Below are 50,558 nucleotides of genomic sequence, written 5' to 3' on the forward strand. Positions count from 1 at the left end.
GTTTTAAAGCTCCAGCATCGTTTAAACCATCACCTATCATAGCTACTTTTTTATCCTCAGCTTGAATTTTTTTTATCATCCTCATTTTTGAGTCAGGCTTCTGGTTAAAAAACAATTGAGTGGTTTTTGGAAGCATTTTGGTGAGTATGGATCTTTCCCCTTCATTATCACCAGAAAGGATGATTAACTTATAATGTTGATCAAGGGATTGAAATAAATCCTGAACCCCGTCTCTATAGATGGTTTCAAATTCAAATTTCCCTAAATAACTATCATCTCTGCTGATGTGAACAGCAGTGGAAAGTGATGAATATTGTGGATCACTGCTTACAAATTTTGCAGATCCTAATTTGTAAGTATGATTATTATAGGATGAAACTATACCCTCCCCGAGATGTTCTTCAAAAGACTCAGCATCATATATATTTTGAGAATCTAAAAAACTATACAATTCTCGACTCAAAGGATGATTGGAGTTCCTAAATGAATTTTTAAGAACCATTTTGTCCTCTTCTGTCAATTTTAATCCTGAGTAGGTAATATCATTTTTCTGACTGGAGGTTAAGGTTCCTGTTTTATCAAAAACTAAGACATCAAGGTCTGACATCTGTTCCAATACATTGGTATTCTTGATGTAAAACCCATTTTTTCCAAAGATTCTAAGCAGGTTACCAAGGGCAAAAGGGGTTGCTAAGGCAATGGCGCATGGACATGCAATGATTAATACCGCTGTAAATACATTAAGAGCAAGGCTAGGGTCATAAAACAACCAAAACAGAAGCCCGGAAAAAGCTATGCTTAATACTGCGATGGTGAATTTTTTACTGATTTTATCGATTAGGCTTTGAAATTTTGGATCGTAACCTTTTTGAAACACATCATTACTCCAGAGCTGAGTTAAATAACTTTGTTCTACCGATTTTTCAGCCACAACTTCTACGGCTGCTCCTACATGTTTACCCCCAGCATAAACTTTATCACCAGATTTCTTTTGGACGAGATTGGCTTCACCTGTTACAAAACTATAGTCAATTTCAGCAGAAGAAGACATGAGTATACCGTCTACAGGAATCAATTCCTGATTTCTTATTCTTAACCTATCACCTCGCTCAATATCATATACTTGCACATTCTCTTCTCTTCCCTTTTTGTTTATTTTTGTCACAGCAATTGGGAAATAAGACTTATAATCCCGCTCAAAAGACATGAACTTATAAGTTTTCTGTTGCACAATTTTACCTAAAAGCAGGAAGAATACAAGTCCGGTGAGACTATCAAAAAAACCAGATCCCAGATCAAAAAAAATGTCAACCGAACTTCGAATAAACAAAACAGTAATTCCTAGAGCAATGGGGATATCTATATTCAAAATTTGACTACGTATACCCTGTATTGCAGATTTGAAATAATCACGTCCAGCGTAAAAGACCACTGGTAAACTAAAGAAAAACATCAACCATCGAAAAAGAGGCTTGTATTGTTCCAGCCAATATTCAGATACTTCGAAGTACTCTGGAAAACTTAAAAACATCACATTTCCAAAAGCAAAACCTGCCACTCCTATCTTATATATTAAACTTCTATCTAAATCATCTTTAGTGGCACCATAATTATCTAAACTAATGTAGGGTTCATAACCAATTTTAGCCATGAGTTCAACCAATGATTTCAAAGAAAAGCCTTCTGTCGTGTAGGTAACGCTAACCTTTTTTTTAGGAAAATCAACTTGAGAATTGAGAACTCCAGGGTCTAACTGATGAAGGTTTTCCAGAATCCAAATACAAGAGCTGCAGTGAATGTGTGGTATATATAAAGTAACCACTTCTGTGGAGCCTTCCTGAAAATCAATTAACTTTTCAACGATATCTTCTTGATCTAAATAATCGTATTTACCATCAATATCTAAAGGTGTTGCACCCGGGCTCTGTTCCAAATCATAGTAACAGGTCAAATCATTTTCTGAAAAGATTTCATACACCGTTAAGCAACCTCTGCAGCAAAATAGCTTTTTGTCTTGCTTTATTTTTGTGGTCTCACAGTCATCTCCACAGTGATAGCATTTTTCCTTAACCATTGAATTTTATTATGTTACAAATTTCAGTCAGAAAATGATCAGCAAAAATGATATGTATCAGCTCTTGTTTAATTGGACAAATAAGTTCATATCTTTGCCTATCCAAAATATTACAACGATGAAAATATTTTTCATAGCTCTTATAATGGGTGTTAGTCTTTGCGCTAACGGTCAAGTATGGCTTGACAATACTTGTCCGATTGAAGAGCAAATTACAACAGAAGCTTACACGACGGCCAAAGCTAATAATCTATTAAGGCTTATTGTAGATCAGGAAGGTATATTAGTAATGAATGGTCTAAGGCAAGAAGAGATGTCTGAAATAAAATTCAAAGAAACAGTATATGATTTTCTTACCAACCCATCTAATGATAAATTAAAAGCAGATTCACCTAAGCAAGCTATCATAGCTCTTGGTTCCTATGGAAAGCACGAGTATTACGATTTGATATTGAGATATGTGAGAGAAGTTTATTTGTATGCCTGGGATACAGCATCTGAAGATAAGTATGGTTCCATCTATATGGACCTTAATTGTAAAAAAAGAGAAAAGATTAGAACAGCTGATTTCCCTTATAACGTTATAGAGCTCAATAATACACTTAATAAAAATAATAAAAAACCTAGTTTTTCACCAGGCGTACCAACTTTTGATGGAGACGTTTCTGATAATTAAATATTGATATCCAGAGTTTTTATCTTGTGTGTTTTTTGAGATTTTATCTCTAGATGCAAAGAGATAAAATCTCTATTATCTATCACTTTTAATTCTCCAGTAGTAATTTTCTCGAAACCAGCTTCCTCGCAGTCACAGACCTTTCCAAGCAAAACCTTTTGGTTTTTTAGACTTAGGTTTTTAGAATGTATTTCTTTAAACATAGAAGGAATTTGAAGGTAAATTTCTTCGGAATATCCTTTTCGATTAGAATCTGTATATTGAATAAATATCACCTGAAAATCAGAATCCTCTTCAAAAGCTACTTTGGATACTTTTGATTCAGTTTCTACGAGATTTAATCTGGTTTCTTTAAATACCTGAACCACACAATCCCCTTCTCCGGGACAATTTTGTAAGGCTGGTAATTCAGTTTGGGTACTTTTACAAGCTATTAATACACAAAGTACAATTAAGCTCAAAAACTTTTTCAAATTATAATATTTTATACAAATTAAGGCATATATAATACACCAATGCCAGTCCTAATGATTTTTTTAATATTTCAAAGTAGGCAAATATATAACAATAACTTTTGTTTAACTACTAAGATAATTCTTTAAACAATAAAATATTTACTTTTGAGTCATGATATATGAAATTAATACTAGACAAAAATTACCAATTTCAAAAAAAGAGGCTTGGGATTTTTTATCTAGTCCAAAAAATTTACAGGAAATCATGCCTGATGACATGGGATTTGAAATCCTATCGGGAGCTGATAAAAAAATGTTCACTGGGCAGATATTACAATATAATGTAACTCCACTCCCTGGCTTTAAAACCAAATGGGTTACCGAAATTACTCATGTGGAAAAACCCAATTATTTCGTGGATATCCAATTATATGGACCCTATGCGTTATGGCATCATAAACATTTTATTCACGAAATCGAAGGTGGAGTTGAAGTTGAAGATCTCGTACATTATAAATTACCACTAGGAGCATTAGGTCGATTAATGCATCCCTTAGTTGTAAAGCCTAAGTTGAATCAAATTTTCAAAGCTCGAGAAGCTAAGATGATCGAAAAATTCGGTCATTTTGATAATCATAAATAATAGTAGATATGAAAAAGAATATTTTATTAATCGGTGGGTCTAAAGGAATCGGACTCGAAATCGTAAAAGAATTAAGTTCGAAGCATAATGTATACGTTGCATCAAGATCTGATGATAATTTATCTGACTATGATGTCACCTATTTCAAATTTGATGCTCTAAAAGATGATGTTTCAGAATTAGATTTACCAGAGACATTAGATGGTTTTGTTTATTGCCCTGGTAGCATTAACCTAAAGCCCTTTAAAATGATGAAACCTGAAACCTTTGAGGAGGATTTTCAGCTTAACTTCATGAGTTTAGTCAAAACTACTCATGGTGTGCTTTCCAAGTTGAAAAATTCTGAACAGGCAAGTTTGGTTTACTTTAGTACTGTAGCTGTACAAACAGGGATGCCATTCCATACCAGTGTTGCCGCTGCAAAAGGTGCTATTGAAGGTTTTGCAAGATCATTAGCTGCAGAATATGCTCCATCATTTAGAGTAAATGTCGTTGCGCCATCCTTAGTCAATTCTCAATTAGCAAGTAAATTGCTTGGTAGTGATAAGAAGAAGGAAAAAATGGATGAAAGACATCCTTTAAAAAGAGTAGGCGAACCTACAGACATTGGTAAAATAGCCAGCTTCTTACTATCTGAAGACTCAAGCTGGATTACTGGCCAGGTTTTAGGAGTTGATGGTGGTATGGGAAGCTTAAATGTAAGCTAGAATAGACATAATATTTTAATAAATCTTCTTGCTGGTAATCATTCCTGCAAGAAGATTTTTATTTTTAAGAGACATTAAAAAATTGAAAGATGAGTGATAAGTTAAGAGTATTTTGGTTTCGAAGAGACATGAGACTAGAGGATAATGTGGGATTATACGAGGCTTTATCTGGAGATTTCCCAGTAATGCCTTTATTCATTTTCGATAAACATATTTTGGACGAACTTCCAAAAGATGATGCCAGAGTAACTTTTATACACCAAGAGCTCCAAAAAATGCGTTCTCATCTTCAAGATCATTTTGGTTCCTCCATTGCCACTTATCATGACACCCCAGAAAAGGTTTTTAAACAATTGATGCAGGACTACAACATCGAAGCTGTGTATACCAATAGAGACTACGAACCTTATGCACAAAAAAGAGATGCAAAAATTAATGCACTCCTGGCTAAAAATGGTATAGAGTTTCACGATTTCAAGGATCAGGTCATTTTTGAAAAAACTCAAGTCGAAAAAAACGATGGTGGCATGTATTTGGTTTTTACACCTTATATGAAGCAATGGAAAAAAGAGTTTGAAAAAATAAATCTAAAGCCAGCTCCATCTGAAGATCATTTAGACAATACTTACAAAAATTCTCGTCTTCCCAATTTATCATTGTCAGATATGGGATTTGAAACCTCAACCATAAAGGCACCAGATTACAATCTGGATAAAGACTTACTCGATAACTATGAAGATACCAGAAACATTCCTTCTATTGAAGGAACCTCACGGCTAAGTCCACACTTAAGGTTTGGGACGGTAGGCTATAGAAAAGTAGTTCAAAAAGCCTTAGAAGCTGAAAACGAAGCTTTTCTTGATGAATTGATCTGGAGAGAATTTTATAAGGCCATTTTATATCACTATCCAGAAACTCAGGATAGGGCTTTTAAACCAAAATATGACCGCATCCAATGGAGAAATAACGAGGAGGAATTTGAAAAGTGGAAGAAAGGTGAAACTGGTTACCCGATTGTTGATGCAGGAATGCGTCAGCTTAATAATACAGGTTGGATTCATAATAGATTAAGAATGGTGGTAGGAAGTTTTCTATGCAAACATTTACTTATCGACTGGCGTTGGGGTGAAGCTTATTTTGCCGAAAAGCTATTGGATTATGAAATGTCATCTAATGTTGGCGGCTGGCAATGGGTTGCCGGTTCTGGTGTGGATGCGGCACCTTACTTTAGAGTCTTTAACCCATATTCGCAGACCGACAGGTTTGACAAGGATAAAAAATTTATAAATAAGTGGGTGCCAGAACACGATTCTGATGATTACCCAGAACCAATGGTTGAACATAAGATGGCTAGAGAACGTTGCCTGAAAACATTTAAAGAGGCTGTACAGTCTTAGATAAATACTAGAATGGTAAATGTTGTTTGGTTCAAAAGAGATATAAGGCTCCACGATCATGCACCTCTGCATGAGGCTTTACAGAAGCATCAACCTGTTTTATTGCTTTACGTTTTTGAACCCATGTTGCTGAATGATACTCATTATAGCAAACGCCATTTTCGATTTATAAAGGAATCTTTAGAAGAAATTCAAACTGAGCTAAAAGCATATCAAACTGAAGTATTAGTCATCAAATCTTCAGCTGAGGAAGCCTTTAAAAAAATTGATTCAACCCTTAAAATTAAGTCCGTTTACTCCCATCAGGAAACTGGTCTTCATATTACCTATAAACGAGACAAAATTCTTAGTAAGCTGTTTAAATCCAAAAAAATTCAATGGAAAGAGTCTGTGAATAATGGAGTAATTCGTGGACTTCAAAATAGAAAAACATGGGTCAACTCCTGGGAAAATTTCATGACACAGGAGCCTATAGAATTTAAAGCCAGTCCAGGCCAATTTATAGATATTAAAACCCTTCAATCGCTAAAAAGTCAATTTAATGTAGTTGATTTAACGATTAAAAGAGATTCTAATTTTCAAAAAGGTGGGCGTACAACAGCTAACCGCTATTTAAATAGTTTTCTTGAGGAACGTTATCCTAATTATCAAAATCATATTTCAAAACCTCTTTTGGCAAGGAAATCCTGTAGTCGATTATCTCCATATATCGCCTGGGGTATATTATCCATGAGAGAAGTCATTCATGCTTCGATGGAAACGGAGAAAACGACAAAGTACAAACAGGCCTTAAGTCAATTTCAATCCAGGCTTCGTTGGCAGGCGCATTTTATCCAAAAGTTTGAGATGGAATATAAGGCTGAATTCGAAAATTTCAATTCCGCTTTTAATTCATTAAAAAAACCAATTCGACCCAAGTTAGTTGAAGCCTGGAAGAAAGGACAGACTGGCTTTCCTCTGGTAGATGCCAGTATGAGGTGTCTAACCCAAACAGGTTACTTAAATTTTAGAATGAGGGCTCTTTTGGTTTCTTTTTTCACCCATTTGCTTTGGCAAGACTGGCAAGACGCCTCAGAGCATTTAGCAAGTCTATTTCTAGATTTTGAGCCTGGCATTCATTATCCACAATTACAGATGCAGGCAGGAACCACTGGAATTCATACTTTAAGAATTTATAATCCTGTAAAGAACTCTTATAAACATGATCTTGAAGGTGAGTTCATCTTAAAGTACGTTCCAGAACTCCAATCGATTCCTAAGGAATTCATCCATGAGCCTTGGAAACTCACGCGAATGGAACAGGAAATGTACAGCTTTAAGCTAGGTGAAGATTATCCAAGTCCAATTGTGGACCTTGAATCTTCAAGGCAGCGAGCTTCAGATTCAATTTGGAAAATTATCCAGTCCGAACGATCGAAAGTCGAAGGAAAAAAAATACTAAAACGTCACACTTTAAGGGGAAGCCACTAAAGAAAACGTTGTCTTGCCTTTTCAAGGTCTTCGGGTGTATCTATACCAATACTCACTTCCTGTGTTTCTACCATTTTAATGGTCTTGCCGTTTTCTAAATAACGTATACATTCAATCTTTTCTGACGCCTCTAAAGGGCTCATAGGCAAGTTGTAAAAGTCCATCAATGCCTTTTTTCTAAAGGCGTATATGCCAACATGCTTATAATAATCCACGTCAATATCTTTTGCTCTATGGAATGGAATTGGTGATCTGGAAAAATAAAGGGCAAAATCATTCAGGTCAGTAATTACCTTTACATGATTAGGGTTTAAAATATCTTCTTCTGAAGTTAATTTTACTTTTAGAGAGGCGAGGTCTACACCTTTGTCTTTATCTTCATTGAACACCTGAAGTAACTGACCTAAAGCTTTTTCATTAATAAAAGGTTCATCCCCCTGAACGTTTATCACAATATCCACCTCCATATCTTGAACGGCCTCTGCAATACGGTCGCTACCACAGTCGTGTTCTTCATGGCTCATTATGGCTTTCCCACCATAGTTTTGGACTTCATCATAGATGAGTTTAGAGTCTGTCACCACATACACCTCATCAAAAAGCTTAGTTGACTTCGCTGCTTCATAAGTTCTTATAATCACGGGTTGACCAGCCAGGTCCTGCATCAATTTACCAGGAAATCTTGAGGCCTGATATCGAGCTGGAATCATCGCAATAACTTTATCTGTAGACATTTTCAATTCTATTAGAGTTGTTGTTCCTTAAAAAAATCATCTTTAAATCCAATCAAATATAACTTCTCTTTTGCTCTGGTGCATGCGGTATAGAGCCAGCGCAAATAATCTTTGGTAATCCCGTCGGGCAAATAAGGCTGCTCAACAAATACTGTATCCCATTGTCCACCTTGAGATTTATGACATGTTATGGCGTAACTAAACTTCACCTGAAGCGCATTAAAAAAGCGGTTTTGTTTTACTTTTAAAAATTTCTTGTATTTGGAGGTGATATCTTCATAGTCTTTCATAACCTCTTGGTAAAGTTGATTGGACTGCTCATAAGGTAAAGAAGGCGAATTCAGATTTAAGGTGTCCAGCATGATGACAGTTTCGAAAGGCTTCATATTCGGATAATCTACCATTTGTACCTTCACCTCTGCAAAGCGAAACCCATAGAGTTCTTTTAATCCGAAGATTTCTAGAATTTCTACAATATCCCCGTTTGCAATAAATCCAGCATCGCTTTTTGGTTTGAGCCAAAAGTAGTTGTTTTTGACCACCATAAGAAAATCTCCAGTTGCAATTTCATCTTCTCTAAAGAGAATTCGACTTCGTATCTGTTGGTTATAGAGGTTTGCCCGTTTATTAGATCTTACAATAATTGCCGTTTCTTCATGACCTAAGTTCCCATAAGCATCATTGATAGCATCAAGAATCTCATATCCATCTACTAATCTCACCATATCAGTATTCTGAGATAACTCAAATTTGAAACTTTCAAAATCTTCATCTTCTATAGTTTCTCTTATTTTGGTAGCGTTAAGCAGAATACTACTTTCTAACCGCTGCCTAACCACCTCATCCAGCTCTACTGGAATGACATCCATTTGGTAGTGGTTCATCAAGGTTTTTTCATCCAGAGCCGGGCTTAAATTTGATTTTACAGGTGGTAACTGTGCAGTGTCTCCAATGAAAATCAATTTACAATTATCTCCAGAATATACATATTCCATCAAATCATCCAATACCGATCCTCTATTAAACAGTTGATCTTCAGTAGGAAAATCGGGGATCATGGACGCTTCATCCACTATAAAGATGGTGTTTTTATGTTTATTCACCTGTGGAACGAATTCTATTCCACCACCACTAGTGCTTTTTGGCTGGTATATTTTACGATGAATAGTTTGAGCGTACTGATGGCTATAATTTGAAATCACCTTAGCTGCCCTACCTGTGGGAGCGGCTAGAATAACCTTTTTTTTGAGCTTCCATATGTTTTTGACAAGGGTCCCGATAATTGTTGTTTTCCCTGTACCGGCGTAGCCTTTCAATAAAAAAATTCGATCAACAGAGGTCTCCAAAACAAACTTTGATAAGAGTTGCAAAGCAATATCCTGTTTTGGAGTTGGTGGATGACCAAAATCAGATTTAAGTGCTTCGTAAAACTCTTGGTTATTCATACAAGAAAGTCAGATTCAAAAAATTCAAATATAAGCACGATTTTTTAGTGCTATACTTTTGTGATTGAAAAAAAGTTGTAGTTTTGTTTATATCAAAAATTCTTAATTATAAGTTATGAAGATTGTAATACAATTAGTTTTATGGGTTGTCATTGGTGTACTAGGTTACTTTACCTTTAAAGCCGTTTATGGACCTGTTGAATTCAATAAAATAAGAGATAGTCGCTATGTAGATGTAGTTGAAAAGATGAAAGACATTCGTGATGTTCAGCTAGCTCATAGAGAGATTGTTGGTAATTACGAAGATAATTTTCAGGACTTAATAAAGTTTATTGATACAGCTGAGTACGTCATCACTCAAAGAAGAGACACCACTTATTTGGATGAAGAGTATAAAAAAACATATGGTGTAGACCAATACATAGAAGATTTTGTGATTGATACGCTAAGCTTTGCACCAGTTAAGGATTCGATTTTTGGAACATCAGATAGATATAAAGACTTGATGTACATCCCTAACACTGATAATGAAGAATTCAAAATAGATGCAGGTTACTTAGTAGAGGAAGGAGATTCCATTCCTGTATTTGAAGTAAGAGCCCCTAAGGATTTAATTCTTGCAGATCAGCCTAGAGACCTTGTTATACAGGAGAAGCAAACTATGTCTGTAGACGGAGTTGATGGTCCTGCTATTACAGTAGGTTCTATGAAGCAGGTTAAAACTAATGGTAACTGGCCTAAAAACTTTGGTGACAATTAATGAGTGAAAGCTCAACATATACAACCAACAGACTATCCATCTTAATTTTACAAGATGGATTTTCTTTTTTAATTAGCAATTCATTTTTAGCCCCAATAGAGTTCGAGCAATTAAGAGTCAAGACTGCTCAATCGGCTACAGAGCTTCTAAAACAGCTAAAGACTAAAATCAATGCTGAATTCATAAAAGAAAAGGAAATTTCAGAATTGCAAGTTATTTATGCCAATCCTCAATTTAGTATTGTTCCAGAAGCTTATTTCGACGAATCTTACCTACCTCACTATATCAAATACAGTTCTAAGCTTATTGAAGGCGATGATTTCTCTTTTGATCCTATATCGTCTATCAATGCCAATACTGTTTACATTCCTTATGTAAACATCAATAATTACTTATTCGATATTTTTGGAAGTTTTGAATTCACACACATCCTCACGGGGTTAATACAAAAAGCCCTTTCAAAAAGTAAAGATCATCATGAGTATATTCAAGTTCATCTAGGTGATCAATATTTATATTTAACTGCATTTCGAGATCAGCATTTGATCTTAGCAAATGCTTTTCATTACGATACTTCAGAAGATTTATGTTATTATATTTTGTTCTGTAGTGAAGAACTCAACATGGATAGAGAAAGCCTTGAACTGAATTTTACCGGGGATTTCGTAAATACTAAGGAAAATGCTGCTTTACAAATCCTCTTATCCTATGTAAAGCATATTTCATTTTCAAATTTTGAAGACTTCAAAGCCTTTAACCAGCTAAAAGGATTTAAAGAACATTTTAATTCACTACCAGCATGAGAATAGTTTCAGGCCGACTTAAGGGGCGTCGAATTATAGCTCCCAAAAAACTCCCTGTAAGGCCCACAACTGATATGGCTAAAGAAGGGTTATTTAATATTTTAAATAATAGAATTCAATTTTCAGATGTTGAAGTTATAGATCTTTTTGCAGGAATAGGTAGCATTTCTATTGAATTAATTTCCAGAGGAACTGAGAGGGTTACAGCAGTAGATGCTAACTACGATTGTATAAAATTTCTCATCAAAACATCAGAAGAATTGGACCTAGACCTTAATGTCATTAAAAGTGATGTCTTTGAATTTTTAGGGAAGACCTCTCAAAAAGCAGATCTTATTTTTGCTGATCCACCTTATGATTTAAGCCTTAAGGATTTCGAGAAGATTGAGGATGAAGTTAGAAGTAGGGCTTTGTTACATGAAGATGGTCTTCTTATCATTGAACATTCAAAGCATATGAGCCTAGATCATCTGCAACAATTTACAGAACAGCGTAGATATGGGAATTCTGTTTTTAGTTTCTTTCAATATTAAGTGAATCTAATCTTGAAAAGAATTTTCAGAATAGATTAATTACATTTGCAAAAAACTAAACTATGAAAAGCTTTTTGCCATCAAAATTGGAAACTAAAAACCTTTATGGGTTGCTTTCTGGCTCTATTGGACCTCGTCCAATTGCTTTTGTAAGCAGTGTTGATAAGCATGGAAATCCAAATTTGTCTCCCTACAGCTTTTTTAATGTGTTTAGTGCTAATCCTCCAATATTGATTTTTTCACCTGTAAGAAGGGTAAGAGATAATTCGATAAAACATACCCTTGAAAACGCCTTAGAGACCAAAGAGGTGGTTATAAATGTAGTGAATTGGGACCTGGTACAGCAGGTATCTTTGTCGAGTACTGAATACGAACAAGGAATCAATGAATTTGAAAAAACAGGATTAACCATGTTGCCGTCAGACTTAGTGAAGCCACCAAGGGTTAAGGAGTCTCCTGTGCAATACGAATGTAAAGTCCAAGACTCTATAGCTTTAGGTGAGGAAGGCGGAGCTGGAAATCTAGTTATTGCAGAGGTCGTGAAACTCCATATCCGGGAGGATTTATTGGATGAAGGTTTACACATCGACCAGCATAAAATAGACCTGGTTTCCAGGATGGGAGGAAACTGGTACTCTAGAGCTAATAAGGGCATGTTTGAAGTAGAAAAGCCTTTGCAAAGGAAAGGTATTGGCGTAGATCAATTACCAGACTCGATTCGCTTGAGTTCGGTATTAACTGGAAATGATTTAGGGAAACTGGGAAACATTGAAGTGCTTCCAGCCTCAAGTTTAGTTAAAAATTTTATTTTGAAACATGATTTGGAGGATTTCATCGAAAATAGCTCCGAAGAAAGAGTTCACCTTATTGCCCAGGAATACATCGAAAAGAATGAGCTTGAAAAAGCTATGAATATATTACTCGCAAAACAATAATTATGGAAGTACAAGGAAAAATTAAAGTCATTGGAGAAACCAAAGAATTTGGTAGCAACGGCTTCAGAAAAAGAGAAATGGTAGTGACTACCGAAGAACAATATCCTCAGCACATTTTAATAGAATTCGTTCAGGATAAGACTAATTTATTAGACAATTTTAATGTTGGTCAAAATGTAAAAGTAGGGATCAATTTAAGAGGACGTGAGTGGGTAAGCCCGCAGGGAGAGACTAAATATTTCAATTCCCTTAATGGCTGGAGAATAGAAAATGTAGATCAGAACAATTCTGCAGGAGCTCCTCCAGTTCCCCCGTCAGATCAATTTGAACCTGTTCAAGATTTGAATGATGACGATGAGGATGATTTACCATTTTAAGGTTTAATCCAGCGTAAATTCAAAAAGCTCTAGAGATTTTCTAGGGCTTTTTTTAATTTTACATTAAAATCTAAACATAATCTAATATTGATCTCCAAACTAGAATCGTTTTTCGCAAAGGTTCTCCCCTCACCTTTTACTTTAAGCATAGGATTAACACTTTTAACTTTGCTCCTGTCTATCTGTTTTGGAGATTATAATAACGCCAACTCAACTTTTTTCTCAACCATGAACGCCTGGCAATCTGGCTTATGGAATCAAGATTTGTTAGTATTCGGTTATCAGATGATGTTGATTCTGGTTTTAGGACATGTACTTGTGCTCAGTAAGCCGATGAATGCTCTTCTGGAATTAGTCTCAAACTCGGCGACAAGCAATACAAAGGCTATCATTCTTATCAGCGCCAGTACAATGCTGATGGGGTTTTTCAACTGGGGACTAGGTCTAATATTTGGAGCGATTTTGGCTAGAAAAATCGGCGAAAAATCTGAGCGCGAAAACTTAGGTATCAATTATCCTCTCATAGGAGCTTTAGGTTACTCGGGGATGATGATTTGGCACGGGGGTATTTCTGGTTCGGCACCATTAAAAGCTTCAGAAACAGGCCATCTACATTCTATTATGAAGGAGTATCCTGAGGGATTTCCTTCAGAAGTGTCTACGGTAGAAACTATTTTTAGCAGCAGCAATCTTATTATATTTAGCATCCTCCTCATTAGTGTTCCTATTATTTTCTCCAGATTAAAACACTCTGGCAGATCTAAAACAATACCCAAACTCTTAAGCAAGTCCGTTTCAAATTCAGAGGAGAAGATGAGTCATCCTTTTGAAATAACTCCATTGTTGAATTGGATATTTGGTGGGCTTTTATTGATTTGTTTTTCCGTGGTCTATCTGGAGGACTTACTAGAACTGGATATCACTCCCAACATGCTTAATTTTTTTATGCTCGGGTTAGGTATTGTTCTTCATAAATCTATTAAGAATTACCTTTTATCTCTTAGTGAAGCTATTAAAGGTGCTTCAGGGATTTTAATTCAATTCCCCTTATATTTTGGAATTATAGGCGTGATGAGAGACAGTGGACTGGCTCTTGATTTCGCTCAATTTTTCATTAGTATTTCTAATGAAACCACTTTACCGATTTTTACTTTTATTAGCTCGGGTATCGTCAATATTTTTGTGCCAAGCGGAGGTGGTCAATGGGCTATTCAAGGCCCTATTGCGATGGAATCTGCAGCTCAGCTTGGCGTGCCAATCCCAAAGATAATTATGGCCTTAAGTTATGGAGATCAGGTCACCAACATGCTCCAGCCGTTTTGGGCTTTACCCCTCCTTGCTATAACCAAGTTAAAGGCTAGCGATATTTTTCCATTTACTTTTATATTATTTATCATTGGCAGTTTTATATTTATAGCAGGACTTCTTATATTTTAATTATGTACAAACTGACAGAGGACATTATATTTCCACACCCCAAATTTGCTGATGAAAAAGGACTGTTAGCCTTTGGCGGTGACTTAAGTCTAGAAAGAATTAAAATTGCTTACGAGAATGGCATATTCCCCTGGTATGAAGAGGGACAACCTATCCTCTGGTGGAGTCCGGATCCAAGAATGGTTTTATTTCCTGAGAATTTAAGGATTTCTAAAAGCATGAAAAAGCTTTTTAAGGATAAGACCTTTAAGGTAACCTACAATAAGCATTTTGAGTACGTCATCCAAAAATGTGCAAATATCAATAGAGAAAATCAGGATGGCACCTGGATCACCGAAGAGATGATAGAAAGTTACATCCAATTGCATGAAGCCGGGCTTGCAAAATCTGTAGAAGTATGGAAAGGAGATAAAATCGTTGGAGGATTATACGGTATTTTGCTCAAGGACAAAAATGTATTTTGTGGGGAAAGTATGTTTACAGATGTAGATAATGCCTCAAAGTATGGCTTTATTACTCTGGTGAAGAATATGGAAAAGAATGGCATTAGCCTTATCGATTGTCAAATCTATACTAAACATCTAGAAAGTTTAGGGGCTGAAGAAATAAGTCGACACAACTTTTTAACCCTATTAAACTCTAATGTTTAGGAAACTTTAGTACCATTTGCTACTTTATGTAGAGGTCCAATTACAGATATTCCGAGAGCGTCATCTACAGCACCAAGCACGAGGCACTCACTCATCATATTAGCAATTTGCTTTGGAGGAAAATTAACTATCGCTGCAACCTGAACTCCTACCATGCTCTCTGCATTGTGGAGCTTGGTTAATTGTGCAGAGGATGATTTCACTCCTAACTTTCCAAAATCAATTTTAAGCTTTAAGGCTGGCTTTTGGGCTTCCTTAAATAATTCTGCGTGTAACACCGTCCCAATTCTTATATTAACTTTTTGGAATTCACTCCAAGTTAAATTATTCATATTGCTCATTTTTTAATTATTCTTAATAATTATAAGAAATTCTTATAAAAGAATTGAAGAAATCAACTCTTCTTTTATAATAGCCTTAACGGAGTAAGTTTCTATAAATATTAAGTTTACAATAAAAAGATATAATGAGCAATCAAGCATTATTAAAACCCATAACACTAGGAGATTTAGAACTGAAGAATAGAGTAATCATGGCACCTATGACTAGAAGCCGTGCTGATAATGAGGCTAATGCTGCGACAGATCTTCATGCTAAATATTATAAACAGAGAGCAAGTGCAGGTCTTATCATTAGTGAAGGTTCACAAATTTCAAGTCAGGCTGTTGGCTATGTCAATACTGCTGGTATATATAAGCCAGAGCAAATTGAAGGATGGAAAAAAGTGACCGATGCAGTTCATGACGAAGACGGAAAAATATTCGTTCAACTATGGCACGTAGGTCGCATGTCTCACCCCGATTTTCACGATGGAGATAAGCCAGTAGCTCCAAGTGCGGTAAATCCTAACGATAAATCTTACACCTACGAAGGCTTTAAAGAAACCGTAGAACCAAGGGCGTTAACAACCGCAGAGGTAAAACAGGTAGTTCAAGATTTCAAAAAAGCTGCAAAAAATGCTGTAGATGCTGGATTTGATGGTATCGAAATTCATTCCTCCAACGGCTATTTGATTCACCAGTTTTTCAATAATTCATCAAACCATAGAGACGATGAATATGGAGGTTCTATAGAAAATAAAGCAAGAATCTTGTTTGAAATAATAGAGGCGGCCAAAGTGTTTTTTCCAACTAACAGAATTGGAGTAAGGTTAAATCCTTCGTTACATGGTTTATTTGGAATGGAAGCCGATGAAGAAACCATTCCAACCTTTGAATACATCGTCAAAAAACTTAATGACTATGATCTAGCTTACCTTCATTTATCAGAGCCATTCACAGATGTGAGTGATATCGATTATTTAGTAGATAACATTGCCGATCATTTTAGGCCTTTATATAAAGGTAATTTGATGATCAACGGTGGTTTCGATCAAGAAAGTGGTAATAAAGTCATTGAAAACGAAAAAGCCGACATGGTAGCTTATGGAAAACTTTTTATTTCCAATCCAGATTTACCAGTTCGTTTTGAAAAGAATGCCGAATTACAAGACTGGGACAGCGATACCTTTTATGTACCTGGGGCAAAAGGTTATACCGATTATCCAAAATTGGAGGACAAATAAGTAAGTTTTAAGTAGAGAAATTAAAAAAGGCTTTTCATAACCATGAAAAGCCTTTTTAATGATTATAAATGATTTAATCTGATACTTGTAATCTTTAATAGTTTCAGTCGTATTGTTTTAATAAATTAAATCGAGATGTTGTTTCTTCTCTGTTTCAATTCTAAATTATTAACGAAACTTTTTTTTGTTTAATTTTTAACAATTAAAGGTTCAACAATAATTAATTTTAGATTTTAATGTAAATAATAAAATGCTTCATTATACCAGAGAGGATATTCAAAACTTACCTAGCCTTGAACGCATGCATTTGATCAATTCAAGTGGCGGTCTTAAATCAGCTAACCTTATTGGTAGTATTTCAGAAGAAGGTCACACCAATCTTGCTGTTTTCAATTCGGTTATTCATTTAGGGAGTAAGCCTCCCATGCTAAGTTTTATGCTTCGACCAACGACGGTCTCTCGTCATACGTATAACAATCTCAAGAAGACCCATTGCTTTTCAGTTAATCATATCCACGTCGATTTTATAGATAAGGCACATCAGACTTCAGCAAAGTATGAGGAGGGGGTATCAGAGTTTAAAGAAGTAGGATTAACCGAAGAATATATAGAAGACTTTAAAGCTCCTTTTGTAAAAGAATCCAAAATCAAAATGGGCTGTTCCTACGTCAATGAATACTTTATAAAAGAGCACCAATGCAGGCTCATAATTGGTCAAATAGAACATCTTGTGGCAGATGAAAATGTAATAGGAAAAGATGGATTTTTAGACCTTTACAAAGCAAATTCAGCAGGAATTATTGGACTCGATGGGTATGTGGAAACACAATTATTAGAAAGGTTTGCTTATGCCAGACCAGATCAAGAATTGAAACCTTTAAAATAGTAATGGCACATAAAAAGCCACATTTACCCGAGAAGATTTGTGCCACTTGTGGTCTCCCCTTTACCTGGAGAAAGAAATGGGCAAAAAATTGGAATAACGTTAAATATTGTAGTGAGAAATGCAGAAGAAACAAGACATAAATATCGTTTGGTTTAGAAACGATTTACGTACCACAGATCAGAAATCTCTTCATGAGGCCTGTCAACAGGACAACAAAGTCTTAGGAGTGTACTGCTTCGACCCAAAACACTTTGAAATGACACAGTATGGGTTTAAAAAAACAGAAAAGTATAGAGCAAAATTTTTAATAGAATCAGTACAACAGCTTAGTTCCAACCTTGAAGATTTGAACATTAGACTTCTTGTGAATTTTGACAGTCCAAAACATGTTTTCGAAAAGCTTGCTCAGGAATACAAAATCAATTCAGTATTTTTTCAAAAGGAATGGACAAATGAAGAAAAAAAGGTAGAAGAGGAAGTAAAGTCGGTTCTGCCTGAAACTGAGTTTGTAGATCATTACGATCAGTTTTTATTTCATCCTGACGATGTTCCATACGATGACTTTAGTCAAGTACCAGAAGTCTACACGCAATTCAGGAAAAAATGCGAAAAGCAGAGCCAGGTTAGAGAAGCTCTTGAAAAACCAGCAAAGCGTCCGGATGATAATCTATTCAAGATTGATTCTGAAATTCCAGATCTAATCGACCTCGGCCTTGAAGAATTTGAAGTTGACGACCGGACAGCATTTCCCTTTCAGGGAGGAGAAGATGAAGCCTGGAAACGTCTTCAGCATTACTTTTGGGATACCAAAAAGTTGCAGTATTACAAAAAAACCAGAAACGGTTTGCTAGGAAAAGATTACAGTTCCAAATTTTCTGCCTGGCTGGCCAATGGAAGTATTTCTCCTGTATCAATTTACCATGAAGTCAAAAAATTTGAGAAAGAGGTCAAAAAAAATCAAGATACCTACTGGTTAATTTTCGAACTCATTTGGAGAGATTATTTCAAATATATATCTCTTAAACACGGCAACACTATCTTTAAGCTAGAGGGTGTTTCAAATAGAACTTTAGACTGGGGAAAAAGCGACAAAGCCTTTAGCCAGTGGGTCAATGGCAATACGCCAGAACCTTTTGTCAACGCCAATATGATCGAGATTCGTGAGACTGGGTTTATGAGTAATCGAGGAAGACAAAACGTAAACAGTTACTGGGCCAAAGAATGGAAACAGGACTGGCGGATTGGCGCCGCCTATTTTGAAGCTATGCTGGTGGACTATGACGTGCATAGTAATTGGGGCAACTGGATGTATAATTCTGGAGTAGGAAATGACCCAAGAGATAGAAAATTTAACATCAAAAGCCAGGCAGACCGCTATGATGCAAATGGAAAATACCAAAGAACCTGGCTGCAGGATACTTTATTTTAGAAGCTATTCCTGCTCTCAGCTCAATCTTGGTTCTCAATAGCAACTCTAGCCAACAACCTAAAAAGTTTCTTTTAGTCACTTCTTAGGTTGGGATAGAATAAGCTATTGAAAAACCAAGGATAACGCTTCCATCAGGGCTATGGGTTAGGTGGTAGATTGTAAATATTAGAAAGGAAAATGAAGTTTCAGTTAATAAAATTCAACATATGAAAAAAACATTACGATTTATACTCGGCGATCAGCTCAATCTTAATCATTCCTGGTTTGAGGAAAAAAATGATAATGTCATTTACTTTATGGCTGAAACTCAGCAGGAAACCAGTTATGTAAAACATCACATTCAAAAGGTAGTAGCTTTTTTTCTGTCGATGAGGAATTTTGCTGAAGAACTTAAAGATGATGGGCATAAGGTTATTTATTACCAAATTGATGACAATGAGAATCAGCAGGACCTACCTTCCAACCTCAATAAGATTATAAAAAATCATCAAGTAGAACATTTTGAATATTTATATCCGGATGAATACAGACTGGATATCAAGCTAAAAACTTTTTGCAACAAACTATCTATATCGAGTCAAGCCTATAGTACAGAACATTTTTATACCGAACGCGAAGACATCGAAAAATTCTACGAGGGTAAAAAGGAAATGACCATGGAGTATTTCTATCGTGATATGCGAAAAAAGCATGGCATCATGATGTTGGATGATAAAAAGCCCGAAGGAGGTGAATGGAACTATGATAAAAGCAATCGTAAAAAATGGACTGGAAAACCACCCATCCCGGAAGCAAAAACCTTCGATAAGGATGTAGAAGGTGTCCTCAAGCAATTAGAATCTATGGAAGTTAAGACTATGGGGCGAATCGATGAAGATAAATTTCCATGGCCAACATCCAGAAAAGAGTGCCTCGAAGTCTTAGATTATTTTTGCAAAAATCTTCTAATCTATTTTGGAGATTACGAAGATGCACTACATACCGATCAAAAATTTCTTTTTCACTCCAGACTCTCTTTTGCGATGAATAGTAAAATGCTATCTCCCAGAGAAGTGATAGAAACCACATTGGATTACTATTATGAACACCAGGAAGAAATAGACATTTCGCAGGTTGAAGGCTTTGTGAGGCAAATTCTGGGCTGGAGAGAATTCATGAGAGGTATTTACTGGAAAGAGATGCCAGGCTATAAATCTAAAAATGAATTAGAAAACAAAAACAAGCTCCCAGATTTTTACTGGACAGGAGAGACCGATATGAATTGTCTAAAGCACGCGGTCAATCAAAGTCTGGATGATGCCTATGCGCATCATATCCAAAGGCTGATGATTCTTGGAAACTTCGCCCTTTTAACCATGACCGACCCAGACGAAGTGGATGCCTGGTATCTTGGTGTTTATATTGATGCCATAGAATGGGTTGAGCTCACCAACACCAGAGGAATGAGTCAATTTGCAGATGGAGGGATTGTAGCGACTAAGCCATATGTCTCCAGTGGTAGTTATATTAACAAGATGGGGAATTACTGTAAATCCTGTAAATATTCGGTAAGTAAAAAGGAAGGAGATAATGCCTGTCCATTCAATAATTTATACTGGAATTTTCTTTACGAAAAGCAAGATCATTTTAAAAATAACCAGAGAATGAATATGATGATGAGCATGCTAAAGAAAATGAATAAGGAAACCCTTGATAATCATATTACTCGGTCAAAAGAAATAATAAATAATCCAAATGATTTTTAGGATGTTTGATAATTTTCAATACTTTTGGGAAATAATCAAAAATCAAAACAAATGAAAAAGTCATTTTTATCTATCACAATGGCTGCACTTCTCGGATTAGGAGTTGTAAGCTGTAGAGAGCAAAAAAGCGATGCTGAAAAAGCAGGCGAAGAAGTAGAAGAAACTATGGAAGAAGCTGGAGATGCAGTAGAAGATGCTGCTGAAGAAACTGGCGATGCTATCGAAGAAGGCGCTGAAGACATGGAAGATGCTGCTGAAGAAGGAGCAGAAGAAGTGGAAGAAGCTGCTGAAGAAACTAAAGAAGAAATGTAATTCTCATTTCATCTAACTTTCAAAACGCTTATATATAATTTTATATAAGCGTTTTTATTTTTCTATATACGCCTGCATTTGCTGTTGCAGAGCTTTTGCTTCTATTCCAGCTTTAATAGCAAAATCTTCTTTAGAGGACACATAAAGAATACCTCTAGAGGAGTTAATCAGCAATCCATAGGTTTTATCGGACAAACCGAATTCACACACCTCCTTTAGAGAGCCTCCTTGGGCCCCAACCCCTGGGATAAGTAAAAACTGATGGGGTAGAATGTTTCTAATGCGTTTAAGATATTCTGCCTTGGTGGCTCCAATCACGTACATCAATCTTTCACTATTTTCCCAAAATTTTGATTTCTTAAGGACAGTTTCAAACAAAGGCTGATCCTCCTTCAATTCTAAAAACTGAAAATCAGAAGCTCCAGAATTGGAGGTGAGCCCCAGCAATATGGTATGTTTATTTTGGAAGGCGAGAAAAGGCTCAACAGAATCTTTTCCCATATAAGGCGCCACTGTCACAGAATCAAAATTAAGATCCTCAAAAAAGGCCTTAGCATACATATGAGAAGTGTTACCAATATCTCCTCGCTTGGCATCTGCAATTGTAAACTGCTCTGGATAATTTGTATTGATATACTCTATCGTCTTGTTGAGGGCTTTCCAACCTTTCAACCCGTAAGCTTCATAAAAGGCAATATTTGGTTTATAGGCTACACAATAACTGTGTGTTGCATCAATAATTGCTTTATTAAATTCAAAAATAGGGTCTTCGAATTCAAAAAGATGCTTTGGTATTTTTTCAAGATCTACATCCAAACCAACACAAAGCATGGATTTCTTTTTCTCAATTTGTTCAATTAAGTGTTGAATCTCCATGAGCGTTTATAAATCGTCAGAAATATTTTTAAGTTTTTCTGTATTATCCACCAGTTTAAGTTCGTCGATGATCTTTTCAATATCTCCGTTGATGATATTATCTAGATCATACAGAGTAAGGTTTATGCGGTGGTCTGTGACTCGACTCTGTGCGTAGTTATAGGTCCTAATCTTCGCACTCCTGTCGCCACTAGTAACCATAGATCCGCGCTTTTCAGCATCTTCTGCCTGCTTCTTGGCCAGTTCCATCTCATAAAGTCGCGAACGCAATACCCTAAAGGCTTTTTCCTTGTTTTTATGCTGAGATTTTTGATCCTGACACTGAGCCACAATTCCAGTAGGTTCGTGAGTCAGTCTTACGGCAGAATAGGTCGTGTTCACCGATTGTCCTCCAGGACCAGAAGAGCAGAAGTAATCTATCCTAACATCTTTAGGGTTGATTTCCACATCAAATTCTTCAGCTTCTGGAAAAACCATCACAGTAGCTGCACTGGTATGGACTCGACCTTGCGTTTCTGTTTGCGGGACACGTTGCACACGATGAACCCCTGCTTCATATTTTAAAGTTCCATAAACTTCTTCTCCAGAAACTTCAAATTGAATTTCTTTATATCCTCCATTCGTTCCTTCACTGTAATCGACCACATCTACCTTCCAGCCTTTACCTTCGCAATACTTAGTCAGCATCCTGAAAATATCTCCTGCAAAGATACTAGCCTCATCTCCCCCAGCACCGGCTCTCACTTCTACCACTGCATTTTTGGCATCTTCAGGATCTTTAGGAATCAACATCATCCTAATTTTTTCCTCGAGCTTTGGCAAGTCTTTCTTGGCTTCTTCTTGCTGAAGTTTTGCCATCTCCACCATTTCTGGATCCGATTCGTTGGAGATAATATCTTCAGCTTCCTTAAGATTATCAGTCAGTTCTATGTAAACCTCACGCTCGTCCATGATAGCCTTAAGGTCTTTATATTCTTTAGAAAGCTCTACATATCGTTTTTGATCTGACATAATATCGGGTTGAATAATCAGATCACTCACCTCATCAAATCGTTGTTTTATAAAGTTTAATTTATCTAGCATATTAATTTAATGTGATGCAAATTTAAATGAATTAAAAGGAATAAGTTAATAGAAACGAGCTTATATGTAGACTTAAAAAAAATTATAAATCCAGTATAATACCAACTCCTAGTTGTTGTTTTAGCTGAATCTTAGGACCACCTTCTACCTGTAGCCCGTCTGGTCCTTCCTCTCTCACCTTTATATCATCGTCGTATCTAATATGAGCTCCTAAACTAGCCCTCATAAAACTATTAATTTTAAAATTAAAGATAAGTTCCCAATCGATATCAATGTTTCCAAAATTGTTCAGATAATCAGTATAAAGGCTCAATCTGCTAATTAAAATTGTACTATCAAAAAGTTTTTGCTCAAGCTCATTCGTTACTAAAATACCAAACTCATTTCTCGAAGTTTTACCTTCAGTAATGATATTTCCATCCTCATCTCTTACAGCTGCTTTGACACCAAACGCCCCGTCATTTGCCAGTCGCTGATTGAGTACAAAAGTTGATTTTTGAGTAATGGGAGATAAATAAAGTTGGAATTTCTCGTCTGGCTCAACGTATTTAGCACCAACTCCCAAAAAAATATACCCAGGAGCCATAAATTCTGATATTGCAAAGTCTGTATTTGGATAATCGAAGCCCCTGGCGATTTGGGTTTTATAGCTAAAACGTCCTGAGTAAAACCACTTGGAATTTTTGGAAATTTCGTAACCAAAAGAAGATGATAACTCAAGGTCATCTTCTGTTTTCCTTAACTCCTGTCCCTCCTGCTGATTGATTCCATATCTGAATCTAAACTGATTTTCCCACCGAAAGCCATCGTTCCTGTAAGTTCTCAAAATATTCATTCCATATAGACCTGAAATAGAATTGGTTCCTCCAGCATTCCAGTTGACGAAAGCTACTTCACTTATATCTAAAGTAAATTCATTTTTAGTTTCCCAAAAGCTGGTTATTCCTGTTGTCGGTACAAGTTCGTTATAGGAGAAATCATAATAGGTTTTATTATCAAAACTTGTCTGCACCAAAGGGATTGGGCCTATTGTAAAAAGCCGATCACCTATAGGTTCCACTTTTACAATTTCCCCAAATGACTGTGAGTAACTCTGGAACACCGAAGTCAGACAAAAAGCAATAATAAAAAATAATCTCATTAAGGTCTTATTAATAATCGAATTGACCATATTCTGAATGAATGCTCAGAGATTTAGTATTGGAACTTTCTACTCTACCAATGACCTGAGCATCAACATTGAAAGTTTTTGAAATTTCGATAATAGAATTTGCAACAGATTCATCTACATAAAACTCAAGCCTGTGACCCATATTAAATACCTGATACATTTCTCTCCAATCGGTTTTGCTCTCTTCCTGAATGAGCTTGAATAACGGTGGGACTTCAAACATATTATCTTTGATGATATGCAAATTTTCGATAAAATGAAGAATCTTAGTCTGTGCACCACCACTGCAATGAACCATTCCGTTGATTGAGGCTCTACCTATTTTTTCAAAAATGGCTTTTACGATTGGAGCGTAAGTTCTGGTTGGTGATAAAATAAGCTGACCAACATCTGGCAAATCTTCTGCAATTTTATCTGTTAAAAGTTTTGATCCGGAGTAGATCAAATCCTGAGGCACTGAAGGGTCAAAAGATTCAGGGTATTTTTCAGATAATACAGAAGATAACACATCATGTCTTGCTGAAGTTAAGCCATTACTTCCCATTCCTCCATTATAGGCGGCTTCATAAGTAGCCTGACCCGAAGAAGAAAGCCCAACGATGACATTCCCTGGCTTAATATTGGCGTTATCTATTACTTCGCTTTTTTTCAAACGAGCTGTGACCGTAGAGTCGACAATAATCGTTCTAACCAAATCGCCAACATCTGCAGTTTCACCACCTGTAGTGTAAACATTGACACCATGAGTCATTAAATCTTTTGATAATTCTTCTGTTCCATTGATAATTTCAGCGATGACCTCACCTGGAATAAGATTTTTATTTCTGCCAATAGTAGAAGAAACTAGTATATGGTCTGTAGCACCTACACAAAGTAAATCATCTATATTCATGATGAGAGCATCCTGTGCAATTCCTTTCCAGACAGAAAGCTTACCAGTTTCCTTCCAGTACAAATAAGCCAAAGAAGATTTGGTCCCAGCTCCGTCGGCATGCATAACCACGCAATAATCCTCATCTCCAGTTAAGTGATCGGGTATTATTTTACAAAAAGCTTGAGGAAACAACCCTTTATCAATGTTTTTTATAGCTTTATGCACATCCTCCTTTTGAGAAGAGACTCCTCTTTTGGCATACCTATCCTGATCACTCATAACAAAAATTTTGGCAAATTTATAAAAAATAAACCCAGTTCTGAATTGTATTCAAAACTGGGTTTTTGAAATTTAAAGTTAGTTTATTTTGTAAATAAAAGCTCTCTATACTTGGTCAATGGCCATATTTCATCATCGACTAGTAATTCTAACTTATCGCAATGGTAGCGGATATCGTCAAAGAAAGGCTTTACTTTTTCGCAATATGCAAAAGCTTTTTGAGTTGGGTCTTCTATAGCATTTGCCTTTTTCCTCTCTTCTATCATTTCTTCAACTCCTTTGTTAATCATTTCGATATGAACAGAAATAGACTCAATGATATTCATTTGTTCTTTCGCCTGGTCTTTAAATTCAGATCCGTAAATCTCTTTAAGGCCTTTCACGTTTTTGATCAGTACATTTTGATACTTGATCGCTGTTGGAATGATGTGGTTTCTTGCAATATCACCTAAAACACGTCCTTCAATCTGAATATGTTTAGAATACTCATCGATTTCTATTTCATATCGAGCTTTGATTTCAGTATCATTCATGATTTCTAAATCCCCAAAAAGTTTAATTGCTTTTTTAGAAATTTTAGGTTTTAAAGCTTCTGGAGTAGTTCCGTAATTACTTAGGCCTCTTTTTTCAGCCTCTTTTTCCCAGGCCATACCGTAGCCATCTCCTTCAAATCTAATTTTTTTAGAAGATTTAATATACTCTCGCAACACATTAAAAATAGCATCGTCCTTCTTCATCTTTTTGTTAGCTATGAGGCCGTCTACTTCAATTTTAAACTCTTTCAATTGCTTGGCAACGATAGCATTTAAAACGGTCATTGGATCTGCACAGTTAGCAGTAGAGCCAACTGCTCTTAGCTCAAACTTATTACCTGTAAAGGCAAAAGGCGAGGTTCTGTTCCTATCTGTATTGTCTAGTAGAATTTCTGGAATCTTACCTACAACATTCAATTTAAGATCTGTTTTTTCTTCTGGAGAAAGCTTTCCGTCGGTAATTTTTTCAAGCTCGTCGAGCACTTTCGTGAGTTGTGACCCAATGAAGACAGACATGACTGCTGGTGGCGCCTCATTTGCTCCAAGCCTGTGATCGTTGGAGGCAGAAGCAATCGTAGCTCTTATCAGCTCTTCATTTTCATAAAATGCTTTGATGGTATTGATGAAGAAGGTTAGAAACCTGAGGTTTTTCATTGGCGTTTTTCCAGGACTCAATAAGTTAGATCCAGAATCTGTAGCCAAAGACCAGTTATTGTGCTTACCACTTCCGTTTACACCCTGAAATGGTTTTTCGTGAAATAAGACTCTAAAATGGTGGCGTTCTGCTACTTTATCCATCACATCCATCAACAATGAGTTATGGTCTACAGCTAGATTTACTTCTTCAAATATAGGCGCTAGTTCAAACTGATTTGGAGCTACCTCATTATGCCTGGTTTTTACTGGAATGCCTAAAAGCATACATTCTCTTTCCAGGTCGCGCATGTAATTAAGTACTCGGCTTGGGATAGATCCAAAATAATGATCGTCTAGTTGCTGACCTTTTGCTGGTGAGTGTCCTAGAAGAGTTCTTCCTGACATCATCAGGTCTGGACGTGTGGATGCTAGCGCAGAGTCAACAAGAAAATATTCCTGCTCCCAGCCTAGAGTGGTTATCACTTTATTTACTTTTTTATCGAAGTATTTCACAACATCTGTTGCTGCTTTATCGAGGGCAGATACAGATCTAAGTAGCGGTGTCTTATAATCTAAAGCTTCTCCAGTATAGGACACAAATACTGTTGGGATACACAAAGTAGGTCCCCATACAAATGCAGGTGAAGAAGGATCCCAGGCAGTGTAACCCCTGGCCTCGAAAGTATTCCGTATACCACCATTTGGCAAGCTAGACGCATCTGGCTCTTGTTGTATCAATTGAGAACCATTAAACTTTTCCATGGCTCCACCATCTTCCACGGTTTCAAAGAATGCATCGTGCTTTTCTGCAGTAGAACCTGTAAGAGGTTGGAACCAGTGGGTATAATGAGTCGCCCCTTTGGATATAGCCCATTCTTTCATTCCTGCAGAAATATTTTCAGCTAAAGATCTATCGATGCTATCGCCTTTTTCTATTGCATTTTTTAAGCTCTCAAAAGAGTCTTTCGTCAGATATTGACGCATCGCTTTTTGATTGAAGACATTTTCACCAAAAAGATCCGATCTACGTTCAGTTTCTTGAATTTTTACAGGTGACCTGCGAAGTGTTTCTTTTAAAGCATCAAATCTTAAAGTAGCCATTTAGAAAAGTTTTTAAATTTTTCCAAAAGTAATTAAATTTAAAATAGCTTTACAAAAATTTGGGGGTAAAATAAAAAAAGGCTATCGAATTGATCATACACCCCCGTATTTATGAGCGGAATGCTAATAAAACGAATATGATATAGGATATGAATATTAAAAGACCCTTATACCGAGCAATGGTATATTTTACGGGAATGAACACGAGTGGTAAAAGCACTAGTCCGAATCCAATCATCCAAAAAATATCATTGGTGAGCACTTCCTGAGATTGCAGAAATATAGGCTTGATGATAGCTGTTAGACCAATAACAGATCCGATATTAAAAATATTTGAGCCGATTAAATTACCTAGGGAAATACCCTTCTCTTTCTTAAGGGCAGCAATAACTGAGGCCGCCAATTCCGGAACACTGGTTCCTATGGCAATCATCGTCACAGAAATAACGCGCTCGCTTACACCAAAAGATTCTGCGATACCTACAGCACCATCTACCAGCCATTCTGAACCAAAATAGAGACCTGAACCTCCAATTATAAACCATAATATGATTTTAAACATAGAGGTTTGTGTAAGGCTACCATCTACTTCTTCTCCAGCATCAACTTCTCCTTTGATAGCTTTTCTAATTAAAACCAATAAAAAAATGATTATCACAATCAACAGTGAGGCTCCTTCGACCCGTGAGATCTCTTCTCCTGTGAATAAGAATAAATACAATAAGCCAGATAAAATCATCATAACCGGCCAGTTAAATTTCAGAAAATCTTTATCAATGTCGATAGAGGAAATGATAGCAGTAAGACCAAGAACTAAACCTATATTGGCGATATTAGACCCAATCACGTTTCCAAGGGATATGTCTGAATAACCAGACAGTGCTGCCTGAAGACTCACCAATAATTCTGGAGCTGAAGTTGCAAAGGAGACTATAGTGAGTCCTATAATCATCTTTGAGATATTAAATCTCAGGGATAAAGCGACAGATGACCTCACCAAAAATTCACCTCCAATCACTAAAAGCACAAATCCTATGACGACTAAAAATATATCCATTCAAATTAATTTTTAGCGAAAATAGGATTTTGAATAATATGCTTAGATATAAATACTATCTAAATTGACTTTAGAGATTAAAGGAAAGTGTCAACATATAATTATTGATTACACTTTGGATTTGTGATTCTTGATTAAAGCCAGTAAAATATAATATACCTTGTCGGTCTTGTTCAACTCGTTGATAAGAAAAATCCAGGGTTGCACTTCCAAATGAGTAACCTATACCAAAAGAGTATCCAGTAGTATCGCCTAAAAATGCTTCGTCTTTGTAAGGCGTTTCTTGTACAAAATAACCTGCTCTTAAACTGGTATTTTGAATTCTATATTCCCCTCCTACATTATAGGTTGAGGCAGAAGTCATTAAGTCTGATATGGTCTGATTTTGAAATTGGAAGCCATTTGAAGTAAATTCCATATTAGAAAAATCTTTATAGCTGTAATCAAAACTAATCAAACCTGAAGTTCCGAATACATAAGCCGTACTTAAGGACAAACGTCCTGGAGTTCTAAAACTGTAATCGGGATAGATATTTAGCACGTCTGGTCTAAATACCGAGGGGTTATTGGAATTCGCTTGAATTGTTTCAATGCCTTGTATTAATTCTTCAGAAATACTCATCCAGGTTGGAGAATCGTAAGTAAATCCAAGTCTCCAGTCATCTGTAAGTTTTGCTATCCCCCCAACTTGTAGGGAGACTCCGGCTCCTCGAGTGCGTAAAGTATTGTCGAAGAAAATATCGGTTACTCCCTGTCCAGAATTAAACTCATCAAAACGGGTTTCTCGTCTGTAATCTAAAACATGTAAATTTAGGTTTATACCCAGGTGCAACCTATCCCCAATCATACCTCCGCCATTAACCGTATACTTACCAGAGCCGCCTCTGGTTATTTCAGTATAATTTTGAGAAAAATTAGAACCAAACACATTAGACACATATGAAATATTATCAAAATCATTAGGATTTACGGCATCAATGATAAAAGTTTCATAACCTAAAAACGCCTGCTGAGCTGAAAAACTATTCTCTTCTCCTAAAAATCGGTACAATTGACTTGCAGACTCACCTTGTCTGGGAACTAACAAATCAAGTGGTACTCCTTGTGCGTTTTCAAGAAAGAAATCTGATATAGTCTCCGTCGTATTCCCACTTACAAAATATTCATTGTCAAAGTTATTAGTTCGCTGATAAGAAAATCCAAGTGACAATTTATTGAACAAAGCATTTTCATTATTGGTCGTAAACACAAATACTGCTCCCAGTTGATTCAAGTCGAAATCAGATTCAGAAGTAGAATTGAATCCTCCACCGTAAGAGGCATCGTTATTAATTGCGGTTAAATCTAGAGACCCAGAGAATTTATTATCTAAAAAAACGGCAGAACTTGCAGGGTTGATGTTGATAGCAGAAACATCTCCTCCAAGTGCTCCAAAAGCGCCACCCATGGCAGTAAACCTTGCCGTACCATTAACGCTTTGGGAAGAGAACCTCACAGCATCTGTAATGTCTTGGCTATAAGTACTACAACTTAGTAATACCATAAGTGCAATAAGTTTTTTCATCTTTTTTTTATTAGTTATATGAGTGTTCAATTAAAATTTCGCAGAAAGCTGAAAACTTAATAAAAATATTTATTTTTCAGTCTTTTCAATTTATAGACCTCGAACTTGTTGTTTGATTTTTCAATTTAATGCTAATCAAATATGAGATCTAATGTCTTTTAGCTTAGCGGCCTTAAATCTTAGTCGGATACGACTATCTTACATAATTATCTTCTACCCGAGCTTCGGCCTCCAGATGAGCGACCACCAGAGGATCTGCCTCCACCTCCACTACTTCGCATACCGCTACTTCTTGATCTACCGTAACTACCTCGCATACCACTACTTCTGGAGCCTCTTGAGCTACTTCTCATTCCAGAACTTCTGGATGATCTAGTTGAAGACCTCACTCCACTACTCCGTGAAGACCTGGTTGAAGAACTACGATATCCTGAACTTGATCTTGATGACCTGGCGTTAATATTTCTAGAGTTTCTTACTCCGGACCTGGAATAGTTTCCAGAAGATCTCACACCCACATTTCTAGAATTCCTTACTCTATTGGAATATCTCGAGCTATTAGATCTTGAACTACGGTTGAGGTTAGATCGATTATTTGAGGTTCTGGACACGTTGCTTCTGGACCTGGACAAGTTGGATCTATTATTCAATCTAGATCGGTTTGAAGATCTTGTGTTATAAGCATAACCTCTATTGAATCTGTTATAGGCTAGACCTCCTCTATAAAAGCCTCCCCAACCTGGACCATAGAAGCCTCCTCCCCAGCCCCAACCTGGACCGTAAAAGCCATTCCAGCCAAAACCAGGACCATAAAAACCTCCGCCCCAGCCAAAGCCCCAACCAGGGCCATAGAAGCCGTTGAAGCCACCCCAGCCCCAACCAGGACCGAAACCTCCCCAGCCCCATCCAGGACCATAGAAACCTCCGCCCCAACCGAATCCGGGGCCAAATCCACCCCAGCCAAAGCCTGCTCCCCAGAAACCATTATCAATGTAATTAACGGTGACATTAGAAGGGTTGGTTCCCCAACCAGCATTATTGGCGTTATATATAGGTTCTTCATAATATTTTTCCTCATCAGAATAATTTTGGTTTTCAGAAGAGTAATTATCAATATCAGTAAAAACCTCATTGTTTGAAGATCTGGCTTCAGAAATCATCTGACCTTGATCTGAAAAGTATTTAGAATAAGAGTCAGAACCAGAATTAGTTCTGCTCACTGTGTTTTGTCTTGTACTATTTTCAGTAGAAATCGACCTTCTCGTCTCCGAAGGCGAATTAGAACCATAAATTCCATCAACAGGAGAGTTTACGTTTCTGTAAGACGAACACGAAGTCAAGAAAACCACGGATAGCATTCCTAATGCTATTAAATTTGAAATTTTGATTGATTGTATCATAACTTGTGGTTTTTAATATTACTATTATCAAATTTAATTAGTTTTGCGCTAATTAATATTATCATTAACACAGGTGCAACATTTGTGCCAAATCAAAAATAATGGGAAAGAGCCTAACTAGTAGACAAGAAGATTACTCTAAGTGGTATAACGAATTAGTAGTAAAAGCAGACTTAGCAGAAAATTCTGCAGTAAGGGGATGTATGACTATAAAACCATACGGCTTTGCTATTTGGGAAAAGATGCAAGCAGAGCTTGATAAAAAGTTCAAAGAAACCGGTCATGAAAATGCTTACTTCCCTCTTTTCGTACCAAAATCTTTATTTGAAGCAGAAGAAAAAAATGCCGAAGGCTTTGCAAAGGAATGCGCGGTGGTGACTCATTATCGTCTTCAAAACGATCCAGATAAACCTGGAAAACTAAGAGTCGACCCAGAAGCCAAACTAGATGAAGAATTGGTAGTGAGACCTACCTCTGAGGCAGTGATCTGGAACACCTTTAAAGGTTGGATACAATCCTACAGAGATTTACCCTTAAAAGTCAATCAGTGGGCCAACGTGGTGAGATGGGAAATGAGAACGCGCTTATTCTTGAGAACCACAGAATTCTTATGGCAAGAAGGACATACGGCTCATACTAGCAAAAAAGAAGCTATTGAAGAAGCTGAACTCATCAATTCCCTTTATGCTGATTTTGCTGAAAACTATCTAGCTATTCCAGTTATACAAGGCCTAAAATCTGAAAGTGAAAGGTTTGCAGGTGCAATTGAAACCTACTGTATTGAAGCTTTAATGCAGGACGGAAAAGCATTACAAGCTGGTACTTCGCATTTTCTTGGAGAAAATTTTGCTAAAGCTTTTGATGTTAAGTTTACCTCAGATCAAGGAAAACAAGAGTACGTATGGGCAACGAGCTGGGGCGTGTCCACCAGATTGATGGGCGCATTAGTGATGACACATTCTGATGATAATGGCCTGATTTTGCCACCTAATTTAGCTCCAATACAGGTGGTTATTGTTCCGATTTTTAAAAATGAAGAACAATTGGATCAGATTTCAGAAAAAGCGAATCAAATCAAAAAAGCATTGAGCGCTAAAGGGATAAGAGTCAAATTTGACAATAGAACGACACACAAACCAGGGTGGAAATTCGCTGAATATGAATTAAAAGGAATACCACTTCGAGTCGCTATAGGTCCCAAAGATTTGGAAAAAGGAACAGTAGAACTTGCCAGAAGAGACACCTTATCAAAATCTTTTGAAAACCAAGATGGTATTGAAGACACCATTGAAGATTTGCTTGATGAAATTCAAACTAGCTTATTTAATAAAGCTAAAAAATTTAGAGATACTCATATTACAGAAGTAGATACTTTTGATGAGTTTAAGGACATTCTAAATTCAAAAGGCGGCTTTATTTCTGCTCACTGGGATGGTACAGTAGAGACTGAAGAAAAAATTAAAGAATTGACTAAAGCGACGATTAGATGTATTCCTTTAGATGGTAGCAAAAAAGGAGGAACATGTGTTTTTTCTGGGAAAGATTCCAAGCAACGTGTACTTTTTGCAAAAGCTTATTAATTTTTTCGATTAAAAGGTTTGCGCAATTTAAATAATTAGTTATTTTTGCACTCGCAAATTTAATGGTCCGTTCGTCTAGGGGTTAGGACGCCAGGTTTTCATCCTGGTAACAGGGGTTCGATTCCCCTACGGACTACAAGTTGAAGTTCATTTAATCACATTATTAACACGGTCCGTTCGTCTAGGGGTTAGGACGCCAGGTTTTCATCCTGGTAACAGGGGTTCGATTCCCCTACGGACTACTATTAAAATTTTATATTTAAAGTTATGGCTAATCATAAATCAGCATTAAAGAGAATCAGAAGTAACGAAACCAAGAGGTTGAGAAATCGTTACCAGCATAAGACAGCAAGAAATGCTATTAAAAGACTGAAAGCAACAGAGGATAAAGCTGAAGCTACTAAAAGTCTTCCTGAGATCATTTCAATGATCGATAAATTGGCTAAAAAGAATATCATACACGATAACAAAGCTGCTAATTTAAAGTCACAACTAACCAAGCATGTTGCTGCACTATAAGTAAGCTTGAAATTATTTAAAATGGTCTCCTTAGCTGAGACCATTTTTTTTGTAAAAAAAATTATTAATAATAAGTCTAAATAAGCTTAGAGTTTTATATTTGAAAAAAAATAACCATGAAAAGAATTGTATATCTACTATTAGTTTCAGTTTTAGTCTTGAGCTGTAAAACCGAAGAGAAAAAAGACGAGAAAAACGAATTAACTGTTTACACACACAGGCATTATGAATCTGACCAGGAACTCTTCAAAGAATTTGAAGAAGAATCTGGAATTCAGCTTAATATTGTGAATGCCAGTGCCGATGAATTGATACAGAAAATGAGCCTTGAAGGAGCAGAGTCTCCTGCAGATGTCCTTATTACAGTTGATGCAGGCAGACTTTACAGAGCAAAATCCAAAGATTTGCTTCAGTCTTTTTCTTCTGAAATGATCGATTCTATTGTACCTAGTCATCTTAGAGATGAAGACAAGCAATGGGTAAGTTTAACCAAAAGGGCTCGAGTGATAGCCTACGCCAAAGACAGAGTAGATTCTACTCAACTTTCGACTTACGAGAACCTAACTTCTGAGGACTGGGATGATAAAATCCTTGTAAGAAGTTCTTCAAACATTTACAATCAATCCTTATTGGCTTCTATTATAGCTAATAAAGGGAATGAGTTTGCAGAAAACTGGGCTCAAGGCGTTGTTGAAAATATGGCTAGAGATCCTAAAGGCAATGATAGAGATCAGGTAAAAGCAGTTGCGAATGGAGAAGGAGATCTTGCGATTGTCAACACTTATTATATCGGTAAATTATTAAACTCAAGTGATAAGGACGAAGTTGATGCTGGTAATAGTGTTTCTATATTCTTCCCTAATCAAAATACCACTGGAACTCACGTCAACGTTAGTGGAATTGGCGTAGCAAAGCATGCGTCGAATAAGGAAAATGCTATACAATTTATTGAGTTTCTCCTTGAAGAAAAGGCTCAAAATATTTTTGCAGGCTCTAACTATGAATACCCTGTTAATCCAAATGTTGAACCAGCCGATATACTAAAAAGTTGGGGGGATTTCAAAGAGGATGAACTCTCATTAAATGAACTTGGAAAAAACAATAAAGAAGCTGTTATTATTTTTGATAAAGTAGGCTGGAAATAAGATAATTGAACTTAAAAATTAAATTTTTAAAATTCAAAAGAGACCTCAATCGATGGTCTCTTTTGTTGTTGTTGATACTTGGTATTGTTACTATTCCCATCTTAACCATCGGTCTAAAATTATTTGATGGACCTGGTGAAAGCTGGACGCACATTGTAGATTACTTGCTTTACGATTATTTAGAAAACTCAATTTTACTTGCTGTTTTCTGCTCCTTCATAGTCATTGTATTTGGAGTCTCCACAGCATGGCTGGTTTCGAGGTTTGATTTTCCTATGCGAAAGCAATTAGAATGGCTATTAATTCTTCCATTATCAGTTCCTGCCTATATCATGGCCTATGCCTATGCAGGAGTTTTTGGTTACTCTGGATTACTTCAAAACTTAACTGAGAAATTGGGATTTGACAATTTCAGCATTGACATCATGAATATCTACGGACTCTCGTTTGTGTTGAGCATGTCCTTATTTCCCTATGTGTACGTAAGTAGCAGAACCTTTTTTCTGGCCCAGGCTACAAACCTACTTGAAGCTTCAAGAATGCTTGGGATTAGTGAATTTAAGTCGTTTTTTAAACTCATCTTTCCCTTAGCCAGACCCGCCATTGTCGCAGGCTTGGTCCTGGTTTTAATGGAAGTGCTTAATGATTATGGAGCGGCAAGCTATTATGGAGTGAATACCTTCACCACCGGAATATTCAGATCCTGGTTTTCCCTAGGGGAGCCAGAAACAGCCATTTATTTATCTGCCATTTTGCTTATGATTGTATTTGGACTCATCTTATTGGAAAAATGGCAACGAAGACATCTCAGCTTTAGCTCCCCAAAATCAAGCAAAAAAAATTATAATTCCAGAATTAAACCTCGCAAAAAGAATCAAATTTTATTTAGCATTTTTTGCAGTATTCCTGTTTTACTGGGCTTTATAATTCCTGTCATTCAGCTTCTCATATGGACTAAACAAACCTTTTCAAGAGTCTGGAATATAGAGTTTATAAGCATTACCTTGGAAAGCTTTGTAATTGCATTTATAACTTCCTGTGTGACCGTAATTTTCGCGTTGCTCTTATTGTTTTTCTCAAGATGGAATAAAATCGATCTCTTAAAAACAAGTTCTAAGCTCGGAATCTTAGGCTACGCGATTCCAGGAGTCATTATTGCTATTGGCGTTTTAATTCCCAGTCTAACTTTAGACAAGTGGCTAATTGAGCATAAAATCACCTCCAAATTAATACTTAATGCTACACTCATTGCTTTGATTTACGGCTATGTCGTAAGATTTCTTGCCGTCGCTTACCAACCTCTGGAATCTTCAAGTCTTAAGATTGACAGAAGCTTATCCGATTCTTCTAAAGTTTTAGGAGAAGGAAATTTTAAAACCTTCTTTAGGATTGAGTTCCCTTTGATCAGGACTGGACTCTTAAGTGCATTTATATTGGTCTTTATCGATATTCTGAAAGAATTACCCCTTACCTTAATTATGAAGCCCTATAATGTCAATACACTTGCGGTTAAGGCCTTTGAATATGCGAGTGATGAAATGGTAAGTTCTGCGGCTTTACCCTCTCTTCTCATAATATTAACGGCATTAATTCCCGCAATTTTTTTAAATAAATTACTTTTGAAAAATGCAAGCGACTCTTAATATTGAGAATTTATCAAAATCTTTTGATCAGGGAAAAGTGAAGGCCCTAGATGGGGTTTCTTTTTATGTTAACAAAGGTGATATCTGCGCTGTTGTTGGCGAAAGTGGTAGTGGTAAAACCACCCTAATACGCCTAATCGCCGGACTTGAAGAGTTAGATGAGGGCGAAATCCACATAGAGGATAAGCTCGTTGCCTCAATTAAAAAAAATATAGCCCCAGAAAAGAGAGATGTAGGGATGGTGTTTCAGGAATATGCTTTATTTCCCCACCTCTCGGTATTAGAAAATGTGACTTATGGTATTAAAAAATCTAAGTCCAAAAAAGAAGTGGCGTTAGCTACTCTCAATCTTGTAGGATTAGAGGGATACGAAAAAAGATATCCTCATGAACTTTCCGGTGGTCAACAACAACGCGTTGCTTTGGCAAGAGCCTTGGCTCCAAACCCATCTGTGCTCATTCTGGATGAACCTTTTAGTAATCTGGATGCCATGATGAGGCACAAGCTTCGAAATGACGTGTTCAATATCATCAAAAAAACAGGAGTGACTGCCATATTTGTAACCCATGACACTCAGGATGCCTTAGCAGTAGCAGATGAAATTTTAATTCTACAAAACGGAAGGCTGGTTCAAAAAGACGAAGCTTCAGCCTTGTATAAAAAGCCCCAATCTATTTATGTAGCTTCTTTATTTGGTAATACTATACAATTAAATAAAGGCCTTCAAACCGCCTTCAAATGTCCTCTTAAGGAAGATTGCTGTCATGCAATCAGGAATGAAAACATCACTGTAAATGAGGATTGTGATTATGTTTCTGAAGCTGAAGTTTTGAAACGTACGTTTCTTGGGACCCACTCTCAGTTGCTTTTAAAATTAGATAATGGCGAGCATATCACAGTGGTTACCAATGAACCTGTGCTTGGTAATACTCTGAAGATTGGTTTCAATTCTAAAGATGTATTAGCTTTTGAGGAATAATTTACTGCCCTCTAAAGAAAATCACTGTACTAATCGTTTTGAGCAACACCCTCAAATCTAAAAACACACTTCTGTGTTTGATGTAATATAAATCGTACTGAAGTTTTTCTATCATATCTTCATCGGAATTCGCATATTTTGAATTCACCTGAGCCCATCCCGTCAATCCTGGCTTTATGATTTGTCTTACTTCATAAAAAGGAATTTTTTCTGATAAAGTTTTAACAAACTCTGGGCGCTCTGGCCGAGGGCCTATTAAGCTCATCTCCCCTTTTATGACGTTGATGAACTGCGGGATTTCATCCAGACGTGTTCGTCTCAAAAAATTTCCGAATTTGGTAATTCTGTTATCTCCTTTTGAAGCTAACTGAGCTCCATTCTTTTCAGCATCTTTCACCATCGTTCTAAATTTGATGATGTAAAACTCTGTTCCAGATTTACCAAGCCTTAGTTGCTTATAAAATAAACTTCCTCTGTTTCCTATAAGATTACCTATAGCGATAAATGGTAAAATTAAAAGTCCAAAAACTAAACCTACAAGGCTGATTAAAACATCAATAATCCTATGATAGAGCAGGTAAAGTCGATTTTGATTACTTCTGCTAAATGGGAAATAAAAATAAAAGTCGTTGTTGATGTATTGAACGGGTACCTTGTTTGTCACCTCCTCGTAAACATGAGCATATGCTTTGATGGGAAAACCGGTTTTCAACAGCGGAACAAGTGCCTGGTACAAATCTGCACTCAACCCCTGCATAGAATTAGCCACAACAATTTCTCCAACTTTTGAAGCTTTTACAACGGCCCTTAAATCTTTGAGTTCATAAGCTTCAAAAAGATGGGAAGAACGTTCTTTGGAACTTATAAAGCCCATGATTTCATAGTTGGGATCGTTTTTTAATAAATCGTTTCCAATCTTATCGATATCAAAATCATCGCCGATAATCAGTACACGCTTAAAAAATCTCGGAGAAGTGATCAATCCGATGTAAAGGAATCTCCAGGTCAATAAAGTTAAAACCAAAACTCCGAAGAAATAAAGAATTTGGAATCTATTATCTGGAAGCGGTGGAGATAGAATCGGCGTCAATAGAAAAAATAAGGTCACCAAAAGGCAGGAAAGTACCCCATTTTTGAGTGTAGCTTTTCTAGACTCTGCTTTTTGAAGATTATATAATTCGAACACCGTATTAAAAAGCAAAATATAGAACCCTAAAGTAATAAGCCAAAACCAAGTATTTTCACTAAAGGGAAAATAGGTAAAATCAAAACTTTCGGTAACTAGATAGAGAACAAGCCAAACTAAAACCACATCGAAAATCCTAAGCAAAACTTTACGCTCGGATATTTCGAAATGAGTAACTTGACTAGACTTCATAGGTCAGGATGATTGGTGGTCAAATTTATAAAAAGATATTCATTTGTAAATTTTTAAAGCAATATCTTTCGTCTGTTTGTTTGTGGCTATTTCCTTTTTTGAGCTAATTTTTTAAATTAAATTTGAAAAAAATTGAGTTTGAAAAATATACTTTTAGCCGTAGCATCAGGCTTACTATTAGCATTCAGTTGGCCAACAAATGGCTTTAGTCCCTTGATATTTATTGGTTTTATACCGCTTCTTTTTGCTGAATTTAAAATTAGAACTGGGCACGTTAAAAGAGAAGGCTTGGTTGTTTTTGGCCATGCTTATCTGGCCTTTTTCATTTGGAATGCCTACACCACATACTGGCTTTACTTTTCTACACCTTTTGGTGGAGTCTTTGCCATTTTGGCGAACTCTCTATTGATGAGTTTGGTTTTTTTAATTTACCATTTAGTAGCCAAGCGAGTAACTTTTACTGCTGCCTCTTCTTTTTTTATTGCTCTGTGGCTAAGTTTTGAAAAATTGCATCTTGGCTGGGAATTTTCCTGGCCATGGTTAAATTTGGGCAATGTGTTCGCTAATGACATTAATCTCATTCAGTGGTATGAATATACTGGCACTTTTGGAGGAAGCTTATGGATATTGATTTCGAACATAGTTTTGTTTAAGGGAATATTGCTTTTCATTCAGCATAAAGATTCAAAAATATTGATCAGAACAGGATTGAGGTTTGTATTTCTGGTTTCCATCCCAATTGGTATTAGTCTTTTGCTTAGGCCCCAGTTAGGATCTAAGCAAAGCATAGAGACTCTTTCTTTACAACCCAACATAGATCCTTACAAAGAAAAGTACAATACTGATGATCGTGGAATTTCAAAAAGTCTCTTTGAACTTACAAAGCCCTATATAACAAATAAGCAACAGCTCTTCATAGCTCCGGAAACCGTATTTGCTCAAGGGGTAGATATCAATAATTACAAGCGTTCAACAGCGAATCAATTTTCCAATCAACTTTTAAATGCCAATGAAAATTTAAATGTTTTGTTTGGAATATCGATGTATGAGATCATTAGAGACCAAAACAGGATTTCACCCCAAAGTAATTTTTTAAAAAAAGGAATTTGGTTTAATGATTTTAATTCTGCTGTTTTTAAAAGTAAAGCAAGAGATTCTCAATTCTACCACAAATCAAAGTTGGTCGTTGGAGTCGAGAATTTCCCTTATCAATCTACTTTAAAGCCTTTACTTGGAGACATTATGATTGACTTAGGAGGTACTGTTGCCATGAAGACCACTCAGGATGAAAGGACTGTCTTTCAATTGAACAATAATTTAGTCGTAGCCCCAATAATATGCTATGAGTCTGTGTACGGAGAATTTGTAAACGGATACGTCAAAAATGGGGCTAACGCTTTAGCTATTATAACCAATGATGCCTGGTGGGGAGAAACCCAGGGACATCTTCAGCATTGGAGTTACGCCAGATTACGAGCTATAGAAACCAGGCGTGCCGTATCCAGAAGCGCTAACACAGGAATTTCTGGATTTATAGACAAAGACGGCTCAGTAATTAAGAAAACGAATTATGACGAAAAGACAATAATAAGTCATCAACTCCCCCTCTATCAAGGAGAAACATTTTACGTTGTCGCTGGAGACTATATACCGAGAATATCAAATTTCCTGGCTCTTTTTATCTTTTTATTTGCTGTGACTAAAAGAAGAAGCTGACTTATGCCTTATGCTGAAGTCCAAGGGAAAGTAAGACGTACACCAATATAATGACAGGAATAGCAACAAATTGCAACCAAATCAAAGTCATTATAGAGATTAAAATGATTAAAAAACGATACCAATTTTCAGACAGCTTTAAATTTTTAAATTTTAATGCAAATAACTTGAGTTCAGCATTGAGTAATAAAACGCTAATAATGGATACAAAAATTAATACGTAGGTATTTTCAATCCATGACACTAAAAAAGAATGAGGATGGTATTCCAAAATCAATCCAAAGCTTAAAATCAAAAGGGCGTTAGCCGGTGTAGGTAAGCCTATAAAACTATCGGTCTGTCGCTCATCAATATTAAACTTAGCAAGTCTATAGGCAGAACCAAGGGTGATTATAAATCCAATATAAACGATCCAATTGAGATCATTAGAAAAAAAGTCTAGGCTACTCTCAGATGAAGATTGTGACCTTGATAACAACTGACACATCACAATCCCTGGCACCAAACCACTGGTAACCATATCTGCTAAGGAATCTAATTGCAAGCCTAAGTCGCTAGACTCCCGGAGTAAGCGGGCTGCCAGACCATCAAAAAAGTCAAAGAAAATCCCAAGTGCTACAAAAAAGGTAGCTAAACTAAGTTCGCCCTGCACAGCCAATACAGCGGCTACACATCCAGATAACAAGTTTAAAAGCGTAATAAAATTTGGGATTTGTTTTTTGAGTATTAACATAAAAGCGGGTTCTTTTGCACAATAACAAAAAGCAAAATAAGTTTTAATATTATTAATTATAGCATCTTTGCCAAAAAATATCATCGCATTGAAGAGGTTGGCTTTTTTACTTTGTCTCACATTCCCTTTTTATGCATTTACTCAAACAGCCAAATATTCTAATGAGTTTTTGAATATTGGAGTAGATGCGGCAGCTTTTGGAATGGCCAATGCTGTAACGGCGACAAGCCGTGATGTTAATTCTGGTTATTGGAATCCCGCTGGATTAATTCACCTTGAAGACAACCAGGTTTCTGCTATGCACGCCAACTATTTTGCAAATATTGCAACTTATAATTACCTTGCTGGAGCCATGCCCTTAGATAGTAAAAGTGCGGTAGGGTTTAGCATCATTAGATTTGGAGTAGATGACATTTTGAATACTACTCAACTGATCGATGAACAAGGAAATATCGACTACAACCGAATTAGTTTATTCTCTACCGCTGATTACGCTTTTACTTTATCCTATGCCAGAAATCTTCCTTTGGAAGGCTTTTCTTATGGAATCAACGCTAAAGTTATCAGGCGGGTAATTGGAGATTTTGCCAATGCCTGGGGGTTTGGTTTCGATGCTGGTCTGCAATTTCAAAAAAACTCCTGGCTATTTGGTGTAATGGCAAGAGATATCACCACCACTTATAACACCTGGACTTTTGACGATACTGAATTGGCTACGATTCAAAATGCAATTGATGGTCAAAACCAAAGTACTCCAGAAACTTCTGAAATCACCTTACCCAAACTTCAAATAGGAATTGCTAAAACCACTACCATCAGGCGTGATTTTGATCTGACCACTTCGCTCAATTTAGATATGCGTTTTGCTCAAACCAATGATATTATTTCATCAGGATCTATAAGTGCAACTCCGGCCTTCGGATTTGAATTGGGATACATAGATCTCGTGTATTTGAGAGGCGGTGTAGGTAATTTTCAAAATCTGGAACAACTGGGCGGCAATGGAACTGAAGTGGGTTTTCAACCCAATTTTGGAGTTGGATTTAAATATAAAGGCATTCAAATTGACTACGCTCTCACTGATATAGGAGATCAAAGTCTAGCCCTCTACTCTAATGTATTTTCCTTAAAATTGGACTGGTCTGTGTTTAGATAGAAATATAGTCTTAGTTGTAGGCTTAATCATAAATCTTTAAATCGAAAAATGCCCAATAAACCCTATTTTTGAATTATGATTAGGATTATATGCGCTGTACTTCTATACTCCAGCTTATGTTTTAGCCAACAAACAGATGAGGTAGATTTTTTAGAATTGAATGCAGAAGTAGAAATAGACACTTTAAACCGTCAAGTTAAGGGTTCGGTTCAAGTGAGATTTAATGCACTTCAAAATATAGATTCGGTATATCTGGATGCAGTAGATATGAGTATTGAGCCTCTAAAAGATTCCCCTTATAAAATAGTAGAAAAAGAGGACAAAGTTTGGATCACCAGCAATTTCAAAAAAGGCAAAACCTATATAGCAGAGTTTTCTTACGAATGCCAACCAAAACAAACGGTTTATTTTGTAGGATTTGAGTCTAACTTAAAACAGTACCCATCTCAAGTCTGGACTCAAGGCCAGGGCAAATACACCTCACATTGGTTACCAAGCTTAGATGATATGAATGATAAGTTGATTTTTAATATCACCTACCTAGCCCCTAAAAATTATGAGGTTATCGCCAATGGGAAGTTGAGTAGAACTCGTTCCAGACTCGATCATAAGTCCTGGTCGTACGAGATGAAACACCCAATGAGCAGTTATTTAGTTGCTTTTGCCATGGGAAACTTCAGAGGAACTACATACAAAAGTGATAAGGGTACTCCCCTTCAGTTATATCTCGAAACCAGACATGCTGATAAAGCGAGTTTCACCTATAAACATCATGAAGAAATTTTCAATTTTCTCGAAAGCAAAATCAATGTTGATTACCCCTGGCAAAATTTCAAACAAGTACCCGTTAGAGATTTTCTGTATGCCGGAATGGAAAACACAACTTTAAATATTTTTTCTGATAGCTTTGTGGTTGATAGCATAGGTGGTAATGATAAAAGTTTTGTGAATGTTCAAGCCCATGAATTGGCTCATCAATGGTTTGGAAATCTTGTTACCGAAACCTCATCTCGTCATCACTGGTTGCATGAAGGTTTTGCAACTTTTTATGCCTTGGAAGTGGAGCGTGAAATCTTTGGTGAAGATTACTACTACTTTAAGATTTTTAAATCAGCTGAGGAACTCAAATCTTTAAGTGATAAAGGAAAAGGTCAAGTTCTGGTTAAGACGGGTGGATCCTCGCTAACCTATTATGAAAAGGGAGCCTGGGCACTTATTATCTTGAGAGATATTGTGGGTCAGGAAGTGTTCCAACAGGCCGTCAAAAATTACTTAACTACACATGCCTATAAAAATGTAACCACAGATAGCTTCATGGATGAAGTTGAATCTGTTTACGGTCAAAATTTAACCAATTTTAAAGAAAGGTGGCTATATCAAAAAGCCTTTCAATCCAAACAAACTCTAGGATTTTTAAAGAAAAACGAATTTATTCAAGACTATATGAAATTAGCCGCGTTTAGAGAAACACGGCTAAATTTTAAGAGCGAGCGTCTGGACGAAGCTTTAGATTTCCCAGTAAATGAATACCTCGGGCAAGAAGCGGTATATCAGCTCAGTAATGAAGATATGACCTTAGCACTCCCCATTTATAAAAAGGCATTATCTACGAATAATTTGTTCGTAAGGCAGGCAGTGGCCTCTTCTTTAACGAGGGTTCCTAAAGCACTAAAAACAGAATTTGAAACTTTACTGGATGACGATTCCTACACTACCATTGAAAAGTCATTGTTACATCTTTGGATGTCTTTCCCAGAAGATCGATCACTGTACTTAGATAAGGTGAAGGATGTCATTGGTTTTCAAGATAAAAACGTAAGATTACTATGGCTAACCCTAAACTTGGCTACACCAGATTATGAACCTAAACAAAAAGCGAATACTTTTCAAAAACTAAGCGGACATACCCAACCAAGGTATCCTTATCAGATAAGACAGCATGCCTTCGGCTATTTATATCAGATCAACACGTTTACTCAAAAAAATTACAAAAATCTGATGAAAGGTGTCTTCCATCCCGTCTGGCAATTCAAAAAATTCTGTCGTGAGTTACTAGACACTTTGATGAAAGATGATAAGCATCGAGAGAATATTGAAAAGTTGGCTAAAGGCTTTACAATCCAAGAAAAAACATTTTTCAACAACAGGTATTAAAACAATTGCTTAATCTCAGTTTTAATAAAAGCGATTCCAGTATCACTAGGACTTTGCTTCTCTAATAAATCTGTAAGAATCTCTTCCCTAAGCTTTTGGGCAGTTGTGATCTTATCACTCATATTCGTTCGCCTTATCATTGAAATGGTGGAATTTTTGGAAGCTTTAATGGCATCCCAGCATTTCTGACTCACATAAACCTGCTGAACAAGATTATGTTCAAACTCTTGCTCTATAGAAGCGATAAGAAGGTTTTCATAGTCATATTTGTTATCCCCAATAGGTTTTACTCTGCTAAGTAACTGACCAGGAGAAATGCGTTCTAAAAAGAGAACCAATCTTTCAAAGGCTTGTAATCTAAGTGGGAGCACTTCACTTCTATTTTCTTTTCTTAAGGTTAGGTATTGCATTTCCTTTTGATGCTCTACATAAGTCTTGAAAAAATAAACGCCTATAAAGCCAGCTATAACTGCGGGAAGTAAATAAGCAAGATAATTGAGAAGTTCTGTAAAAGTCGTCATCGATTAATTTTGATTCAAATATAAATATATAAAAGAAATGAAAGCTTTTGAAGAGTAGAGAGAAGCAAAAGAAAACTACGAGGCTCCAAAATATGACTTGAAATGTACTCAAGAATTCATACTTTTATAATTGATAGTCTACCTTACAGAATGCTATCAAATCACTAATTTTGAAGTTTTCTTATAACCTATAAAATTCAACCATTGCAGAATTACATCGATCAATTGAATGAAGCGCAACGAGAAGCTGTTTTGCAAAAAGACGGCCCTATGATTGTTATAGCTGGTGCTGGATCTGGAAAAACACGGGTGCTGACGTATAGAATAGCTTACCTGATGAGTGAAGGTGTGGATTCTTTTAATATTCTCGCTTTAACCTTTACTAATAAAGCAGCAAGAGAGATGAAGCATAGGATCACAGAAATTGTAGGTCCAGAGGCTAAAAACTTATGGATGGGAACTTTCCACTCTGTCTTTGCTAAAATCTTAAGATTTGAAGGAGATAAGCTAGGCTACCCGTCTAACTTTACCATTTATGATTCTAATGATTCACAACAATTGATTAGGACCATTATTAAGGAAAAAAATCTGGATAAGGACATTTATAAGTATAAGCAGATCCAATCCAGGATTTCTTCTTTTAAAAACAGTTTAATTACGGTGAAGGCCTACCATCAAAATCCAGAGTTGCAGGAAGCGGATGCGATGGCCAAACGACCAAGGATGGGAGAAATTTACCAGGAATACGTCGACAGATGTTTCAAATCTGGAGCTATGGATTTTGATGATTTACTTTTGAGAACCAATGAGCTTCTTACTCGTTTTCCAGATGTTTTAGCGAAGTATCAACAAAAATTCAAATACATTCTTGTGGATGAGTACCAGGATACCAACCACTCTCAATATTTGATCGTTAGAGCTCTAAGTGATAGGTTTCAAAACATTTGCGTCGTTGGGGATGATGCTCAAAGTATTTATGCGTTTCGAGGGGCCAATATCAATAACATCCTGAATTTTCAGAAAGACTATGACGATGTTAAATCTTACCGTTTAGAACAGAATTACCGCTCCACCAAAAACATTGTAGAAGCAGCAAACTCGGTTATCGAAAAAAACAAGACCAAACTAGATAAGGTGGTCTGGACCCAAAACACCGAGGGTTCAAAAATTCACGTTAACAGATTGGTCAACGATGCTGAAGAAGGTCGGTTTGTCGCCAGTTCTGTGACAGAAAAGCGAATGCAGGAAGGTGCTAAAAATGGTGACTTTGCCGTTCTATACAGAACCAATGCCCAAAGTAGATCTATTGAAGATGCTTTGAGACGTAAAGATATTCCTTACAGAATTTATGGAGGGCTCTCCTTTTATCAACGTAAAGAAATAAAAGACGTCCTCGCCTACTTAAGGCTCATCATTAATCCTAAAGATGAGGAAGCCCTTAAGCGGGTCATCAATTATCCTTCCAGGGGAATTGGTCAAACCACGCTTGATAAATTAACTCTGGCCGCCAATCATTACAAGCGAACGATTTTTGAAATCATTGAGAATATTGATAAAATCGATTTGAAAATCAATCGGGGTACACAAACCAAGTTGACCAATTTTGTCAATATGATCAAAAGTTTTCAAATCCAAAATGAAAATGCGGATGCTTTTGAAATTGCAGAAGTGGTTACTAAGAAGACAGGTCTCCTACAAGAATTTAAAAAAGATGGAACTCCGGAGGGTATAGCACGGATAGAAAATATTGAAGAGCTCTTAAACGGTATCCGCGATTTCGTGGACGGTCAACAGGAAATTGTCGATGCAGATGGATCGCTTTCTGAATTTCTGGAGGATGTGGCCCTGGCAACAGACCTTGATAAAGAAACTGCAGACGAAGATCGTGTGGCCCTTATGACCATTCACTTGGCAAAAGGTTTGGAATTTCCATACATTTATATCGTAGGATTGGAGGAAGATCTCTTCCCTTCGGCCATGAGCATGAACACCAGGTCTGAACTTGAAGAAGAGCGCCGATTGTTTTACGTCGCCTTAACCAGGGCAGAAAAAGAAGCCTACTTAACCTATGTTTTATCCCGCTACCGCTGGGGAAAACTGATAGATGCAGAGCCTAGCCGGTTTATAGAGGAAATCGATGATCGATACTTAGATTATATGATTCCTAAAGACGATTACCGTTACCAGTCGTTGATAGATAAAGATATTTTTGACGATGTCGATAAAAGTAAGTTGAGGCAAACAAAACCCTCCAACGGGACTCCCCCACCCAGTCATAAACCTACAGAAAATCAATTGAAACGACTCCGGAAAATAAAGCCGGAAGGAGAGCCAATCTCTAAAAATAAAGCGAAACCTATTCAACTCGATGAAGGACAAATGGTTGAGCACACCCGTTTTGGTAAGGGAGAAGTCTTAAAAGTAGAAGGCGTAGGAATGGATAAAAAGGCAGCAATTAAATTTGAAAATGGAGGGGTGAAGAATTTAATTTTGAAATTTGCAAAGCTTAAAATTCTGTCCTGATGCTTTCGGTTTCTAAACTCATAATTGCATTTCTTTCTGTACTGAGTATAATACTTCTTAGCTTTACTTTTTTTCTTGATCCAGATTCAGAATTAAATAGATTAATTCACTATTATGATTTTGGGTTATGCATGATATTTCTTTATGATTTTTTTCATCAATTGTATAAAAGAGAAAAACGCTGGAACTATTTTTACACTTATGGTTGGCTAGATTTATTGTCATCTATTCCTCTGGTAGATCAATTCAGATACGCTAGAGTATTTCGTATCTTTAGAGTTCTGAGGATCATCAAGTCTTTCAAGCTCCTTTATAATTTTATTACCTCCAATAAAAGGGAAAGCCTTTATGGATTAATTGTTTTTACTTCAACCCTTATACTTATTTTGAGTTCTACTCTAGTGCTTTATCTGGAAAAAGATGTAGGTAATATCAAAACCGCAGAAGACGCCCTATGGTGGAGCTATATTACCATAACTACGGTGGGTTATGGTGATTATTTCCCGATAACCAATGGAGGTAAATTAGCGGCAAGCATTCTTATTTTGAATGGTATTGCCATATTTGGAGCTATTGTTTCTTACATCAATGAAAGGGTAAACAACATCAAAAAAAAATCCACTTTAGGCCAATAATTTTGTAACTTAGGAGAAACAAAATCATAGAGGTATGGCAGAACTTATTAGACTTTATGAAGAAAATCCTTCAGAAAAAGAAATCAAACGTATTGTAAAAGTTTTAAAAGACGGAGGTTTAATTATTTACCCAACGGATACAGTTTATGGACTGGGCTGCGATATTAATAATACTAAGGCTTTAGAGAAAATTGCTAGACTAAAAGGAGTAAAGCTTGAAAAGGCTAATTTCTCCTTTGTATGTCAGGATCTGAGTAATCTTTCGGAATACGTTGCTCAGCTGAATTCTGCGACTTTTAAAATCTTGAAACGCAATTTGCCGGGGCCTTATACCTTTATTTTGCCTGGTAATAATAGGTTACCTTCTGTCTTCAAAAAGAAAAAGACTGTAGGTATACGAGTACCCGATAATAAAATTGCACAGATGCTGGTAGAGCATCTTGGTAACCCTATCATTTCCACCTCTATCAAAGATGATGACGATGTGGTAGAATATACCACAGACCCTGAGTTAATATTAGAAAAGTGGGATAAATTAGTGGATATAGTCATTGATGCCGGTTATGGCGATAATGTAGCATCAACCGTTATCGACCTCACAAAACCCGAGCCAGAGCTCATCAGGCAGGGAAAAGGTTCTGCAGATATTTAATATAAAAAAAGACAGCTTAATAAGCTGCCTTTTTTTTATATTAACGACTTCTGATTTATAATGTAGGTTTATCAACAAATGGACGCTCCTCTCTATTAGCGACTTCCCAAGCCGTGTAGAAAACCAGTTTTGCTCTTTTCTCTAAAAGATCATATTCTATCTTTTCCGGTGTATCTGTAGGTTGGTGATAATCTTCATGTACGCCATTAAAATAAAAAATAATGGGAATGTCAAACTTGGCAAAGTTATAATGGTCACTTCTATAGTAGAACCGGTTAGGGTCATTTTCATCATTGTAAGTGTAATCCAAGTCTAAGTTGACGTATTTTGAATTAGCAGCTTCAGAAATTTCATGTAAGTCTGTACTTAATTTATCGCTTCCAATAAGATATACATAATTAGAATTCTCTTCATGTGCCTCATCAATACGACCAATCATATCGATATTTAGATTAGCTACGGTGTTTTCTAGAGGATAAATTGGATTTTCAGAATAGTACTTAGACCCCAAAAGGCCTTTCTCTTCAGCAGTAACATGCAAGAAAACAATTGAACGTTTGGGTCTGTAACCTTCAGAAACAGCCTTTTGAAAGGCTTCTGCGATTTCCATAATCGCAACTGTACCAGATCCATCATCATCTGCGCCATTGTAAATTTCACCGTCTTTCATTCCCACGTGATCATAATGAGAAGTAATGACTAAATACTCTTCTGGCAGTTCACTTCCTTGAATGATTGAAATTACATTTTCGCTTGAAGGGAATCTACCATTAAAAAACGAAGAATCGATGGTCTGGTAGTAAGGTTCATCTTCTTCAGACCCGCCTTGAATATTCAAACTACTATAATAATCTTTAAGGTATTGGGCAGCTTTTTTTTGTCCTTCCATCCCTGTATCCCTTCCTTCAAACTCATCTGAACTAAATGTATACAAGTAATCACTTAATTCTGAGGAGGTGATTGATTTGGCAAAACGCATAGGATCTACTTCTGTTACATCCTTTTTTTGAGTCTTACACCCTACTAAGGCTAAAGCTAATAAAACTGGTAAGAATATTTTTTTCATGAATATGTTGTTTTTTGCTAAAATAAAGGGAATTCCCTTGATTTTCACTAAAACGTGATAAAAATCTACACTGAATTTGAGATATAAAAAGCTTTTACCTCTTCGATACATTGCTTAAGGTGAATGACTGACTTATAAAATCCAGTCTGGTGTTCGTTTTTTACTGAAGCCTTTACAGATTAGATCATAAGAAACACAAGGATTTATTTTATAGAAGGTTTTGGTCTTAAGATTGGAGTATTAGCCTTTTCAGCACCTAAAAAACAAAGGCCAGAGAATTTCGAATTTACCAAAATTGGAATAAAAATTAATTGCAAAAAACAAAGACGAATAATTTTGTGAAATCAAAAAGCTTAGTATATTTGCACTCGCATTTGGAGAAATGGCAGAGTGGTCGAATGCGGCAGTCTTGAAAACTGTTGAGGGTCACACCTCCGGGGGTTCGAATCCCTCTTTCTCCGCAAAAAGAACCCGCAACGAAAGTTGCGGGTTTTGTGTTTTCAGGAGCTTTAAAAACCAAAAGTTTTTAAAAGCGGATGGAAATACAAAACG

General features: G+C 36.5%; 46 protein-coding genes and 3 tRNA genes (1 of these 49 only partly in view). 32 read left to right on the forward strand and 17 right to left on the reverse strand.

The window, feature by feature from the left end; translation table 11 throughout:
- Nucleotides 1-2,074, reverse strand: the 5' portion of a protein-coding gene (locus F598_RS0113485) for a heavy metal translocating P-type ATPase (RefSeq protein WP_019039602.1). The gene continues 317 nt to the left of window position 1, outside the view; the window shows 2,074 of its 2,391 coding nt (coding positions 1-2,074); its start codon is at nucleotides 2,072-2,074; the stop codon falls past the left edge of the window.
- A gap of 118 nt (nucleotides 2,075-2,192) precedes the next feature.
- Here F598_RS0113485 and F598_RS0113490 point away from each other — a divergent pair, with 118 nt between their 5' ends.
- A complete protein-coding gene (locus F598_RS0113490) occupies nucleotides 2,193-2,750 on the forward strand; it encodes a hypothetical protein (protein WP_157595020.1) in 558 nt (185 codons plus the stop codon).
- On the opposite strand, the gene F598_RS0113495 is transcribed toward F598_RS0113490, so the two are convergent.
- Nucleotides 2,747-3,223, reverse strand: a complete 477-nt coding sequence (locus F598_RS0113495) for a hypothetical protein (protein WP_019039604.1) — start codon at nucleotides 3,221-3,223, stop codon at nucleotides 2,747-2,749. The two genes, F598_RS0113490 and F598_RS0113495, sit on opposite strands and share 4 nt — an antisense overlap.
- A 154-nt stretch (nucleotides 3,224-3,377) precedes the next feature.
- Between F598_RS0113495 and F598_RS0113500 the strand changes: the two genes are divergently transcribed.
- The 4 genes from F598_RS0113500 (at nucleotide 3,378) to F598_RS0113515 (ending at nucleotide 7,422) form a co-directional block, all read left to right on the forward strand.
- Nucleotides 3,378-3,848 (forward strand): SRPBCC family protein, encoded by a 471-nt coding sequence (locus F598_RS0113500; RefSeq protein WP_019039605.1) that lies wholly within the window; start codon nucleotides 3,378-3,380, stop codon nucleotides 3,846-3,848.
- Nucleotides 3,849-3,856: 8 nt separating this feature from the next.
- The gene (locus F598_RS0113505) at nucleotides 3,857-4,555 is read left to right on the forward strand and encodes an SDR family NAD(P)-dependent oxidoreductase (RefSeq protein ID WP_019039606.1); all 699 of its coding nucleotides are present in this window, start codon (nucleotides 3,857-3,859) and stop codon (nucleotides 4,553-4,555) included.
- Between the two features lie 89 nt (nucleotides 4,556-4,644).
- Nucleotides 4,645-5,952 carry a cryptochrome/photolyase family protein gene (locus tag F598_RS0113510; RefSeq protein ID WP_019039607.1) on the forward strand — a complete coding sequence of 436 codons (1,308 nt, stop codon included), beginning with the start codon at nucleotides 4,645-4,647 and terminating at the stop codon, nucleotides 5,950-5,952.
- Nucleotides 5,953-5,964: 12 nt separating this feature from the next.
- Nucleotides 5,965-7,422 (forward strand): cryptochrome/deoxyribodipyrimidine photo-lyase family protein, encoded by a 1,458-nt coding sequence (locus tag F598_RS0113515; RefSeq protein WP_019039608.1) that lies wholly within the window; start codon nucleotides 5,965-5,967, stop codon nucleotides 7,420-7,422.
- On the opposite strand, the gene kdsB is transcribed toward F598_RS0113515, so the two are convergent.
- Both kdsB and F598_RS0113525 read right to left on the reverse strand, forming a co-directional pair.
- Nucleotides 7,419-8,156, reverse strand: a complete 738-nt coding sequence (gene kdsB / locus F598_RS0113520; RefSeq protein ID WP_019039609.1) for a 3-deoxy-manno-octulosonate cytidylyltransferase — start codon at nucleotides 8,154-8,156, stop codon at nucleotides 7,419-7,421. The genes F598_RS0113515 and kdsB overlap by 4 nt on opposite strands.
- Nucleotides 8,157-8,167: 11 nt before the next feature.
- A complete protein-coding gene (locus F598_RS0113525) occupies nucleotides 8,168-9,601 on the reverse strand; it encodes an ATP-dependent DNA helicase (protein WP_019039610.1) in 1,434 nt (477 codons plus the stop codon).
- 115 nt (nucleotides 9,602-9,716) lie between these two features.
- On the opposite strand from F598_RS0113525, the gene F598_RS0113530 reads away from it, so the two are divergent.
- The 7 genes from F598_RS0113530 to aat all read left to right on the forward strand — a co-directional run bounded on the left by F598_RS0113530 (nucleotide 9,717) and on the right by aat (nucleotide 15,096).
- Nucleotides 9,717-10,361, forward strand: coding sequence for a hypothetical protein (locus F598_RS0113530; RefSeq protein ID WP_019039611.1), 645 nt, complete (start codon nucleotides 9,717-9,719; stop codon nucleotides 10,359-10,361).
- Complete coding sequence (locus tag F598_RS0113535) at nucleotides 10,361-11,164, forward strand: DUF3822 family protein (RefSeq protein ID WP_019039612.1); 804 nt, start codon at nucleotides 10,361-10,363, stop codon at nucleotides 11,162-11,164. The genes F598_RS0113530 and F598_RS0113535 overlap by 1 nt, the downstream gene beginning before the upstream one ends.
- Nucleotides 11,161-11,697, forward strand: a complete 537-nt coding sequence (locus tag F598_RS0113540; protein WP_019039613.1) for an RsmD family RNA methyltransferase — start codon at nucleotides 11,161-11,163, stop codon at nucleotides 11,695-11,697. Before F598_RS0113535 ends, F598_RS0113540 begins: the two co-directional genes overlap by 4 nt.
- 62 nt (nucleotides 11,698-11,759) lie before the next feature.
- Entirely contained in the window at nucleotides 11,760-12,632 is an 873-nt protein-coding gene (locus F598_RS0113545; RefSeq protein WP_019039614.1) for a flavin reductase family protein, read from the forward strand.
- 2 nt (nucleotides 12,633-12,634) lie between these two features.
- On the forward strand, nucleotides 12,635-13,009 hold the full coding sequence (locus F598_RS0113550) for a DUF3127 domain-containing protein (protein ID WP_019039615.1): 375 nt from the start codon (nucleotides 12,635-12,637) through the stop codon (nucleotides 13,007-13,009).
- Between the two features lie 87 nt (nucleotides 13,010-13,096).
- A complete protein-coding gene (locus F598_RS0113555) occupies nucleotides 13,097-14,446 on the forward strand; it encodes a short-chain fatty acid transporter (RefSeq protein ID WP_019039616.1) in 1,350 nt (449 codons plus the stop codon).
- Between the two features lie 2 nt (nucleotides 14,447-14,448).
- Nucleotides 14,449-15,096, forward strand: a complete 648-nt coding sequence (aat, locus tag F598_RS0113560) for a leucyl/phenylalanyl-tRNA--protein transferase (RefSeq protein WP_019039617.1) — start codon at nucleotides 14,449-14,451, stop codon at nucleotides 15,094-15,096.
- Here aat and F598_RS0113565 read toward each other — a convergent pair.
- The gene (locus F598_RS0113565; protein ID WP_019039618.1) at nucleotides 15,093-15,437 is read right to left on the reverse strand and encodes a tRNA-binding protein; all 345 of its coding nucleotides are present in this window, start codon (nucleotides 15,435-15,437) and stop codon (nucleotides 15,093-15,095) included. The two genes, aat and F598_RS0113565, sit on opposite strands and share 4 nt — an antisense overlap.
- 125 nt (nucleotides 15,438-15,562) lie before the next feature.
- Here F598_RS0113565 and F598_RS0113570 point away from each other — a divergent pair, with 125 nt between their 5' ends.
- The 6 genes from F598_RS0113570 to F598_RS0113590 all read left to right on the forward strand — a co-directional run bounded on the left by F598_RS0113570 (nucleotide 15,563) and on the right by F598_RS0113590 (nucleotide 21,032).
- A complete protein-coding gene (locus F598_RS0113570; RefSeq protein ID WP_019039619.1) occupies nucleotides 15,563-16,660 on the forward strand; it encodes an alkene reductase in 1,098 nt (365 codons plus the stop codon).
- Between the two features lie 250 nt (nucleotides 16,661-16,910).
- Nucleotides 16,911-17,546, forward strand: coding sequence for a flavin reductase family protein (locus tag F598_RS0113575; protein ID WP_019039620.1), 636 nt, complete (start codon nucleotides 16,911-16,913; stop codon nucleotides 17,544-17,546).
- 2 nt (nucleotides 17,547-17,548) lie between these two features.
- Nucleotides 17,549-17,686 (forward strand): DUF2256 domain-containing protein, encoded by a 138-nt coding sequence (locus F598_RS15170; RefSeq protein ID WP_083925464.1) that lies wholly within the window; start codon nucleotides 17,549-17,551, stop codon nucleotides 17,684-17,686.
- On the forward strand, nucleotides 17,665-18,975 hold the full coding sequence (locus F598_RS0113580; protein ID WP_019039621.1) for a DASH family cryptochrome: 1,311 nt from the start codon (nucleotides 17,665-17,667) through the stop codon (nucleotides 18,973-18,975). Before F598_RS15170 ends, F598_RS0113580 begins: the two co-directional genes overlap by 22 nt.
- Before the next feature lie 206 nt (nucleotides 18,976-19,181).
- Complete coding sequence (locus F598_RS0113585; protein ID WP_019039622.1) at nucleotides 19,182-20,720, forward strand: cryptochrome/photolyase family protein; 1,539 nt, start codon at nucleotides 19,182-19,184, stop codon at nucleotides 20,718-20,720.
- Nucleotides 20,721-20,771: 51 nt separating this feature from the next.
- The gene (locus tag F598_RS0113590) at nucleotides 20,772-21,032 is read left to right on the forward strand and encodes a hypothetical protein (protein ID WP_033408702.1); all 261 of its coding nucleotides are present in this window, start codon (nucleotides 20,772-20,774) and stop codon (nucleotides 21,030-21,032) included.
- 54 nt (nucleotides 21,033-21,086) lie between these two features.
- Here the strand turns inward: F598_RS0113590 and pyrF are convergent, their stop codons facing one another.
- From pyrF to F598_RS15490, 8 genes are all read right to left on the reverse strand, one after another.
- A complete protein-coding gene (gene pyrF, locus F598_RS0113595) occupies nucleotides 21,087-21,908 on the reverse strand; it encodes an orotidine-5'-phosphate decarboxylase (RefSeq protein ID WP_019039624.1) in 822 nt (273 codons plus the stop codon).
- A 6-nt stretch (nucleotides 21,909-21,914) separates the two neighbouring features.
- Nucleotides 21,915-22,991, reverse strand: a complete 1,077-nt coding sequence (gene prfA, locus F598_RS0113600; RefSeq protein ID WP_019039625.1) for a peptide chain release factor 1 — start codon at nucleotides 22,989-22,991, stop codon at nucleotides 21,915-21,917.
- A gap of 82 nt (nucleotides 22,992-23,073) precedes the next feature.
- Nucleotides 23,074-24,132, reverse strand: coding sequence for a DUF3078 domain-containing protein (locus F598_RS0113605; RefSeq protein ID WP_157595023.1), 1,059 nt, complete (start codon nucleotides 24,130-24,132; stop codon nucleotides 23,074-23,076).
- Nucleotides 24,133-24,142: 10 nt separating this feature from the next.
- On the reverse strand, nucleotides 24,143-25,315 hold the full coding sequence (locus F598_RS0113610; protein ID WP_019039627.1) for an AIR synthase related protein: 1,173 nt from the start codon (nucleotides 25,313-25,315) through the stop codon (nucleotides 24,143-24,145).
- Between the two features lie 83 nt (nucleotides 25,316-25,398).
- A complete protein-coding gene (locus tag F598_RS0113615) occupies nucleotides 25,399-27,585 on the reverse strand; it encodes a glutamine synthetase III family protein (RefSeq protein ID WP_019039628.1) in 2,187 nt (728 codons plus the stop codon).
- A gap of 109 nt (nucleotides 27,586-27,694) precedes the next feature.
- Nucleotides 27,695-28,642: a calcium/sodium antiporter gene (locus F598_RS0113620; RefSeq protein ID WP_019039629.1), complete on the reverse strand. Its 948-nt coding sequence runs from the start codon at nucleotides 28,640-28,642 to the stop codon at nucleotides 27,695-27,697.
- 70 nt (nucleotides 28,643-28,712) lie between these two features.
- On the reverse strand, nucleotides 28,713-30,206 hold the full coding sequence (locus tag F598_RS0113625; protein ID WP_019039630.1) for an OmpP1/FadL family transporter: 1,494 nt from the start codon (nucleotides 30,204-30,206) through the stop codon (nucleotides 28,713-28,715).
- A 206-nt stretch (nucleotides 30,207-30,412) separates the two neighbouring features.
- Nucleotides 30,413-31,606, reverse strand: a complete 1,194-nt coding sequence (locus F598_RS15490; protein WP_019039631.1) for a hypothetical protein — start codon at nucleotides 31,604-31,606, stop codon at nucleotides 30,413-30,415.
- Nucleotides 31,607-31,707: 101 nt separating this feature from the next.
- Here F598_RS15490 and proS point away from each other — a divergent pair, with 101 nt between their 5' ends.
- From proS to F598_RS0113665, 7 genes are all read left to right on the forward strand, one after another.
- The gene (proS, locus tag F598_RS0113635; protein ID WP_019039632.1) at nucleotides 31,708-33,186 is read left to right on the forward strand and encodes a proline--tRNA ligase; all 1,479 of its coding nucleotides are present in this window, start codon (nucleotides 31,708-31,710) and stop codon (nucleotides 33,184-33,186) included.
- A 64-nt stretch (nucleotides 33,187-33,250) separates the two neighbouring features.
- A tRNA-Glu gene (locus F598_RS0113640) sits at nucleotides 33,251-33,322 on the forward strand.
- Nucleotides 33,323-33,356: 34 nt separating this feature from the next.
- Nucleotides 33,357-33,428: transfer RNA gene (locus F598_RS0113645), tRNA-Glu, on the forward strand.
- A gap of 25 nt (nucleotides 33,429-33,453) precedes the next feature.
- The gene (gene rpsT, locus F598_RS0113650) at nucleotides 33,454-33,705 is read left to right on the forward strand and encodes a 30S ribosomal protein S20 (protein ID WP_019039633.1); all 252 of its coding nucleotides are present in this window, start codon (nucleotides 33,454-33,456) and stop codon (nucleotides 33,703-33,705) included.
- A 116-nt stretch (nucleotides 33,706-33,821) separates the two neighbouring features.
- Nucleotides 33,822-34,850, forward strand: a complete 1,029-nt coding sequence (locus F598_RS0113655) for a Fe(3+) ABC transporter substrate-binding protein (protein WP_019039634.1) — start codon at nucleotides 33,822-33,824, stop codon at nucleotides 34,848-34,850.
- Nucleotides 34,851-34,855: 5 nt separating this feature from the next.
- Complete coding sequence (locus tag F598_RS0113660) at nucleotides 34,856-36,493, forward strand: ABC transporter permease (protein WP_019039635.1); 1,638 nt, start codon at nucleotides 34,856-34,858, stop codon at nucleotides 36,491-36,493.
- Complete coding sequence (locus F598_RS0113665) at nucleotides 36,477-37,472, forward strand: ABC transporter ATP-binding protein (RefSeq protein ID WP_019039636.1); 996 nt, start codon at nucleotides 36,477-36,479, stop codon at nucleotides 37,470-37,472. Before F598_RS0113660 ends, F598_RS0113665 begins: the two co-directional genes overlap by 17 nt.
- A 1-nt stretch (nucleotide 37,473) precedes the next feature.
- On the opposite strand, the gene F598_RS0113670 is transcribed toward F598_RS0113665, so the two are convergent.
- A complete protein-coding gene (locus tag F598_RS0113670; protein WP_019039637.1) occupies nucleotides 37,474-38,850 on the reverse strand; it encodes a sugar transferase in 1,377 nt (458 codons plus the stop codon).
- 138 nt (nucleotides 38,851-38,988) lie between these two features.
- On the opposite strand from F598_RS0113670, the gene lnt reads away from it, so the two are divergent.
- Nucleotides 38,989-40,566: an apolipoprotein N-acyltransferase gene (gene lnt, locus F598_RS0113675; RefSeq protein WP_019039638.1), complete on the forward strand. Its 1,578-nt coding sequence runs from the start codon at nucleotides 38,989-38,991 to the stop codon at nucleotides 40,564-40,566.
- 1 nt (nucleotide 40,567) lies between these two features.
- Here the strand turns inward: lnt and F598_RS0113680 are convergent, their stop codons facing one another.
- Nucleotides 40,568-41,299 (reverse strand): CDP-alcohol phosphatidyltransferase family protein, encoded by a 732-nt coding sequence (locus tag F598_RS0113680; protein ID WP_211209327.1) that lies wholly within the window; start codon nucleotides 41,297-41,299, stop codon nucleotides 40,568-40,570.
- An 88-nt stretch (nucleotides 41,300-41,387) separates the two neighbouring features.
- On the opposite strand from F598_RS0113680, the gene F598_RS0113685 reads away from it, so the two are divergent.
- Nucleotides 41,388-42,455 (forward strand): putative type IX sorting system protein PorV2, encoded by a 1,068-nt coding sequence (locus F598_RS0113685; RefSeq protein ID WP_026302736.1) that lies wholly within the window; start codon nucleotides 41,388-41,390, stop codon nucleotides 42,453-42,455.
- A gap of 75 nt (nucleotides 42,456-42,530) precedes the next feature.
- Nucleotides 42,531-44,609: a M1 family metallopeptidase gene (locus F598_RS0113690; protein ID WP_019039641.1), complete on the forward strand. Its 2,079-nt coding sequence runs from the start codon at nucleotides 42,531-42,533 to the stop codon at nucleotides 44,607-44,609.
- On the opposite strand, the gene F598_RS0113695 is transcribed toward F598_RS0113690, so the two are convergent.
- Nucleotides 44,606-45,130 carry a DUF7935 family protein gene (locus F598_RS0113695; protein WP_019039642.1) on the reverse strand — a complete coding sequence of 175 codons (525 nt, stop codon included), beginning with the start codon at nucleotides 45,128-45,130 and terminating at the stop codon, nucleotides 44,606-44,608. The two genes, F598_RS0113690 and F598_RS0113695, sit on opposite strands and share 4 nt — an antisense overlap.
- A gap of 204 nt (nucleotides 45,131-45,334) precedes the next feature.
- Here F598_RS0113695 and F598_RS0113700 point away from each other — a divergent pair, with 204 nt between their 5' ends.
- Genes F598_RS0113700 through F598_RS0113710 form a run of 3 tightly spaced genes read left to right on the forward strand, consistent with a single transcriptional unit; the run spans nucleotide 45,335 to nucleotide 48,940 of the window.
- The gene (locus F598_RS0113700) at nucleotides 45,335-47,653 is read left to right on the forward strand and encodes an ATP-dependent helicase (RefSeq protein WP_019039643.1); all 2,319 of its coding nucleotides are present in this window, start codon (nucleotides 45,335-45,337) and stop codon (nucleotides 47,651-47,653) included.
- Nucleotides 47,653-48,288: a potassium channel family protein gene (locus tag F598_RS0113705; RefSeq protein ID WP_019039644.1), complete on the forward strand. Its 636-nt coding sequence runs from the start codon at nucleotides 47,653-47,655 to the stop codon at nucleotides 48,286-48,288. The genes F598_RS0113700 and F598_RS0113705 overlap by 1 nt, the downstream gene beginning before the upstream one ends.
- Nucleotides 48,289-48,322: 34 nt before the next feature.
- Nucleotides 48,323-48,940: an L-threonylcarbamoyladenylate synthase gene (locus F598_RS0113710; protein ID WP_019039645.1), complete on the forward strand. Its 618-nt coding sequence runs from the start codon at nucleotides 48,323-48,325 to the stop codon at nucleotides 48,938-48,940.
- A gap of 55 nt (nucleotides 48,941-48,995) precedes the next feature.
- Here F598_RS0113710 and F598_RS0113715 read toward each other — a convergent pair whose 3' ends face one another.
- Nucleotides 48,996-50,006, reverse strand: a complete 1,011-nt coding sequence (locus tag F598_RS0113715; protein ID WP_026302737.1) for a M28 family metallopeptidase — start codon at nucleotides 50,004-50,006, stop codon at nucleotides 48,996-48,998.
- 376 nt (nucleotides 50,007-50,382) lie between these two features.
- Between F598_RS0113715 and F598_RS0113720 the strand changes: the two genes are divergently transcribed.
- Nucleotides 50,383-50,467 (forward strand) — tRNA-Ser (locus F598_RS0113720).
- Nucleotides 50,468-50,558: the final 91 nt, after the last annotated feature.

The sequence above is a fragment of the Psychroflexus tropicus DSM 15496 genome, assembly GCF_000378765.1.
In the GTDB taxonomy this organism is placed as follows: domain Bacteria; phylum Bacteroidota; class Bacteroidia; order Flavobacteriales; family Flavobacteriaceae; genus Psychroflexus; species Psychroflexus tropicus.

What these genes read in the sequence shown, in the direction of transcription:
- F598_RS0113540 (WP_019039613.1), top strand. Translation starts at nt 11,161, where the DNA reads ATGAGAATAGTTTCAGGCCGACTTAAGGGGCGTCGAATTATAGCTCCC.
- F598_RS0113625 (WP_019039630.1), bottom strand. Translation starts at nt 30,206, where the DNA reads ATGAAAAAACTTATTGCACTTATGGTATTACTAAGTTGTAGTACTTAT.
- F598_RS0113620 (WP_019039629.1), bottom strand. Translation starts at nt 28,642, where the DNA reads ATGGATATATTTTTAGTCGTCATAGGATTTGTGCTTTTAGTGATTGGA.
- aat (WP_019039617.1), top strand. Translation starts at nt 14,449, where the DNA reads ATGTACAAACTGACAGAGGACATTATATTTCCACACCCCAAATTTGCT.
- F598_RS0113525 (WP_019039610.1), bottom strand. Translation starts at nt 9,601, where the DNA reads ATGAATAACCAAGAGTTTTACGAAGCACTTAAATCTGATTTTGGTCAT.
- F598_RS0113505 (WP_019039606.1), top strand. Translation starts at nt 3,857, where the DNA reads ATGAAAAAGAATATTTTATTAATCGGTGGGTCTAAAGGAATCGGACTC.
- F598_RS0113530 (WP_019039611.1), top strand. Translation starts at nt 9,717, where the DNA reads ATGAAGATTGTAATACAATTAGTTTTATGGGTTGTCATTGGTGTACTA.
- F598_RS0113655 (WP_019039634.1), top strand. Translation starts at nt 33,822, where the DNA reads ATGAAAAGAATTGTATATCTACTATTAGTTTCAGTTTTAGTCTTGAGC.
- F598_RS0113490 (WP_157595020.1), top strand. Translation starts at nt 2,193, where the DNA reads ATGAAAATATTTTTCATAGCTCTTATAATGGGTGTTAGTCTTTGCGCT.
- kdsB (WP_019039609.1), bottom strand. Translation starts at nt 8,156, where the DNA reads ATGTCTACAGATAAAGTTATTGCGATGATTCCAGCTCGATATCAGGCC.
- F598_RS0113545 (WP_019039614.1), top strand. Translation starts at nt 11,760, where the DNA reads ATGAAAAGCTTTTTGCCATCAAAATTGGAAACTAAAAACCTTTATGGG.
- F598_RS0113610 (WP_019039627.1), bottom strand. Translation starts at nt 25,315, where the DNA reads ATGAGTGATCAGGATAGGTATGCCAAAAGAGGAGTCTCTTCTCAAAAG.
- F598_RS0113715 (WP_026302737.1), bottom strand. Translation starts at nt 50,006, where the DNA reads ATGAAAAAAATATTCTTACCAGTTTTATTAGCTTTAGCCTTAGTAGGG.
- F598_RS0113710 (WP_019039645.1), top strand. Translation starts at nt 48,323, where the DNA reads ATGGCAGAACTTATTAGACTTTATGAAGAAAATCCTTCAGAAAAAGAA.
- rpsT (WP_019039633.1), top strand. Translation starts at nt 33,454, where the DNA reads ATGGCTAATCATAAATCAGCATTAAAGAGAATCAGAAGTAACGAAACC.
- F598_RS0113575 (WP_019039620.1), top strand. Translation starts at nt 16,911, where the DNA reads ATGCTTCATTATACCAGAGAGGATATTCAAAACTTACCTAGCCTTGAA.
- F598_RS0113695 (WP_019039642.1), bottom strand. Translation starts at nt 45,130, where the DNA reads ATGACGACTTTTACAGAACTTCTCAATTATCTTGCTTATTTACTTCCC.
- F598_RS0113535 (WP_019039612.1), top strand. Translation starts at nt 10,361, where the DNA reads ATGAGTGAAAGCTCAACATATACAACCAACAGACTATCCATCTTAATT.
- F598_RS0113690 (WP_019039641.1), top strand. Translation starts at nt 42,531, where the DNA reads ATGATTAGGATTATATGCGCTGTACTTCTATACTCCAGCTTATGTTTT.
- F598_RS0113590 (WP_033408702.1), top strand. Translation starts at nt 20,772, where the DNA reads ATGAAAAAGTCATTTTTATCTATCACAATGGCTGCACTTCTCGGATTA.
- proS (WP_019039632.1), top strand. Translation starts at nt 31,708, where the DNA reads ATGGGAAAGAGCCTAACTAGTAGACAAGAAGATTACTCTAAGTGGTAT.
- F598_RS0113550 (WP_019039615.1), top strand. Translation starts at nt 12,635, where the DNA reads ATGGAAGTACAAGGAAAAATTAAAGTCATTGGAGAAACCAAAGAATTT.
- F598_RS0113570 (WP_019039619.1), top strand. Translation starts at nt 15,563, where the DNA reads ATGAGCAATCAAGCATTATTAAAACCCATAACACTAGGAGATTTAGAA.
- F598_RS0113565 (WP_019039618.1), bottom strand. Translation starts at nt 15,437, where the DNA reads ATGAGCAATATGAATAATTTAACTTGGAGTGAATTCCAAAAAGTTAAT.
- F598_RS0113580 (WP_019039621.1), top strand. Translation starts at nt 17,665, where the DNA reads ATGCAGAAGAAACAAGACATAAATATCGTTTGGTTTAGAAACGATTTA.
- F598_RS0113510 (WP_019039607.1), top strand. Translation starts at nt 4,645, where the DNA reads ATGAGTGATAAGTTAAGAGTATTTTGGTTTCGAAGAGACATGAGACTA.
- F598_RS0113585 (WP_019039622.1), top strand. Translation starts at nt 19,182, where the DNA reads ATGAAAAAAACATTACGATTTATACTCGGCGATCAGCTCAATCTTAAT.
- F598_RS0113665 (WP_019039636.1), top strand. Translation starts at nt 36,477, where the DNA reads ATGCAAGCGACTCTTAATATTGAGAATTTATCAAAATCTTTTGATCAG.
- F598_RS0113515 (WP_019039608.1), top strand. Translation starts at nt 5,965, where the DNA reads ATGGTAAATGTTGTTTGGTTCAAAAGAGATATAAGGCTCCACGATCAT.
- F598_RS0113605 (WP_157595023.1), bottom strand. Translation starts at nt 24,132, where the DNA reads ATGAGATTATTTTTTATTATTGCTTTTTGTCTGACTTCGGTGTTCCAG.
- F598_RS0113500 (WP_019039605.1), top strand. Translation starts at nt 3,378, where the DNA reads ATGATATATGAAATTAATACTAGACAAAAATTACCAATTTCAAAAAAA.
- F598_RS15170 (WP_083925464.1), top strand. Translation starts at nt 17,549, where the DNA reads ATGGCACATAAAAAGCCACATTTACCCGAGAAGATTTGTGCCACTTGT.
- F598_RS0113705 (WP_019039644.1), top strand. Translation starts at nt 47,653, where the DNA reads ATGCTTTCGGTTTCTAAACTCATAATTGCATTTCTTTCTGTACTGAGT.
- pyrF (WP_019039624.1), bottom strand. Translation starts at nt 21,908, where the DNA reads ATGGAGATTCAACACTTAATTGAACAAATTGAGAAAAAGAAATCCATG.
- F598_RS0113615 (WP_019039628.1), bottom strand. Translation starts at nt 27,585, where the DNA reads ATGGCTACTTTAAGATTTGATGCTTTAAAAGAAACACTTCGCAGGTCA.
- F598_RS0113670 (WP_019039637.1), bottom strand. Translation starts at nt 38,850, where the DNA reads ATGAAGTCTAGTCAAGTTACTCATTTCGAAATATCCGAGCGTAAAGTT.
- F598_RS0113680 (WP_211209327.1), bottom strand. Translation starts at nt 41,299, where the DNA reads ATGTTAATACTCAAAAAACAAATCCCAAATTTTATTACGCTTTTAAAC.
- prfA (WP_019039625.1), bottom strand. Translation starts at nt 22,991, where the DNA reads ATGCTAGATAAATTAAACTTTATAAAACAACGATTTGATGAGGTGAGT.
- F598_RS15490 (WP_019039631.1), bottom strand. Translation starts at nt 31,606, where the DNA reads ATGATACAATCAATCAAAATTTCAAATTTAATAGCATTAGGAATGCTA.